Annotated in this window: 56 protein-coding genes and 1 pseudogene (2 of these 57 cut by a window edge); 38 read left to right on the top strand and 19 right to left on the bottom strand. The window is 66.6% G+C overall.

The genetic code is table 11. The annotated features are described in order from the left end of the window. Both AC2FAN_RS16770 and AC2FAN_RS16775 read right to left on the bottom strand, forming a co-directional pair. A protein-coding gene (locus tag AC2FAN_RS16770; RefSeq protein ID WP_485175490.1) for a sensor histidine kinase crosses the window boundary here: on the bottom strand, positions 1 to 324 show its beginning. Its footprint begins 1041 nt before the window's first position; the window shows 324 of its 1365 coding nt (coding positions 1-324); it begins with the start codon at positions 322 to 324; the stop codon falls past the left edge of the window. Continuing rightward, a complete protein-coding gene (locus AC2FAN_RS16775; RefSeq protein WP_485175492.1) occupies positions 321 to 995 on the bottom strand; it encodes a response regulator transcription factor in 675 nt (224 codons plus the stop codon). The genes AC2FAN_RS16770 and AC2FAN_RS16775 overlap by 4 nt, the downstream gene beginning before the upstream one ends. A 359-nt stretch (positions 996 to 1354) precedes the next feature. Here AC2FAN_RS16775 and AC2FAN_RS16780 point away from each other — a divergent pair, with 359 nt between their 5' ends. Then, positions 1355 to 2329 carry an aldo/keto reductase gene (locus AC2FAN_RS16780; protein WP_485175494.1) on the top strand — a complete coding sequence of 325 codons (975 nt, stop codon included), beginning with the start codon at positions 1355 to 1357 and terminating at the stop codon, positions 2327 to 2329. Positions 2330 to 2362: 33 nt separating this feature from the next. On the opposite strand, the gene AC2FAN_RS16785 is transcribed toward AC2FAN_RS16780, so the two are convergent. Continuing rightward, complete coding sequence (locus tag AC2FAN_RS16785; protein WP_485175496.1) at positions 2363 to 3073, bottom strand: YcbK family protein; 711 nt, start codon at positions 3071 to 3073, stop codon at positions 2363 to 2365. 340 nt (positions 3074 to 3413) lie between these two features. On the opposite strand from AC2FAN_RS16785, the gene AC2FAN_RS16790 reads away from it, so the two are divergent. From AC2FAN_RS16790 to AC2FAN_RS16890, 21 genes are all read left to right on the top strand, one after another. Beyond that, on the top strand, positions 3414 to 3794 hold the full coding sequence (locus tag AC2FAN_RS16790; protein ID WP_442864984.1) for an NADH-quinone oxidoreductase subunit A: 381 nt from the start codon (positions 3414 to 3416) through the stop codon (positions 3792 to 3794). A gap of 66 nt (positions 3795 to 3860) precedes the next feature. Then, entirely contained in the window at positions 3861 to 4445 is a 585-nt protein-coding gene (locus AC2FAN_RS16795; protein ID WP_265053621.1) for a NuoB/complex I 20 kDa subunit family protein, read from the top strand. 41 nt (positions 4446 to 4486) lie between these two features. Then, the gene (locus AC2FAN_RS16800) at positions 4487 to 5092 is read left to right on the top strand and encodes an NADH-quinone oxidoreductase subunit C (RefSeq protein ID WP_265053620.1); all 606 of its coding nucleotides are present in this window, start codon (positions 4487 to 4489) and stop codon (positions 5090 to 5092) included. Next, positions 5092 to 5532 (top strand): GFA family protein, encoded by a 441-nt coding sequence (locus AC2FAN_RS16805; protein ID WP_485175499.1) that lies wholly within the window; start codon positions 5092 to 5094, stop codon positions 5530 to 5532. The genes AC2FAN_RS16800 and AC2FAN_RS16805 overlap by 1 nt, the downstream gene beginning before the upstream one ends. Next, positions 5529 to 6719: an NADH-quinone oxidoreductase subunit D gene (locus AC2FAN_RS16810; protein WP_265053618.1), complete on the top strand. Its 1191-nt coding sequence runs from the start codon at positions 5529 to 5531 to the stop codon at positions 6717 to 6719. Before AC2FAN_RS16805 ends, AC2FAN_RS16810 begins: the two co-directional genes overlap by 4 nt. A 99-nt stretch (positions 6720 to 6818) precedes the next feature. After that, on the top strand, positions 6819 to 7736 hold the full coding sequence (gene nuoE, locus AC2FAN_RS16815) for an NADH-quinone oxidoreductase subunit NuoE (RefSeq protein ID WP_265053617.1): 918 nt from the start codon (positions 6819 to 6821) through the stop codon (positions 7734 to 7736). An 11-nt stretch (positions 7737 to 7747) separates the two neighbouring features. After that, a complete protein-coding gene (gene nuoF, locus AC2FAN_RS16820; RefSeq protein WP_485175501.1) occupies positions 7748 to 9052 on the top strand; it encodes an NADH-quinone oxidoreductase subunit NuoF in 1305 nt (434 codons plus the stop codon). A 4-nt stretch (positions 9053 to 9056) separates the two neighbouring features. After that, positions 9057 to 11120 (top strand): NADH-quinone oxidoreductase subunit NuoG, encoded by a 2064-nt coding sequence (gene nuoG, locus AC2FAN_RS16825; RefSeq protein WP_485175503.1) that lies wholly within the window; start codon positions 9057 to 9059, stop codon positions 11118 to 11120. A 6-nt stretch (positions 11121 to 11126) separates the two neighbouring features. Then, positions 11127 to 12179 carry an NADH-quinone oxidoreductase subunit NuoH gene (gene nuoH / locus AC2FAN_RS16830; protein ID WP_265053613.1) on the top strand — a complete coding sequence of 351 codons (1053 nt, stop codon included), beginning with the start codon at positions 11127 to 11129 and terminating at the stop codon, positions 12177 to 12179. Beyond that, positions 12176 to 12412, top strand: coding sequence for a hypothetical protein (locus AC2FAN_RS16835; RefSeq protein WP_265053612.1), 237 nt, complete (start codon positions 12176 to 12178; stop codon positions 12410 to 12412). Before nuoH ends, AC2FAN_RS16835 begins: the two co-directional genes overlap by 4 nt. Positions 12413 to 12431: 19 nt before the next feature. Next, entirely contained in the window at positions 12432 to 12920 is a 489-nt protein-coding gene (nuoI, locus tag AC2FAN_RS16840) for an NADH-quinone oxidoreductase subunit NuoI (protein WP_038367698.1), read from the top strand. Positions 12921 to 13191: 271 nt separating this feature from the next. Then, positions 13192 to 13815 (top strand): NADH-quinone oxidoreductase subunit J, encoded by a 624-nt coding sequence (locus tag AC2FAN_RS16845; RefSeq protein WP_265053611.1) that lies wholly within the window; start codon positions 13192 to 13194, stop codon positions 13813 to 13815. Continuing rightward, the gene (nuoK, locus tag AC2FAN_RS16850) at positions 13815 to 14123 is read left to right on the top strand and encodes an NADH-quinone oxidoreductase subunit NuoK (RefSeq protein ID WP_265053610.1); all 309 of its coding nucleotides are present in this window, start codon (positions 13815 to 13817) and stop codon (positions 14121 to 14123) included. The genes AC2FAN_RS16845 and nuoK overlap by 1 nt, the downstream gene beginning before the upstream one ends. Before the next feature lie 29 nt (positions 14124 to 14152). After that, a complete protein-coding gene (gene nuoL, locus AC2FAN_RS16855) occupies positions 14153 to 16201 on the top strand; it encodes an NADH-quinone oxidoreductase subunit L (protein WP_485175507.1) in 2049 nt (682 codons plus the stop codon). Between the two features lie 4 nt (positions 16202 to 16205). Next, a complete protein-coding gene (locus AC2FAN_RS16860; RefSeq protein WP_485175693.1) occupies positions 16206 to 17717 on the top strand; it encodes an NADH-quinone oxidoreductase subunit M in 1512 nt (503 codons plus the stop codon). Between the two features lie 9 nt (positions 17718 to 17726). Beyond that, the gene (gene nuoN / locus AC2FAN_RS16865; protein WP_485175509.1) at positions 17727 to 19154 is read left to right on the top strand and encodes an NADH-quinone oxidoreductase subunit NuoN; all 1428 of its coding nucleotides are present in this window, start codon (positions 17727 to 17729) and stop codon (positions 19152 to 19154) included. Between the two features lie 111 nt (positions 19155 to 19265). After that, on the top strand, positions 19266 to 20021 hold the full coding sequence (locus AC2FAN_RS16870) for a biotin--[acetyl-CoA-carboxylase] ligase (protein ID WP_485175510.1): 756 nt from the start codon (positions 19266 to 19268) through the stop codon (positions 20019 to 20021). 261 nt (positions 20022 to 20282) lie between these two features. After that, complete coding sequence (locus AC2FAN_RS16875; RefSeq protein ID WP_485175512.1) at positions 20283 to 21953, top strand: ribonuclease J; 1671 nt, start codon at positions 20283 to 20285, stop codon at positions 21951 to 21953. 34 nt (positions 21954 to 21987) lie between these two features. Beyond that, on the top strand, positions 21988 to 22392 hold the full coding sequence (mce, locus tag AC2FAN_RS16880) for a methylmalonyl-CoA epimerase (protein ID WP_265053605.1): 405 nt from the start codon (positions 21988 to 21990) through the stop codon (positions 22390 to 22392). A 5-nt stretch (positions 22393 to 22397) separates the two neighbouring features. Further along, positions 22398 to 22790 (top strand): RidA family protein, encoded by a 393-nt coding sequence (locus AC2FAN_RS16885; RefSeq protein WP_485175514.1) that lies wholly within the window; start codon positions 22398 to 22400, stop codon positions 22788 to 22790. Then, positions 22787 to 23017, top strand: coding sequence for a DUF1467 family protein (locus AC2FAN_RS16890; RefSeq protein ID WP_485175516.1), 231 nt, complete (start codon positions 22787 to 22789; stop codon positions 23015 to 23017). Before AC2FAN_RS16885 ends, AC2FAN_RS16890 begins: the two co-directional genes overlap by 4 nt. A gap of 258 nt (positions 23018 to 23275) precedes the next feature. Here AC2FAN_RS16890 and AC2FAN_RS16895 read toward each other — a convergent pair whose 3' ends face one another. After that, entirely contained in the window at positions 23276 to 23443 is a 168-nt protein-coding gene (locus tag AC2FAN_RS16895; RefSeq protein WP_485175518.1) for a hypothetical protein, read from the bottom strand. Between AC2FAN_RS16895 and AC2FAN_RS16900 the strand changes: the two genes are divergently transcribed. From AC2FAN_RS16900 to AC2FAN_RS16935, 8 genes and pseudogenes are all read left to right on the top strand, one after another. Then, positions 23442 to 23990, top strand: a complete 549-nt coding sequence (locus tag AC2FAN_RS16900; RefSeq protein WP_265054832.1) for a peptidylprolyl isomerase — start codon at positions 23442 to 23444, stop codon at positions 23988 to 23990. The genes AC2FAN_RS16895 and AC2FAN_RS16900 overlap by 2 nt on opposite strands. A gap of 25 nt (positions 23991 to 24015) precedes the next feature. Further along, positions 24016 to 24675 (top strand): hypothetical protein, encoded by a 660-nt coding sequence (locus AC2FAN_RS16905; protein ID WP_485175521.1) that lies wholly within the window; start codon positions 24016 to 24018, stop codon positions 24673 to 24675. Then, entirely contained in the window at positions 24675 to 25145 is a 471-nt protein-coding gene (locus AC2FAN_RS16910; protein WP_265053601.1) for a peptidylprolyl isomerase, read from the top strand. Before AC2FAN_RS16905 ends, AC2FAN_RS16910 begins: the two co-directional genes overlap by 1 nt. 229 nt (positions 25146 to 25374) lie before the next feature. Next, the gene (gene queA / locus AC2FAN_RS16915) at positions 25375 to 26472 is read left to right on the top strand and encodes a tRNA preQ1(34) S-adenosylmethionine ribosyltransferase-isomerase QueA (protein WP_485175523.1); all 1098 of its coding nucleotides are present in this window, start codon (positions 25375 to 25377) and stop codon (positions 26470 to 26472) included. 70 nt (positions 26473 to 26542) lie between these two features. Continuing rightward, a complete protein-coding gene (locus tag AC2FAN_RS16920) occupies positions 26543 to 27205 on the top strand; it encodes a tetratricopeptide repeat protein (RefSeq protein ID WP_485175525.1) in 663 nt (220 codons plus the stop codon). An 82-nt stretch (positions 27206 to 27287) separates the two neighbouring features. After that, positions 27288 to 28676 (top strand): ribosome biogenesis GTPase Der, encoded by a 1389-nt coding sequence (gene der / locus AC2FAN_RS16925; RefSeq protein ID WP_265053598.1) that lies wholly within the window; start codon positions 27288 to 27290, stop codon positions 28674 to 28676. Next, complete coding sequence (locus AC2FAN_RS16930) at positions 28676 to 29773, top strand: NAD(P)/FAD-dependent oxidoreductase (RefSeq protein WP_485175528.1); 1098 nt, start codon at positions 28676 to 28678, stop codon at positions 29771 to 29773. Before der ends, AC2FAN_RS16930 begins: the two co-directional genes overlap by 1 nt. Positions 29774 to 29826: 53 nt before the next feature. After that, positions 29827 to 30150, top strand: a pseudogene (locus AC2FAN_RS16935) (NUDIX hydrolase); the annotation flags it as partial. A gap of 13 nt (positions 30151 to 30163) precedes the next feature. Here the strand turns inward: AC2FAN_RS16935 and AC2FAN_RS16940 are convergent. The 10 genes from AC2FAN_RS16940 to rpsF all read right to left on the bottom strand — a co-directional run bounded on the left by AC2FAN_RS16940 (position 30164) and on the right by rpsF (position 39992). After that, positions 30164 to 30904 carry an SDR family NAD(P)-dependent oxidoreductase gene (locus AC2FAN_RS16940; protein ID WP_485175530.1) on the bottom strand — a complete coding sequence of 247 codons (741 nt, stop codon included), beginning with the start codon at positions 30902 to 30904 and terminating at the stop codon, positions 30164 to 30166. 16 nt (positions 30905 to 30920) lie between these two features. Beyond that, the gene (purF, locus tag AC2FAN_RS16945; protein WP_265053594.1) at positions 30921 to 32393 is read right to left on the bottom strand and encodes an amidophosphoribosyltransferase; all 1473 of its coding nucleotides are present in this window, start codon (positions 32391 to 32393) and stop codon (positions 30921 to 30923) included. Between the two features lie 40 nt (positions 32394 to 32433). Continuing rightward, positions 32434 to 33051, bottom strand: coding sequence for a CvpA family protein (locus tag AC2FAN_RS16950; protein ID WP_485175532.1), 618 nt, complete (start codon positions 33049 to 33051; stop codon positions 32434 to 32436). A 106-nt stretch (positions 33052 to 33157) separates the two neighbouring features. Then, positions 33158 to 34555: a DNA repair protein RadA gene (gene radA, locus AC2FAN_RS16955; RefSeq protein ID WP_485175533.1), complete on the bottom strand. Its 1398-nt coding sequence runs from the start codon at positions 34553 to 34555 to the stop codon at positions 33158 to 33160. Positions 34556 to 34732: 177 nt separating this feature from the next. Then, on the bottom strand, positions 34733 to 35860 hold the full coding sequence (gene alr, locus AC2FAN_RS16960) for an alanine racemase (protein WP_485175535.1): 1128 nt from the start codon (positions 35858 to 35860) through the stop codon (positions 34733 to 34735). Further along, entirely contained in the window at positions 35860 to 37347 is a 1488-nt protein-coding gene (locus AC2FAN_RS16965) for a replicative DNA helicase (protein WP_265053590.1), read from the bottom strand. The genes alr and AC2FAN_RS16965 overlap by 1 nt, the downstream gene beginning before the upstream one ends. A gap of 203 nt (positions 37348 to 37550) precedes the next feature. Further along, positions 37551 to 38114, bottom strand: a complete 564-nt coding sequence (rplI, locus tag AC2FAN_RS16970) for a 50S ribosomal protein L9 (protein ID WP_265053589.1) — start codon at positions 38112 to 38114, stop codon at positions 37551 to 37553. 33 nt (positions 38115 to 38147) lie between these two features. Continuing rightward, complete coding sequence (locus AC2FAN_RS16975; RefSeq protein ID WP_485175537.1) at positions 38148 to 39095, bottom strand: DUF2232 domain-containing protein; 948 nt, start codon at positions 39093 to 39095, stop codon at positions 38148 to 38150. A 216-nt stretch (positions 39096 to 39311) separates the two neighbouring features. After that, entirely contained in the window at positions 39312 to 39557 is a 246-nt protein-coding gene (gene rpsR / locus AC2FAN_RS16980; RefSeq protein WP_038367644.1) for a 30S ribosomal protein S18, read from the bottom strand. A gap of 3 nt (positions 39558 to 39560) precedes the next feature. Continuing rightward, positions 39561 to 39992 (bottom strand): 30S ribosomal protein S6, encoded by a 432-nt coding sequence (gene rpsF, locus AC2FAN_RS16985; RefSeq protein ID WP_265053587.1) that lies wholly within the window; start codon positions 39990 to 39992, stop codon positions 39561 to 39563. A gap of 337 nt (positions 39993 to 40329) precedes the next feature. Here rpsF and fabD point away from each other — a divergent pair, with 337 nt between their 5' ends. From fabD to gmk, 7 genes are all read left to right on the top strand, one after another. Beyond that, entirely contained in the window at positions 40330 to 41274 is a 945-nt protein-coding gene (gene fabD / locus AC2FAN_RS16990) for an ACP S-malonyltransferase (RefSeq protein ID WP_485175539.1), read from the top strand. A gap of 55 nt (positions 41275 to 41329) precedes the next feature. Further along, the gene (gene fabG / locus AC2FAN_RS16995) at positions 41330 to 42067 is read left to right on the top strand and encodes a 3-oxoacyl-[acyl-carrier-protein] reductase (RefSeq protein ID WP_485175541.1); all 738 of its coding nucleotides are present in this window, start codon (positions 41330 to 41332) and stop codon (positions 42065 to 42067) included. Positions 42068 to 42326: 259 nt separating this feature from the next. Further along, positions 42327 to 42563, top strand: a complete 237-nt coding sequence (locus tag AC2FAN_RS17000; protein WP_055727516.1) for an acyl carrier protein — start codon at positions 42327 to 42329, stop codon at positions 42561 to 42563. Between the two features lie 55 nt (positions 42564 to 42618). Beyond that, positions 42619 to 43890, top strand: coding sequence for a beta-ketoacyl-ACP synthase II (gene fabF / locus AC2FAN_RS17005; RefSeq protein ID WP_476805613.1), 1272 nt, complete (start codon positions 42619 to 42621; stop codon positions 43888 to 43890). Between the two features lie 200 nt (positions 43891 to 44090). Then, positions 44091 to 45434: an endolytic transglycosylase MltG gene (gene mltG / locus AC2FAN_RS17010; protein WP_265053583.1), complete on the top strand. Its 1344-nt coding sequence runs from the start codon at positions 44091 to 44093 to the stop codon at positions 45432 to 45434. A gap of 111 nt (positions 45435 to 45545) precedes the next feature. Next, positions 45546 to 46427 (top strand): YicC/YloC family endoribonuclease, encoded by an 882-nt coding sequence (locus AC2FAN_RS17015; RefSeq protein WP_265053582.1) that lies wholly within the window; start codon positions 45546 to 45548, stop codon positions 46425 to 46427. A gap of 6 nt (positions 46428 to 46433) precedes the next feature. Then, a complete protein-coding gene (gene gmk / locus AC2FAN_RS17020) occupies positions 46434 to 47084 on the top strand; it encodes a guanylate kinase (RefSeq protein ID WP_265053581.1) in 651 nt (216 codons plus the stop codon). Between the two features lie 23 nt (positions 47085 to 47107). Here the strand turns inward: gmk and rsmA are convergent, their stop codons facing one another. From rsmA to lptF, 5 genes are read right to left on the bottom strand one after another with little or no spacing between them, the layout of a single operon-like run. Continuing rightward, positions 47108 to 47953, bottom strand: a complete 846-nt coding sequence (rsmA, locus tag AC2FAN_RS17025) for a 16S rRNA (adenine(1518)-N(6)/adenine(1519)-N(6))-dimethyltransferase RsmA (protein ID WP_485175545.1) — start codon at positions 47951 to 47953, stop codon at positions 47108 to 47110. After that, complete coding sequence (gene pdxA, locus AC2FAN_RS17030; RefSeq protein WP_485175547.1) at positions 47950 to 48978, bottom strand: 4-hydroxythreonine-4-phosphate dehydrogenase PdxA; 1029 nt, start codon at positions 48976 to 48978, stop codon at positions 47950 to 47952. Before pdxA ends, rsmA begins: the two co-directional genes overlap by 4 nt. 49 nt (positions 48979 to 49027) lie before the next feature. Beyond that, positions 49028 to 51565, bottom strand: coding sequence for an LPS-assembly protein LptD (locus AC2FAN_RS17035; RefSeq protein ID WP_485175549.1), 2538 nt, complete (start codon positions 51563 to 51565; stop codon positions 49028 to 49030). Between the two features lie 58 nt (positions 51566 to 51623). After that, entirely contained in the window at positions 51624 to 52715 is a 1092-nt protein-coding gene (gene lptG / locus AC2FAN_RS17040) for an LPS export ABC transporter permease LptG (protein ID WP_476805609.1), read from the bottom strand. After that, the gene (lptF, locus tag AC2FAN_RS17045) at positions 52715 to 53908 is read right to left on the bottom strand and encodes an LPS export ABC transporter permease LptF (RefSeq protein WP_485175551.1); all 1194 of its coding nucleotides are present in this window, start codon (positions 53906 to 53908) and stop codon (positions 52715 to 52717) included. The genes lptG and lptF overlap by 1 nt, the downstream gene beginning before the upstream one ends. A gap of 159 nt (positions 53909 to 54067) precedes the next feature. Here lptF and AC2FAN_RS17050 point away from each other — a divergent pair, with 159 nt between their 5' ends. Beyond that, positions 54068 to 54854, top strand: partial view of a leucyl aminopeptidase gene (locus tag AC2FAN_RS17050; protein WP_485175553.1) — the 5' portion only. 707 nt of this gene lie beyond the right edge of the window; 787 of the gene's 1494 nt are visible here — the first part of the coding sequence; the start codon lies at positions 54068 to 54070; the stop codon falls past the right edge of the window.

Here is a 54854-nt window from a genome sequence, read left to right on the forward strand (position 1 = left end):
CATCGTCCGGTAGATCGCCGGGACGTCTCCGGTCTCGACGATTTCTCCACGGCTGCTGCGTGCCACGAACCAGAAGTCCGGCGCCGTGCGGCGCAGCTCGACCAGTTCCCCGGTTTCCTGCAGGCGCAGGGTGCCGTCCGGTTCACGCACGATCGCCCGGGCTGCCGCCTCGGCGAATTGGGGATTGATCAGGAACACGCCTTCGCCGACCTGCAGGATGTAGGCGACGAAGGCGGTGCCGAAGGCGAACAGCACGGCGATCTGGAACAGCAGGAGCTGGACGATCAGCCTGCGGCGCAGCGAGCGCGGCCAGCCCAGTTTCATGCGCAGGGCCGCAGCAGGTATCCGACGCCGCGGATGCCGTGGATCTCGACGCCGGCTTCCGCGTCGGCGAGCTTCTTGCGCAGGCGAGAGATGTGCGAATCCAAGGCGTTGGAGGCGATTTCGTCGTCGTAGCTGTAGACCGCGTCCTCGAGCGCGCTGCGCAGCACGGTGCGCCCCTGGCGGCGCACCAGCGCCTCGAGCGCAAGCAATTCCCGGCGCCGCAGATCGAGCGGCGTCTCGCCGATCCGCGCTTCGCGCCCGTCGAGATCGAAGACGAGCCGGCCGATCCGGATATGCATGGGCTGGCGTTGCGCCGGCCGCCTGAGCACCGCACGGATACGGGCGAGCAGTTCCTCCACGGCGAATGGCTTGGCGATGTAGTCGTCCGCGCCGTGATCGAGCCCGTCGACACGTTCCGGCAGGGAGCCACGCGCTGTCAGGACGATGACCGGCACGTTGCTGGCGCGCGCTCTCACATGCCGGATGAGGCCGATGCCATCGCCATCCGGGAGTTGGCGGTCGAGTATCACGACGTCATGAACCCGGTCGTCGACCGCCGCCATGGCGAGACCCAACGTCGCGACATGGTCGATCACGGCGTCATGCCGTTGGAGCGCAGCCGTCAAGGCGGCCGCCAACTCCGGTTCGTCTTCCACCAGCAGCAGGCGCATCAGGTACCCATAAACCGAAACGATCTCGTCTCGACAATCTCTCCCTTAGCTTGTGCGAACATTACGGCGGGAAAGATATGAGGCCCGGCGTCATCGCGGACGCTGGGGTTGGCTAAGAGAGGATGATGCCGAGAGAGGCTTTACCTCGGGCATTTTTGCTTGCTGAAAGCGCCTTGCTCCGCAAAGGTAATCGGAGTCTTGAGCCGTTTCATTGGAGAATGGATGACGATGATCCGGGGTGTGGCGCTGCTGGCGGATGTTTCGGCCATCGCATCGGCGGCACTGCCGAAGCTCCCGGTAGAGGCGCAATGACCGAGAGCCCCGCTAGCACCGTTCCTCTCGGACGGCCGATCGCCGGGATGACGCCCAGCCTCATCGGCTTCGGCGGTGCGCCGCTTGGCGATCTCTATGCCCATCTTGACGAGGCCACGGCACAGGCGACGGTCGCTGCCGCGCTCGCGGCGGGTATCAATCTCGTCGACACCTCGCCGCTCTACGGGCACGGCCTGTCTGAACACCGCATCGGCGCGGCGCTGCGCACGGTTCCGCGCGAGAGCGTCATCCTCTCGACCAAGGTCGGGCGCTGGATGCAGCCCGGCGGGCCGAAGCATGACGGTTCGGGCTATCGCGGCGGCCTGCCGCATCCGGCCGTGATCGACTACTCCTATGATGGTGCGATGCGCTCGCTGGAGCAGTCGCTCCTGCGGCTCGGCACCGACCATGTCGACATCCTGCTGATCCACGACGTCGATGTCTGGACGCATGGCGACATGATGGAGCAGCGCTTCGCCGAGGCGATGGGCGGCGCCTACAAGGCGCTGGAAAAGCTGCGCGCGACAGGCGCGGTCAAGGCCATCGGAGTCGGCGTCAACGAAGCCGAGATGTGCGAGCGTTTCGCCCGCGCCGGGGATTTCGACGTGATGATGCTGGCGGGGCGCTACACGCTGCTGGAGCAGGGCGCGCTCGATAGCTTCCTGCCGCTGGCTCTGGAAAAGAAGATCGCCGTGATGCTGGCCGGCGTCTTCAATTCGGGCATCCTCGCCACCGGAGCCCGCGAAGGGGCCTACTATAACTATCAGCCGGCGCCGCCCGCGATCCTCGCCAGAGTCGCCCGGATCGAGGCGGTCTGCGCCGCGCATGGTGTGGCGCTGCCGCAAGCGGCTCTCGCTTTCGCCGCTGCCCATCCGGCCGTCGCCAGCATCGTGCTCGGCGCCGTGACGCCCGGCGAGATCGCACGCAATCTCGATCTGGTCACCATGCCGGTGCCGGCCGGCCTGTGGAGCGATCTCAAGACCGAAGGGCTGGTCCCCGGCCATGCGCCGCTGCCGATATGACCGGAGTGGAGCGCTGAAGCGCGCCGTCGCTCGCTACCAGGGCCGGCGCGGGCCGGTGTCGATGTGGATCAGCCCGTTCCAGTAGACATGATGACCACCGACCTCCGGCAGGTTGCGGGCCCATTCCAGCACGACGCGCGGCCGCACGCCCGGGACGCGGAAGTCCATGGCCTGGCAGCCCTTGTGATAGGAGCCGCGTCTCGCCCGCCAGGGCGGCCGCCAGGTCGAGGTCACCTTCACCGCGCCGTAGCGGTCGACGATCTTCACGAGGATCTGCTTCAGCGGGGCGGGCAGGCAGGCGATCGAGGTGCCCGGATCGGTCGAGACACCCGGCCGCTCGGGCTTCTCGTTCGGGTCGAAATCGGGCTCGGCGCCGGCCTTCTGTCCAGGCGTGAGCTTCGGCCATTCTACGCCCTCGTCGTCGTCCGGCTCGCCGGGCGCGGGCAGGGTGCCTTCGGCGGGCGGTGTCGCCGATGCGGGGGGGGCGCCTGGAGTCTCTGTCGACGGCGCGGCAGGCGGGGTGTCCTGAGCCGCGCTGCGAGTCGAAGGGGCCGTCGTGGTGGGCGCTGCCGATGGCACGACGATATCCGGCAGCTTCGGCGTGCCTTCCAGATCGAGATCGAAGGGACGCTGCGGCGGCAGCGGCGCGCGCACGCGCTCGCCGTCCTGGGCAATGGCCGTCGTCGTGGAGAGCAGGACGAAGAGCGCGGGGGCTAGACGGGCGCGCAGGCAGGCAGGGTTCATTATGCCGCCGGTGCCTGTGGGAGTTCAGGTTCGGGGGCGGGCGGAAAAGGTCGAAACATCGAAGGCCTTTCGGAAGGCAACACCCGCCGGGCCGCAACGATTCGGCACGGTGAACGGATTGGTGCCATCCTCGCGGAGCTGCAAATACGCGTTTCGAGCCGATTTTCGCCCCGGATATCCGAAGCGCTGCCCGAGCGCCTGCGAATTCTGCCCCATTCTGCGCTGCATTCAACCCACTCGCGCAATTGTGCGGCGCGGCGGAGTCTTGCTTCATTCTAATCGAGGGTCTAAGCGACTGGGACAGCGCGTCGCCCCGCGGCCGTCTGAAGTGAGTCCGACCATGCAAGCTGTTCCGGTGCCATCCATCCTGAGTGACTACCTGCCGCTGGTGCTGTTCATCGGCGTCTCGGCGGTCATCGGCCTGGCCCTGCTGATCGCCCCATTCGCGATCGCCTATTCGAAGCCGGACGCGGAAAAGCTCTCGGCCTACGAATGCGGCTTCAACGCCTTCGACGATGCGCGCATGAAGTTCGACGTCCGGTTCTATCTGGTCGCGATTTTGTTCATCATCTTCGATCTGGAAGTCGCTTTCCTGTTCCCTTGGGCCGTCGCCTTCGGCACCCTCGGCTGGTATGGTTTCTGGTCGATGATGGTGTTCCTCGGCGTCCTGACCGTGGGCTTCGTCTACGAGTGGCGCAAGGGCGCGCTGGAGTGGGACTGACTGTCCGGTCGCGAGGCGGCGTTCCGCTTCCTATCTGACAGGCTGAAGGTCACGAGGATTTAGTTCATGGCAATCACAGCGATCGATCGCGGCGACCCGCTCGTCGCGCCGGCACCGAGGGGGCTGCTCGGCCCCGACGGCAAGCCCATGGGCACGCGTGACCCGTTCTTCGTCGAGATCAACAACGAGCTTGCCGACAAGGGCTTCCTCGTCACCGCGACCGACGATCTGATCAACTGGGCCCGCACCGGCTCGCTGATGTGGATGACGTTCGGCCTGGCATGCTGCGCCGTCGAGATGATGCAGCTCTCGATGCCGCGCTACGACGTCGAGCGCTTCGGCTTCGCGCCGCGTGCCTCTCCGCGCCAGTCCGACGTGATGATCGTGGCGGGCACGCTGACCAACAAGATGGCTCCGGCCCTGCGCAAGGTCTACGACCAGATGCCGGAGCCGCGCTACGTCATCTCGATGGGCTCCTGCGCCAATGGCGGCGGCTACTATCACTACAGCTATTCGGTGGTGCGCGGTTGCGACCGCATCGTCCCGATCGACATCTATGTCCCGGGCTGCCCGCCGACGGCCGAGGCGCTGCTCTACGGCGTGCTGCTGCTGCAGAAGAAGATCCGGCGCACCGGCACGATCGAGCGCTGAGCGCTCTTTCGGTCGATGCTGCAGGCGATGAAGGTGAGACGATGAGCGAAGCGCTCGTACAACTCGGCGAAGAGATCAAGGCCGCGCTGCCCGGCGCGGTGACGGAGGCGGTCGTCGCCTTCGAGGAGCTGACGATCCATGCCGAAGCGGCCTCGATCGTCGAGGTACTGCGGACGCTCTACAGCGATCCGCGCTTCCGCTTCGTGAACTTCACCGACATCGCCGGCGCCGACTATCCCGGCCGCGAGAAGCGCTTCGACGTCGTCTACCATATGCTGGCGCCGCACCATAACCGCCGCGTCCGTGTAAAGGTCCAGACCGACGAGGCGACGCCCGTTCCCTCCGTGATCGACGTCTTCCCGGCGGCGAACTGGTTCGAGCGCGAGGCCTACGACTTCTACGGAATCCTGTTCTCCGGCCATCCCGACCTGCGCCGCATCCTCACGGACTACGGCTTCGAGGGCTATCCGCTGCGCAAGGACTTCCCGCTGACCGGCTTCGTCGAGGTGCGCTACGACGACGAGCAGAAGCGCGTCGTCTACGAGCCGGTGAAGCTTAACCAGGAATTCCGCAACTTCGATTTCCTCTCGCCCTGGGAAGGCACGGATTACGTGCTGCCGGGCGACGAGAAGGCGAAGGGCGCGTGATGGCGGCTGGCACGGAAAAACTGTCCGGCGGTTGTCTCTGCGGCTCCGTTCGCTTCACGGCGGTCGCCGCGAAGGCGGAGATGGACGTCTGTCATTGCAGCATGTGCCGGCGCTGGAGCGGCGGCGTGCTGATGACGGTGCCGTGCACGGATGTCGCGGTCGCGGACGAGGCGCATCTCGGTGTCTATCACTCCTCGGAGTGGGGCGAGCGCGTCTTCTGCCGCAATTGCGGCACCAGCCTGTTCTGGCGGCAGCGTTCCGGCGAAGGGCATGTCGCGGTGGCGTTCCCGAGCCTCGACAATGCCCCCGGCCTCGCCTTTGCCGAGGAAATCTTCATCGACGAAAAGCCTGAACTCTATGCCTTCGCCGGCGAGCGGCGACGCAAGACAGGCGAGCAGGTGGTCGCAGAGTTCTTCGCTGCGCAGGAAGGCCGGCAATGACCGAGCACAACATCCGCAACTTCTCGATCAACTTCGGCCCACAGCATCCGGCGGCGCACGGCGTCCTGCGCCTCGTGCTGGAGCTCGACGGCGAGGTGGTCGAGCGCGTCGACCCGCATATCGGCCTGCTGCATCGCGGCACCGAGAAGCTGATCGAGGCCAAGACCTATCTCCAGGCCGTGCCCTATTTCGACCGGCTCGACTATGTCGCGCCGATGAACCAGGAGCACGCCTATGCGCTCGCGGTCGAGCGCCTCGTCGGCGTGACCGTGCCGCGCCGCGGCCAGCTCATCCGCGTGCTCTATTCCGAGATCGGCCGCATCCTCTCGCATCTGCTCAACGTCACCACGCAGGCGATGGACGTCGGCGCGCTCACGCCTCCGCTCTGGGGCTTCGAAGAGCGCGAAAAGCTGATGATCTTCTACGAGCGCGCCTCGGGCTCGCGCATGCATGCGGCCTATGTCCGCCCCGGCGGCGTGCATCAGGACCTGCCGGTTTCGCTGATCCACGACATCGCCGAATGGTGCGACCCGTTCCTCAAGGTCTGCGACGATCTCGAGACGCTGCTGACCGACAACCGCATCTTCAAGCAGCGCAATGTCGATATCGGCGTGGTCGATCTCGAGACCTGCTGGAAATGGGGCTTCTCGGGCGTGATGGTGCGCGGCTCCGGCGCGGCGTGGGACCTGCGTAAATCGCAGCCCTACGAGTGCTACGAGGAGATGGAATTCGACATTCCGATCGGCAAGAACGGCGACTGCTACGACCGCTACCACATCCGCATGGAGGAGATGCGCCAGTCCGTGCGCATCATGAAGCAGTGCTGCGACAAGCTGCTGGCTGCCGATGGCGGCGGGCCGGTCTCATCGCTCGACGGCAAGATGGTGCCGCCCAAGCGCGGCGAGATGAAGCGCTCGATGGAAGCGCTGATCCATCACTTCAAGCTCTACACCGAGGGCTACAAGGTGCCGGAAGGCGAGGTCTATGCCGCCGTCGAGGCGCCGAAGGGCGAGTTCGGCGTCTATCTGGTCTCCGACGGCACCAACAAGCCCTATCGCTGCAAGATCAAGGCGCCGGGTTTCGCCCATCTCCAGGCCATGGATTTCATGTGCCGCAAGCACATGCTCGCCGACGTCTCCGCGATCCTCGGCTCGCTGGACATCGTGTTCGGGGAGGTCGATCGGTGAGCCGTCCCTCAGCCGTCTCTTGCAGAATCGTCGCCATCTGCCAGCGAGTCAGAGATGCTCGGGTCAAGCCCAAGCATGACGCGCGTGGAGTGAATTGATATGTCCGTCCGTCGTCTCGCGCCCGATCCGGTCCAGCCTGCCTCCTTCGCCTTCACCGCGGCGAACGAGAACTGGATCGACCAGCAGATCGCCAAGTACCCGGAAGGCCGGCAGGCCTCGGCCGTCATCCCGCTGCTGTGGAAAGCGCAGGAGCAGGAGGGCTGGGTGTCGCGCGCCGTGATCGAGACCGTCGCCCGTCGCCTCGGCATGGCGCCGATGCGGGTGCTGGAGGTTGCGACCTTCTACACCATGTTCAATCTGCAGCCGGTCGGCGAGTATTTCGTCCAGCTCTGCGGCACGACGCCCTGCGCGTTGCGCGGCGCCGAAGCGCTGAAGAAGGTCTGCGAGGACGTCATCGGCCCGCAATCGACCGTGACCGCCGACGGCAAGCTCTCCTGGCTCGAGGTCGAATGCCTGGGCGCCTGCTGCAATGCGCCGATGGCGCAGATCAATGTCGACTATTACGAAGACCTGACGCCCGCCAATTTCCGCCAGCTCCTCGACGATCTGCGCAGCGGCCGCCCGACCAATCCCGGCCCGCAGAACGGCCGCACCGGCTCCGAGCCGGAAGGCGGCGGCGAGACCTTGAACGACAAGGCGCTCTATGACGGCTCGATGATCGGCGCCGGCGATTGGCAGAAGCGCATCGCCGAGCAGCGCAAGGCTGCGGCGGAAGCCGCAGCTGCCAAGGCTGCCGCAGAGGCGGAAGCCAAGAAGGCCGAGGCGGCCAAGGTGGACGCTACTCCGGCGGCCGCCGCCAAGCCGGCGAGCGAGACCGCTGCGCCGGCCAGGCCGAAGCCGTCCGACCCGGCTCAGCCGACCAGCGCCGCCCAGGATACGCCTTCCGCAGAGGGCAAGCCGAAGCCCACCCGGGCACGTGCTAAGACCGCCAAGAGCGGCGACAAGCCGGCAGAGTGAGGCATTAGGACATGCTCGCAGATCGCGACCGCATCTTCACCAATCTCTACGGCCTTCACGACCGCTCCCTGAAGGGTGCGATCCAGCGTGGCCATTGGGACGGCACCAGGTTCATCCTGGAGCAGGGCCGGGACTGGATCATCGACGAGATGAAGAAGTCCGGCCTGCGCGGGCGCGGCGGCGCCGGCTTCCCGACCGGGCTGAAATGGTCGTTCATGCCCAAGCAGAGCGACGGGCGCCCATCCTATCTCGTCGTCAACGCCGACGAGTCGGAGCCCGGCACCTGCAAGGACCGCGAGATCATGCGCAACGACCCGCATACGCTGGTCGAGGGCTGCCTGATCGCCTCCTTCGCCATGGGTGCGAACGCGGCCTATATCTACATCCGTGGCGAGTATGTCCGTGAGCGCGAGGCGCTGCAGCGTGCCGTCGACGAGGCCTATGAGGCCAAGCTCATCGGCAAGGACAACGTCCACGGCTATCCCTTTGATCTCTATGTGCATCACGGCGCCGGCGCCTATATCTGCGGCGAAGAGACGGCGCTGCTCGAAAGCCTCGAGGGCAAGAAGGGCATGCCGCGGCTGAAGCCGCCCTTCCCGGCGAATGTCGGCCTTTATGGCTGCCCGACCACGGTGAACAACGTCGAGTCGATCGCGGTCGCCCCGACTATCCTGCGCCGCGGCGCGGCCTGGTTCTCCTCGATCGGCACGCCGAACAATGTCGGCACCAAGCTCTTCTGCGTCTCCGGGCATGTGAACAAGCCCTGCAACGTCGAAGAGGCGATGGGCATTCCCTTCCGCGAGCTGATCGACAAGCATTGCGGCGGCATTCGCGGCGGCTGGGACAATCTCAAGGCGGTCATCCCCGGCGGCTCTTCGGTGCGCATGGTGCCGGCCGAGCAGATCATCGACACGCCGATGGATTTCGACTCGCTCTCGAAGCTGCGCTCCGGCCTCGGCACGGCGGCGGTGATCGTGATGGACAAGTCGACCGATATCGTCCGCGCCATCGCCCGCATCAGCCATTTCTACAAACATGAGAGCTGCGGCCAGTGCACGCCTTGCCGCGAGGGCACGGGCTGGATGTGGCGCGTCATGGAGCGCATGGCCGAGGGCCGCGCCCAGAAGCGCGAGATCGACATGCTGCTCGACGTCACCAAGCAGATCGAGGGCCACACCATCTGCGCGCTCGGCGACGCCGCGGCTTGGCCGATCCAGGGCCTGATCGCGCATTTCCGCCACGAGATCGAGCAGCGCATCGACGACTATGCCGCCAACCCGCACAGCGAGCCTGTGCGCCTGATGGCGGCGGAGTGAGACCATGACGAAACTCCTCATCGACGGCATCGAGGTCGACGTTCCGCCGGAGTACACGGTCCTCCAGGCCTGCGAGGCCGCTGGCGCCGAGGTGCCGCGCTTCTGCTTCCACGAGCGCCTCTCGATCGCCGGCAACTGCCGCATGTGCCTCGTCGAGGTGAAGGGCGGGCCGCCGAAGCCGCAGGCCTCCTGCGCCATCGGCGTGCGGGACCTGCGCCCCGGCCCGAACGGCGAGCCGCCGGTCGTCCTGACCAAGTCGCCGATGGTCAAGAAGGCGCGCGAAGGGGTGATGGAGTTCCTGCTCATCAACCACCCGCTCGACTGCCCGATCTGCGATCAGGGCGGCGAATGCGACCTGCAGGACCAGGCCATGGCCTATGGCGCGGACACCTCGCGCTATGCCGAGAACAAGCGCGCGGTCGAGGACAAGTATATCGGCCCGCTGGTCAAGACGACGATGACGCGCTGCATCCAGTGCACGCGCTGCGTCCGCTTCACCACCGAGGTCGCCGGCGCCTCCGATCTCGGCGCGATCGGCCGCGGCGAGGACATGGAGATAACGACCTATCTCGAGCAGGCGATGAGCTCGGAGCTGCAGAGCAACGTCGTCGATCTCTGCCCGGTGGGCGCGCTGACCTCCAAGCCCTATCAGAACAAGGCCCGGCCCTGGGAGCTCTCGAAGACCGAGAGCATCGACGTGATGGACGCGGTCGGCTCGGCCATCCGCATCGACTCGCGTGGCAAGGAAGTGATGCGCGTCCTGCCCCGCCTCAACGAGGCGGTGAACGAGGAGTGGATCTCCGACAAGACCCGCCACATCGTCGACGGCCTGCGCACGCAGCGCCTCGACCGGCCCTATATCCGCGAGAACGGCCGGCTGCGCCCCGCGAGCTGGAACGAAGCCTTCGCCGCCATCGCCGCCAAGGTGAAGACCGCCTCGCCCCAGAAGATCGGCGCCATCGCCGGTGACCTCGCGGCGGTCGAGGAGATTTTCGCGCTGAAGGCGCTGATCGCCTCGCTCGGATCGGCCAATCTCGACGCGCGCCAGGACGGTACGAAGCTGCACCCGAAATTCGGCCGCGCGTCCTACGTCCTCAACGCCGGCATCGCCGGCATCGAGGATGCGACCTCGCTGCTGATCATCGGCTCGAACCCGCGTCGTGAGGCGCCGATCCTGAACGCCCGCATCCGCAAGCGCTGGCTGCGGGGCGATTTCAAGGTCAGCGTCATCGGCGAGAAGGCCGATCTCACTTACGCTTCCGACTATCTCGGCGCCGGCCCCGAAACGCTCGCCGAAATCGTCAAATCGGCCGAGGCCAAGGGCGGCAGGCCCATGGTGCTGGTCGGGCAGGGCGCTCTCGCCCGTGCCGACGGCGAAGCGGTGCTCTCGCTCGCGGCCAAGGCTGCGCAGGCGCTCGGTGCCATGACGGACGAGTGGAACGGCTTCGGCGTGATCCACACCGCGGCCTCCCGCGTCGGCGCGCTCGATCTCGGCTTCGTGCCCGGCGAAGGCGGCCTGGACGTTGCCGCCATGCTCCAGCCCGGTGCGCTCGACGTGCTCTTCCTGCTCGGTGCCGACGAGATCGAGGTGCCGGAAGGCGCCTTCGTCGTCTACCAGGGCACGCATGGCGACAAGGGCGCGCATCGCGCCGACGTCATCCTGCCGGGCGCGGCCTATACCGAGAAGTCCGGCACCTATGTGAACACCGAAGGCCGGGTGCAGATGGGCGACCGCGCCACCTTCCCGCCGGGCGATGCCCGCGAGGACTGGGCGATCCTGCGTGCGCTCTCGGCCGCTCTCGGCAAGACTCTGCCCTTCGACTCGCTCGCCGGCCTGCGCAAGGCGCTCTACGAGGCGCATCCGCATTTCGCCGCGCTCGATGTCCTGCCGGGCAATGATGCGGCTGGCATCGGCCAGCTCGCAGGCCTCGGCGGCAAGACCGACAAGTCGGGGTTCGCCCCGGTCATCGGCGACTTCTATCAGACCAACCCGATCGCGCGTGCCTCCGCCGTGATGGCGGAATGCTCGGCGCTGGCCTCCGGCCGGCACCAGCAGGCGGCGGAGTAAGCGGCCATGAACTGGGACCTCGTCCTCGATATCGCGATCATCCTCGGCAAGAGCCTGCTGCTGCTGGTCTGCCTGCTGGTCTTCATCGCCTATATCCTGCTGGCCGACCGCAAGGTCTGGGCGGCGGTGCAGCTGCGCCGCGGCCCGAATGTCGTCGGTCCCTGGGGGCTGTTCCAGAGCTTCGCGGACCTGATCAAGTTCGCGCTCAAGGAGCCGATCATCCCGTCCGGCGCCAACAAGGGCATCTTCCTGCTGGCACCCTTCATCTCCTGCCTGCTGGCGCTGGGCGCCTGGGCGGTGATCCCGGTGGCCGAGGGCTGGGCGATCGCCGATATCAATGTCGGCGTGCTCTACATCCTCGCGATCTCCTCGCTCGGCGTCTACGGCATCATCATGGCCGGCTGGGCCTCGAACTCGAAATACCCGTTCATGAGCGCGCTGCGCTCGGCGGCGCAGATGGTGTCCTACGAGGTCTCGATCGGCTTCGTCATCATCACCGTGCTGCTCTGCGTCGGCTCGCTGAACCTCTCGGCGATCGTCGAGGCGCAGCAGAACCGCGGCCTGGCGCATGCGCTGGGCGTGCCCTGGCTCAGCATCCTCAATTGGTATTTCCTGCCGCTCTTCCCGATGTTCATCGTCTTCTTCGTCTCGGCGCTGGCCGAGACGAACCGGCCGCCCTTCGATCTGGCCGAGGCGGAATCGGAGCTCGTGGCGGGCTTCATGGTCGAGTATTCCTCGACGCCGTACCTGCTGTTCATGCTCGGCGAATACGTGGCGATCATGACCATGTGCTCGCTGACGACGATCCTGTTCCTTGGCGGCTGGGCGCCGCCGGTCGCACTGCCGCCCTTCACCTGGCTGCCCGGCGTGTTCTGGTTCGCGCTCAAGGTCTGCCTGGTGTTCTTCATGTTCGCGCTGGTGAAGGCCTTCGTGCCGCGCTACCGCTACGACCAGCTGATGCGCCTGGGCTGGAAGGTCTTCCTGCCGCTCTCGCTCGCCAGCGTGGTGATCGTGGCGCTGGTGCTGCAGCTGACGGGCTGGGGTCCGGTCGCCGGATGAGTTGGGCCGGCCCGCTCGGCGCCCTGATCGGCTTCGGGCTCGGCCTGCTGGAATACCGGCTGATCTCGGCCGTGGTGATCGGGGCGCTCAGGCGCACCGATCGCTCGGAGACAGAGGCCGAGAAGGACGATTACGAGCGCCGCATCCGCATCCTGCGGTGGGCGCTGATGGCAATGACGATCGGCTTGATGCCGATCCTGGGTTTCGTGATCGGCCGGACGCTGTTCGGCTGAGGATGGAAGGACGAAGGCGATGTCACTCGCGCAAGCCGCAAGGGGCCTGCTGCTGAAGGAGTTCGTCGGGGCTATCGGCCTGTCGATGCGCTACTTCTTCAAGCCGAAGGCGACGCTGAACTACCCGTTCGAGAAGGGCCAGCTCTCGCCGCGCTTCCGTGGCGAGCATGCGCTACGCCGCTATCCGAACGGCGAGGAGCGCTGCATCGCCTGCAAGCTCTGCGAGGCGATCTGCCCGGCGCAGGCCATCACCATCGAGGCCGGTCCGCGCCGCAATGACGGCACGCGCCGCACGACCCGTTACGACATCGACATGACGAAGTGCATCTATTGCGGCTTCTGCCAGGAGGCCTGCCCGGTCGATGCCATCGTCGAGGGGCCGAATTTCGAGTTCGCGACCGAGACCCGCGAGGAGCTGTTCTACGACAAGGACAAGCTGCTCGCGAACGGCGCGCGCTGGGAGCGCGAGATCGCGCGCAACATCGCGATGGACGCGCCCTATCGGTGACTTTTGCCTCTCCGACGTCATCCCGGACAAGCGGCGAAGCCGCGCCGATCCGGGATCCATCGGAGGGACCCGCGCTTTACGATGGATCCCGGGTCTTCGCTTCGCTTGCCCGGGATGACGTTGAAGGGCGGGATTGAGTTCACAGACCCCCCGCGCGGTTGTCCCGCCCGGCGGGGCTGATTATAGACGCTCCAAATTGCTGCGGGACCGAGTCCCGGAGCACGAACCAAACGAGGACCGCTTCATAAAGGGGCGGAAAGGGCTGGCCGAGATGAATGCCGCAGCGGCTTTCTTCTATCTCTTCGCAGGGGTGACCGTGGCATCCGCCTTCATGGTGGTGGCCTCGCGCAACCCCGTGCATTCGGTGCTCTACCTGATCCTGGCCTTCGTCAACGCGGCCGGGCTGTTCATGCTGCTCGGCGCCGAGTTCCTCGCGATGCTGCTGGTCGTCGTCTATGTCGGCGCGGTCGCAGTGCTCTTCCTCTTCGTGGTGATGATGCTCGACGTCGATTTCGCCGAGTTCCGCCAGGGCTTCCTGAACTACCTGCCGATCGGCGCGCTGATCGGCTTCATCTTCGCGGTCGAGCTGCTGCTGGTCGTCGGCGCTTGGGTCATCGATCCGCATATCGTCAAGGCGCCGGTCGCCGCGATCCCCGCCGGCATCACCAACACCGAGGCGCTCGGGCGAGTGCTCTACACCCAGTATGTCTATTACTTCCAGGCGGCCGGCCTCGTGCTGCTCGTCGCGATGATCGGCGCCATCGTGCTGACGCTGCGCGAGCGCCACGGCATCAAGCGCCAGCATGTCCCGACCCAGAACGCCCGCACCAAGGACGCGGCGATGGAGGTCAAGCAGGTGCCCTCGCGCGCCGGCGTTCCGGAGGAGATGGCATGATGACGATCGGACTGGGCCACTATCTCGCGGTCAGCGCCATCCTGTTCACGCTCGGCGTGCTCGGCATCTTCGTCAACCGCAAGAACATCATCGTCATCCTGATGTCGATCGAGCTCATCCTGCTCTCGGTCAACCTGAACTTCGTCGCCTTCTCGAGCTTCATGAATGACATCGTCGGCCAGGTCTTCGCGCTGCTCGTGCTCACGGTGGCAGCGGCCGAGGCCGCGATCGGCCTCGCCATTCTCGTCGTCTACTTCCGCAACCGCGGCTCGATCGCGGTGGAAGACATCAACATGATGAAAGGCTGAGCGCGCCGCCGCGCCTGGACCTCACGCCCATGTATCACGCGATCGTCTTCCTCCCCCTGATCGGCTTTCTGATCGCCGGCCTCTTCGGCCGGTTGATCGGCGCGCGCGGCTCCGAGATCGTCACGACCTCGCTGCTGATCGTCTCCGCTGTCCTGTCCTGGGTCGCCTTCGTCCAGGTCGGCTTCGGCCACGGCACGACGCGCATCCAGATCGCGAGCTGGATCTCGTCCGGCCAGCTGCAGGTCGACTGGGCCTTCCGCATCGACACGCTGACGGCGGTGATGCTGGTCGTCGTCAACACCGTCTCCTCGCTCGTGCACCTCTACTCGATCGGGTACATGCACGAGGATCCGCACCGGCCGCGTTTCTTCGCCTATCTCTCGCTGTTCACCTTCGCGATGCTGATGCTGATCACGTCGGACAACCTCGTCCAGATGTTCTTCGGCTGGGAAGGCGTGGGCCTGGCGTCCTATCTGCTGATCGGCTTCTGGTACCAGAAGCCCTCGGCCAACGCCGCCGCGATGAAGGCCTTCATCGTCAACCGCGTCGGCGATTTCGGGTTCTCGCTCGGCATCTTCCTCGTCTTCGTGCTGTTCGGCTCGGTCGGCTTCGACGCGATATTCCCGCGTGCCGGCGAACTGGTCGGCCAGAGCTTCCGCTTCCTCGGCTATGACTGGAACGCGCTGACGCTAACCTGCCTGCTGCTCTTCATGGGCGCCATGGGCAAGTCCGCGCAGTTCCTGCTGCACACCTGGCTGCCGGACGCGATGGAAGGCCCGACCCCGGTCTCGGCGCTCATCCACGCCGCGACCATGGTCACCGCCGGCGTCTTCATGCTGGCGCGCCTCTCGCCGGTCTTCGAATACGCGCCGGTCGCGCTGACCGTCGTCGTCGTCATCGGCGCTACCACCGCCTTCTTCGCGGCGACGGTCGGCCTCGTGCAGAACGACATCAAGCGCGTCATCGCCTATTCGACCTGCTCGCAGCTCGGCTACATGTTCGTCGCGCTCGGCGTCGGCAATTACGGCGCCGGCATCTTCCACCTCTTCACCCACGCCTTCTTCAAGGCGCTGCTCTTTTTGGGCGCCGGCTCGGTCATCCACGCGATGCATCACGAGCAGGACATGCGCCACATGGGTGGCCTGCGGAAGCACATCCCGCTGACCGCGGCGGCGATGACGATCGGCACGCTTGCCCTGACCGGCTTCCCGGGCTTCGCCGGCTACTTCTCGAAGGATGCCATCATCGAGAGCGCCTATGCCTCGGTGGCGCATGGCGGCTTCGCTAGCTCCTACGCCTATGTCCTGCTGGTCGTCGCTGCCTGCATGACCTCGTTCTACTCCTGGCGCCTCTACTTCATGACCTTCGAGGGCAAGCCGCGCTGGGGCCATGATGCTCACGGGCACGATGCGCACGGCCATGGTCACGACGACCACGCGCATGCCGCCCATGGCCATGACGACCATGCTCATGCGTCGCACGCGCAGGACGATCATGGCCACGGCCATGACCACACGCCGCATGAGAGCCCTTGGGTGATGCTGATCCCGCTCGCCGTGCTCTCGGTCGGCGCGGTCTTCGCGGGTTACGTGTTCAAGGAGTACTTCATCGGCCACGACTTCGAGCATTTCTGGAAGTCGGCGCTGTTCATGGGCAAGGACAACCACATCCTGCACGCCATGCACGAGGTTCCGAAGTGGGTCGTCTGGTCGCCCTTCGTGGCGATGGTGCTCGGCTTCGCGCTTGCCTACTACATGTATGTCCGCCGGCCGGACGTGCCGGGCAAGCTCGCTGCGGCGAACCCGGCGCTGTACCAGTTCCTGCTCAACAAGTGGTACTTCGACGAGCTCTACGACTTCCTGTTCGTCAGGCCCGCGAAGTGGCTCGGCCGCTTCCTGTGGAAGAAGGGCGATGGCCTGGTCATCGACGGCCTGGGGCCGGACGGCATCTCGGCCCGCGTGGTCGACGTGACCAACCGAGTGGTCCGGCTGCAGACCGGCTATCTCTATCACTATGCCTTCGCCATGCTGATCGGCGTCGCGGGCTTCGTGACCTGGTATCTTGTGACGCGCGGGTGAGATGATGTTGGGTTTCGGTATTCTCACCGGTCTTCTGGTCCTGCCGCTGATCGGCGCCGCCTTCATCCTGGCGCAGCGCGGCGATCAGGCCTCGGTCGACTCCAATGCCCGCTGGGCCGCGCTGGTCACGACGGTGCTGACCTTCGTGCTGGCCTGTGTTGCCTGGGGCCGCTTCGACCCCGCCAATCCGGGCTTCCAGATGGTCGAGACCCATGGCTGGGTTTCGGACGCCATCAAGTTCAAGCTCGGCGTCGACGGCTTCTCCTTCCCCTTTATCGTGCTGACGGCCTTCCTGATGCCGTTCTGCATCCTGGCGTCCTGGACCTCGGTCGAGAAGCGGGTGCGCGAATATATGGTCGCGTTCCTGATCCTGGAGACGCTGATGATCGGCGTCTTCGCGGCGCTCGATCTCGTGCTGTTCTACGTCTTCTTCGAGGCCGGCCTGATCCCGATGTTCCTGATCATCGGCATCTGGGGCGGCAAGCGGCGCGTCTACGCCTCCTACAAGTTCTTCCTCTACACGCTGCTCGGCTCGGTGCTGATGCTGCTGGCGCTGATGGCGATGTACTGGAACGCCGGCACTACCGACATTCCGACTCTGCTGGCGCACAAGTTCCCGTCGCAGATGCAGCCCTGGCTGTGGCTTGCCTTCTTCGCCTCCTTCGCGGTGAAGATGCCGATGTGGCCGGTCCATACGTGGCTGCCCGACGCACATGTCGAGGCGCCGACGGCGGGCTCCGTCATCCTGGCGGCGATCCTCTTGAAGATGGGCGGCTACGGCTTCATCCGCTTCTCGATCCCGATGTTCCCCGAAGCATCGGCGATGTTCGCGCCGCTGGTCTTCGCGCTGTCGGTCATCGCCATCGTCTACACCTCGCTGGTGGCGCTGATGCAGGAGGACATCAAGAAGCTGATCGCCTACTCCTCGGTGGCGCATATGGGCTTCGTCACCATGGGGCTGTTCACCCTGACGCCGCAGGGCATCCAGGGCGCGATGTTCCAGATGATGAGCCACGGGCTGGTCTCCGGCGCGCTCTTCCTCTGCGTCGGCGTGATCTACGACCGCATGCACACCCGCGAGATCGCCGCCTATGGCGGTCTGGTGAACCGGATGCCGATCTATGCCGTGGTCTTCATGGTCTTCACCATGGCGAATGTCGGCCTGCCCGGCACGGCCGGCTTCGTCGGCGAGTTCCTGACGCTGGTCGGCGCCTTCCGCGCCAATCCCTGGGTCGCCTTCTTCGCGACCTCCGGCGTCATCCTCTCGGCTGGCTATGCGCTATGGCTCTATCGCCGCGTTGTGTTCGGCGAGCTGGTGAAGCCCGAGCTCAAGGACATCAAGGACCTGAACGGCCGCGAGATCGCGATCCTGGTGCCGCTCGTCCTGCTGACGATCTGGTATGGCGTGCAGCCGCACACGATCCTCGACGCCTTCGCGGCGCCGACCGAAGCGCTCATCAAGAACTATCAGGCCGCGCTCACCGCCGCGAAGACGGCGGTGGCGGCCGTGCAGTAAGGTTTCGTCATGGCTCTGCCCGCTCTCGGCCCGGCCCTGCCGGAAATCATCCTCGCCATCGGCGCCATCGTAATGGTGCTGGTCGGCGCGATCCAGGGCGAGCGCTCCACGCGCCTGCTGGAGGGCCTCGCGCTGCTGCTGCTGTCGGTCGCGCTGGCGCTGGTCGTCTCAGGCACCGGCAAGATGCTGACCTTCAACGACGGCTTCATCGCCGACGGCTTCGGCCGCTTCATGAAGGTGCTGACGCTGCTCGGCGCCGGCGCCGCCATCCTGCTCTCGGCCGATACGCTGCGGCGCCAAGGCACGATGCGCTTCGAATTCCCGATCCTCGTCGTGCTCTCGACCATCGGCATGATGATGATGATCTCGGCGAACGATCTCATCAGCCTCTATGTCGGCCTCGAGCTGCAGTCTCTGGCGCTCTATGTGGTCGCCGCCTTCGACCGCGACAACGCGAAGTCCACCGAGGCCGGCCTGAAGTATTTCGTGCTCGGGGCGCTGTCCTCGGGCATGCTGCTCTATGGCGGCTCGCTGGTCTACGGCTTCACCGGCACCGTCACCTTCCCGGGCATCGCGGCCGCGACCCAGGGCGGCCATGCCGGCATCGGCCTGATCTTCGGAATCGTCTTCATCGCCGCCGGCCTTGCCTTCAAGATCTCGGCCGTGCCGTTCCACATGTGGACGCCGGACGTCTATGAGGGCGCGCCGACCCCGGTCGCCGCCTTCTTCGCCTCGGCGCCCAAGATGGCCGCCATGGCGATGGTGATCCGCGTCTTCATCGGCGCTTTCCCGGGCGCGATCAACGATTGGCGCCAGATCATCGTCTTCATCTCGATCGCCTCGATGGCTCTCGGCGCCTTCGCCGCGATCGGCCAGCGCAACATCAAGCGCCTGCTCGCCTACTCCTCGATCGCCAACATGGGCTATGCGCTGGTCGGGCTCGCCGCCGGCACGGCCGAGGGCGTGCAGGGCGTGATGACCTATATGGCGATCTATCTCGCCACGACGCTCGCCGCCTTCGCCTGCGTGCTGATGATGCGCCGCGACGGCAAGCTGGTCGAGGACATCTCGGAACTCGCCGGCCTGTCCCGCACCAATGGCTGGATGGCGTTTGCGATGTCGATGATGATGTTTTCGCTCGCCGGTATCCCGCCGCTCGCCGGCTTCTGGGCGAAGTGGTACGTCTTCTTGGCCGCGATCAATGCCAAGCTCTATGTGCTCGCCGTCGTCGGCGTGCTCACCAGCGTCGTCGGTGCCTACTATTACCTGCGCCTGGTGAAGGTGATGTATTTCGACGATCCGAAGCCGGCCTTCGAGAAGGCGGATCTCGGCGTGCGCACCGTGCTGCTGGTCTCGGCCGTCTTCGTGCTGGCGCTCTCGTTCCTGCCGGCGCCGCTCTTCGATACGGCGGCTGCGGCGGCGAAGTCGCTGTTTTGAGCGACAGGCTCGTCATGCTCGGGCTTGATCCGAGCATCTCCTGCCAGAGATTCTCGGGTCTGCGCTTCGATTCGCCCGAGAATGACGGTCTCGTCCTTGCCGGATGGGTCCATGCTCGGTGAAGCGGCTCGCGCTGCCGGCTACCGGCTGATCATCCGCGACGAGGTCGGCTCCACCATGGAGGAGGCCCGTCGCGCGCTCGATCAGGGCGAGCCGGGCAAGCTCTGGATCGTCGCCCGCAGCCAGAATGCGGGCCGGGGGCGCCACGGCCGGCAATGGGGCTCACCGCCCGGCAATCTCTACTCCAGCCTCCTGCTGACCGACCCTTGCGAGCCGGCGCTGGCGCCGCAACTCGGCTTCGTGGTGGGCTTGGCCCTGCACGACGCCGCTGCGAAGCTGCTCGGCCCGGCCGCCTCCGGATTGAAGCTCAAATGGCCGAACGACCTGCTGCTCGACCGCGCCAAGACGTCGGGCCTGCTGCTGGAGGGCGAGAGCCGGGCAGGGCGGCTCAACGTCATCGTCGGCTGCGGCGTCAATATCGCCTCCTGCCCGTCGGAGACGCCCTATCCGGCGACCTTCCTCAAGGCGTTGGCGCCACAGGCCAGTGTCGAGACCGTGCTGACGGGCCTCAGTGACGCTTTCGCCCAGCGCTTTGCCGTCTGGTCCCAGCCGGGCGGCTTCGGCCCGATCCGCGCCGCCTGGCTCGAACGCGCCGCCTTCCTCGGCGAGACCATCACCATCCGCCTGCCGGAAGGCCCTCTCGCAGGCCGCTTCAACAGCCTCGACGCCTCCGGACGCCTCGAACTCGAAACCGAGACCGGCCGCCGCATCATCGATGCGGGCGATCTGTTCTTCGGGGCGCCTTGAGGTGGCAGGTGGCGACGCTGGCCTGCCGCGTCGCCACCGTGCTAAAGGAAATTCCCGGTTCAACGTGGTCATCCCGGGCGGCCGAAGGACGACCCGGGATCCATGCCGGAATGCCGACCGGAAAGGTTCCGGCATGGATCCCGGATCTTCGCTTCGCTTCGTCCGGGATGACCCGCGTTTTCCGAAACAGATTCCAGGAAGCCGCGACCGGCATGCGATGAGGCATGCTGCGGGCGGTTCTCCGTGCCTGCAGGATCATCCGTGACCCGTTCCAGCGACCAGCTCGTCTTCGTTCCCCTCGGCGGCCTCGGCGAGATCGGCATGAACGCCGCCCTTTACGGCTTCGGACCGGAGGGGCGGCGCAAATGGATCCTGGTCGATTGCGGCCTGTCTTTCGCCGGGCCGGAGGCACCGGGCGTCGATATCGTCCTGCCAGATCTGCGCTACATCATCGAGGAGCGGGCGAACCTTCTGGGCATCGTCATCACCCATGCCCATGAGGACCATATCGGCGCGCTCGCGGCACTCTGGCCCTCCCTGCGCGCACCGGTCTACTGCACGCCCTTCGCCGCTGGCCTGCTCGCAACGCGCCGCCTGTCGGAGCCGGGCGCGCCCAAGGTCGAGATCAATGTCGTGCCGCAGGGCGGGTTCGTCACGCTCGGCCCGTTCGACATCGAGTTCGTGCCGGTCGCGCACTCCATCCCCGAATCGAACGCGCTCGCCATCCGCACGCCGGCAGGCCTCGTCGTCCATACCGGCGACTGGAAGATCGATCCGACGCCGCGCGTCGGCCTGCCGACCAACGAGAAGCGCCTGCGCGAGCTCGGCGAGGAGGGCGTGCTGGCGCTGGTCTGCGATTCGACGAACGTCATGCGCGACGGCACGAGCCCGAGCGAGGCGGATGTCGCGGCCAAGCTCAAGGAGCTGGTGGCCTCGGCGCCGGGCCGCGTCGCCGTCACCACCTTCGCCTCGAATGTCGCGCGCCTGCGTGCCGTCGCCGAGGCCGCGATCGCGAACGACCGCGAGGTCGTCGTCGTCGGCCGGGCCATGGACAGGGTCATCGATGTCGCGCGCGAATGCGGTTATCTCGACGGCATCCCCGGCTTCCGCCCGGTCGACGCCTATGGCTACCTGCCGCGCGACAAGGTCGTGGCGCTGGTGACCGGCAGCCAAGGCGAGCCGCGTGCCGCGCTCTCGCGCATCGCTTCGGACGATCATCCCGAGATCGCGCTGTCGCCGGGCGACCGCGTCATCTTCTCTTCCCGCACCATCCCGGGCAACGAGAAGGCGGTCGGCAACATCCTGAACGCGCTGGCGCGCGACCGGATCGAGATCATCACCGACCGCACCCATCTCGTCCATGTCTCCGGCCACCCCCGCCGTGAGGAGATGGCCCGGCTGTATGGCTGGCTGAAGCCGCAGATCGCGATCCCCGCACATGGCGAGGACCTGCACCTCGCCGAGCATGAAACCTTCGCCCGCAGCCTCGGCGTCAAGCATGTGCTGCGCGCCGGCAACGGCGATGTCGTCGCGATCACGGCGGATGGCGCGCGCAAGGTCGACGAGGCTCCGCATGGCCGGCTCTACCAGGACGGCTCACTGCTGGTGAACGCGTTGGAGAAGACGATTTCTGAGCGTCGCCGCCTGTCCTTCGCCGGGGTCGTCTCGATCGCGGTCGCCATCGACGAGAAGGGTGGCATTTCCGGTGAGCCGGAGATCGCCGTGCTCGGCCTGCCGCCGCGGACCCGCGACGGCACCGATTTCGACGAATACGTCGCCGATACGGTCGCCGAGCTGCTCGAAGGCATTCCGAAGGCCCGCCGCCGCGATCCCGAGGCCCTACGCAACGCGCTTGAGCGCGGCGTGCGTAGCGCCGTCAACGAGGAGTGGGGCAAGAAGCCGCTGGTGCATGCGCTGGTGATCGAGGTGTAGTACGGGGCGCAGCGCCCCGCCGGAGAAGACGAAGATGATCGGACGCCTCAATCATGTCGCCATCGCCGTGAAGGACCTCGCGGCCTCGACGACACTCTATCGCGATACGCTTGGCGCGCGCGTCTCGCAGCCGCTGCCCCAGCCGGAGCACGGCGTCACCGTCGTCTTCGTCGAGCTGCCGAACACCAAGATCGAGCTGCTCGAGCCGATGGGCGCCGACTCGCCGATCGCCAAATTCCTCGAGCGCAATCCGGACGGCGGCATTCATCACATCTGCTACGAGGTCGATGACATCCTGGCCGCGCGAGACCGCCTGAAGGCGCAGGGCGCGCGCGTGCTCGGTTCAGGCGAGCCGCGCATCGGCGCCCATGGCAAGCCGGTGCTGTTCCTGCACCCCAAGGACTTCCTCGGCACGCTGGTCGAGCTCGAACAGGCCTGAATTCGATGAGCGATATCACTTTCCTTGGCGAGCCGGAGCCCGGCTCGCCGCGCCCGTTCAGTGCCGCCACCGTCGCCGGCGGGCTGATCTTCGTCTCCGGTCATTCGGCCCCGCATGATCCCGCGCGTGGCATTCACCGCGGCGAGACCCCGGCCGACGAGGTGCGCAATGCGCTGGGCCGGATCACCGAGATCCTGGCCGATGCCGGCAGCGCGCTCGACCGTGTCGTCCAGATGACGATGCTGATCACCGACCCCGCCGATTACGCCGCCTGCAACGCCGAGTATGTGAAGCATTTCCCGAACGGCCTGCCGGCGCGTCACACGGCGCGCTTCGGCGTGCCGACGCAGGCGCGCATCGCGTTCTCCTGCATCGCCCTGGCCGGGAGGGGCGCATGAACGTCGTCGGCGGGCTCGCCCTTTACTTCGTGATCTGGTGGATCACGCTCTTTGCCGTGCTGCCTTTCGGCATCCGCAGCCAGCAAGAGGCGGGCGATGTCGTCGAGGGAACGGAACCGGGCGCGCCCATCCTGCCGGGCTTGCTCAAAAAGGCGGCAATCACGTCGGTGATCGCGGCGGTGATCTTCGCCGGCGTCTGGTATGTCTGGGTGACTTACGACATCTGACGCAAGACTTCTGCCAGCAGCAAGACTTCCGCGAGCAAATCGAGGCGAAACGACCGACTTCGGTATGCCCAAAAGAAAAAGGCAAGGCGGATGCCTTGCCTTGGGTAGTCTGCTTTTTACCGCTGCATCGGCGCACATTCAAGGGTGCGACTCATATGCAAGGCGGGCGTTTGTTCCTCCCGAGACCTGGTCCGCAGCGCTCTGCTCGCAGAGCGCTCCCAGCGCCAGAAGGATTAGCCGATTGTGACGGCCCTGTCATCACTTTAGGCAGTCATAGCCTCGAATTTTTGCAAGATTAGTCTCCACTGCACTTGTGCAGTGCAGCATGAGCGATTCGACGGCATTGGATATGCCTTGTTCCGGCCAAAGGATGCGGCTATCGACCGGCCATCCGCCGGGCTCGCTGGCGGCCATGGAGATGTTCATGCTGCGCAGCTCGCTCGCCGCCCTTGCCGTCGTCGCTTCCCTCGGTTTCGCCCAGGCCCAGAGCCCGAAGCCCGATCCGGAAAACACCGTCGTGCTCGAGACCAAGGACGGCCCGGTCACGATCCGCCTGCGGCCGGATCTTGCGCCCAAGCATGTCGCGCAGATCAAGGCGCTGGTGAAGCGCGGCTTCTATGACGGCATCGTCTTCCACCGCGTCATCGACGGCTTCATGGCCCAGACCGGCGACCCGACCGGCACTGGCACCGGCAAGTCCGATATGCCGAACCTGCCGGCCGAGTTCACCCCTACGCCCTACAAGGTCGGCTCCGTCGGCATGGCGCGTTCGCAGTCGCCGGATTCGGCGAATTCCCAGTTCTTCATCTGCTACGAGGGCTGCAGCCCGCTGACCGGCCAGTACACGCTGTTCGGCGAGGTCGTCTCGGGCATGGACGCAGTGCGCAAGATCAAGAAGGGTGCACAGGGCAGCGGCCAGGTGACCGGCCCCGACAAGATCATCCGCATGCGGATGGCATCCGACGCCAAGTGACATGAAGCCGGGGAGGGCCGGGACCATGCAGCAAACGGCCCTCATCGGCATTCTCGCAGCGCTCGTCTTCAGCGCAGGCGCGGCGGTCGCGCAGGATACGCGCGATCTCGGGTTGCCGCCGGCGTCCGGCTCGCAGAACCCGGTCCTGCCGCCGCCCTCGGGCTTCCAGAATCCGACCCTGCCGCCGCAGAGCGGCCAGCGCTACAATCCCGGCATCGGCGGGCCGTTCAGCGGCGACAATGACATTCCGGGCATGCAGCAGCGTCGCGTCGGCCCGCAGACGCAGACCCTGATGCGCCGCGGCGGCGAGATCGGCCTCGTCGGCTCGCTCTCGCCCGAGACGCAGCAGGAGGGCGGCGAGACAGTCGACAAGCTTTCCGATATCGCGCCGGCCTTGCGGCGCTGCTGGAGCCCGCCGCCGCTTCCCGGGGACCTGACCGGCGCGATGGCCTCCGTCCGCTTCAGCCTGCGCCGCGATGGCAGCCTCTTCGGCCAGCCGCGCGTGACCTGGGAGACGCGCCGCGGCGACGCGGCGTTCCAGAAGCGCTTCACCGAATCCGCGGTTGCCGCCATCCGCTCCTGCACGCCGATGAGGTTGTCGAAGGGCCTCGGAGCGAGTATCGCGGGGCGACCCTTCACCATACGCTTCCACGGCCGCACGCCGTCCAACGAAAGGCAAAGCTGATGTCCCACGATCCCGAGAACACCATCGTCATGGAGACGACCAAGGGCCCCGTCGTCATCAAGCTGCGTCCCGACCTCGCTCCCGGCCATGTCGAGCGCATCAAGCTGCTGGCCCGCGAGGGCTTCTATGACGGCATCGTCTTCCATCGCGTCATCGACGGCTTCATGGCCCAGGTCGGCTGCCCGCACGGCACCGGCACCGGCGGCTCGAGCTATCCGGACCTGAAGCAGGAGTTCAACGCCGAGCCGCATGTCCGCGGCATCTGCTCGATGGCCCGCTCCCAGAACCCGAACTCGGCCAACAGCCAGTTCTTCATCGTCTTCGACGATGCCCGCTTCCTCGACAAGCAGTACACCGTCTGGGGCGAAGTCGTCGAAGGCATGGACAACGTCGACAAGATCAAGCGCGGCGAGCCGGTGCGCGATCCCGACTCGATCGTCTCGATGAAGGTCATGGCCGACGCGGCCTGAGGCTGGCGGCCTTCCCATCCTCATGCTCGGGCTTGCCCCGAGCATCTCCTGCAAAAGATTCTCGGGTCTGCGCTAAGCTCCGCCCGAGAATGACGCGCGTCATCCCGGGCTTGACCCGGGATCCATGCCAGAGCGCTTCCGCGCAAGGTCAGGCATGGATTCCGGCCCTCCGCTTCGCTCCGGCCGGGATGACCGAGCAATCATATGAAGAGCAACAAGCCTTAGCCCGATGGATGTCGGCCTCTTCGATTTCGACCTGCCGGAAGACCGTATCGCGCTGAGGCCGGCAAGCCCGCGCGATGCGGCGCGCCTGCTCGTCGTGCGCCCGGATGCGCCCGAGCCGTTGCAGGATCGCGGCATCCGCGATCTCGTCTCGCTGCTCGAGCCCGGGGACGCGCTCGTCCTGAACGATACGCGCGTCATTCCCTCGCGCCTGCGCGGGCGGCGCTTTCGCGGCGCGGATTCGGCCCGCGTCGAGATCATGCTCCACAAGCGCGAGAGCGAGGATCGCTGGCTGGCCTTCGCGCGGCCGGCCAAGAAGCTGGCGCTGGGCGAGACGGTGGTCTTCGATTCGGAGGGCGCCAGCAATGCCTGCGAGTTCGGCCGCCTGCGTGCCGAGGTCATTGCCAAGAGCGAGGGCGGCGAGGTCGAGCTGCAATTCAGCCTGACAGGCGCCTATCTCGACGAGTCGATCGCGCGGCTCGGCGAGTTGCCGCTGCCGCCCTATATCGCCGGCAAGCGCCCGACCGACGATGCCGATGCCACCGACTACCAGACGAATTTCGCCCGCAAGGATGGTGCCGTCGCGGCGCCGACCGCCGGGCTGCACTTCACCCCGGAGCTGCTCGCGGCACTCGATGCGCGCGGCGTCAGCAGCCATTTCGTCACGCTGCATGTCGGCGCCGGCACCTTCCTGCCGGTGAAGGCGGAGGACACCGACGAGCACCGCATGCATGCCGAATGGGGCACGGTCTCGGCCGAGACGGCTGACGCGCTGAACGCGGTGAAGGCGAAAGGCGGGCGGATCGTCTGCGTCGGCACGACGTCGCTGCGGCTGATCGAGAGCGCGGCCGCCGAGGACGGCACCATCCGGCCCTTCTCGGGCGACACGGCGATCTTCATCACGCCGGGCTATCGCTTCCGCGCCGTCGACCTGCTGATGACGAACTTCCACTTGCCGCGCTCGACGCTGTTCATGCTCGTCTCCGCCTTCTGCGGGCTTGACATGATGAAACTTGCCTATTCCCATGCGATCGCAGCGGAATACCGCTTCTACTCCTATGGCGACGGCAGCCTGCTGTTCCGGGCAGAGCCGCCGCGGGATTGAGAAGCCGATCCGGCTCGCATTCCCGGCCTGAAAATGCTACCGGGCTTCCCAACAGGGAATTTGATAATCAATGGCCGATATTTTTCGCGAGATCGAAGAGGAAGTCCGCCGCGACAAGGCGGCGGAGCTCTGGAGGAAATATGGCTGGATCGTCACCGGCCTTGCGGTGCTGGCGGTGCTCGCCGTGGCGGGCTGGCAGTTCTGGCTGCATCGCGAGAATCAGGCCTCGCAGGCCGTCGGCGCCCGCCTCGAAGCGGCGCTGAAATCCTCCCGCGACGGCGACAGCACGCAGGCCGAGACGATCCTCAAGGAACTGGCTGACAGCGCGCCTGCGGGCTATCGCCAGATCGCGCGTTTCCGCCTTGCCGGCGAGACCGCCAAGCGTGATGCGGCTGCGGGTGTCGCCGCCTTCGACGCGCTTGCTAATGATGCGGCGCTGGACGCGACCTATCGCGATCTCGCCAGGCTGCGCGCCGGCATCCTGCGCGTCGATCTCTCGCCCTACGCGGAGGTCAAGACGGTGCTGGAGCCGCTGGCCGTTCCGCAGGGCGTCTGGCGCCACTCGGCGCGCGAATTCCTCGGCATCTCCGCGCTCAAGGCCAACCAGTTCGACGACGCCGGCCGCTGGTTCGACGCCGCGATCACCGATCCGCAGGCGCCACAGGCTCTGCGCCAGCGCGTCGAGCTCTATCTCGCTCTGGTCCGCGGCGGCCCCGTTACGGTAAAGAACTGAACCGGAGCTCCGCTCCCAACGCTTCCGTCGCCCCGCTCCGGCAATGTCGCCTGGCCGGGGTGACGATGGAATGTGAAGTCTGATGACAGCCATCGTCGCCCTCATCGGCCGGCCCAATGTCGGCAAGTCGACGCTGTTCAACCGGCTCGTCGGCAAGAAGCTCGCCCTGGTCGACGACCGGCCGGGTGTCACGCGCGATCGCCGCGAGGGCGACGCCACGCTCGGCCATCTCCGTTTCAAGGTCATCGACACCGCCGGTCTGGAGGAAGCCGACAAGGATTCGCTCCTCGGCCGCATGCGGGCCCAGACCGAGACCGCGATCGCCCAGGCCGATGTCGTCGTTTTCATGATCGATGCCCGCCTCGGCCTGACGCCTATGGACCAGCCGTTCGCCGATCTGGTGCGCCGTTCCGGCAAGCCCGTCATCCTGCTCGCCAACAAGGCCGAGGGAAAGAAGGGCACCGAGGGCATCATCGATTCCTACTCGCTCGGTCTCGGCGATCCCGTGCCGTTCTCGGCCGAGCATGGCGAGGGCACGGCCGATCTGCTCGAGGCGCTGGTGCCCTTCATCCCGGACGAGCCCGAGGAAGAAGAGGAAGACGCCTGGGCGGATGTACCGGCGGAGGACGCGGAGGAGGATGCCAATCCCGACCGGCCGCTGCGCGTCACCATCATCGGCCGCCCGAATGCCGGCAAGTCGACGCTGGTCAACCGCATGATCGGCGAGGAGCGGCTGCTGACCGGTCCGGAAGCCGGCATCACCCGCGACACCATCTCGGTCGACTGGGAATGGCGCAGCCGAAAGGTCAAGCTCTTCGACACCGCCGGCATGCGCAAGCGCGCCCGCATCGAGGAGAAACTGGAGAAGCTGTCGGTGGCGGATTCGCTGCGCGCGATCCGCTTCGCCGAGGTCGTCGTCGTGCTGCTCGACGCCACCATCCCCTTCGAGAAGCAGGACCTGACGCTGGTCGACCTGACCGAGCGCGAGGGCAGGGCCGTCGTCATCGGCCTGAACAAATGGGACCTCGTTGCCGACAAGCAGGGCCTGCTCGCCGAGCTGAAGGAGAAGGCCAACTACCTGCTGGCGCAGGTACGCGGCGTGCCGATCATTCCCCTGTCCGGACTGGCCGGCGAGGGCATCGACCGGCTGATGCAGGCGGTGTTCTCAGCCTATGACGTCTGGAACCGCCGCGTCTCGACCGCACGCATCAACCGCTGGCTGGAAGGCGTGCTATCGGCCCATCCGCCGCCGGCCGTGGCGGGACGGCGCATCAAGATCCGCTACATGACGCAGGCCAAGGCGCGCCCGCCGACCTTCGCGCTGTTCGGCAACCAGCTCGACCATCTGCCGGTGTCCTACACCCGCTATCTGGTCAACAACCTGCGCGAAGCCTTCGAACTGCCGGGCACGCCGATCCGCCTGCACAGGCGCGGCGGCGAAAATCCCTATGACAAGGAGCGCAAGGGCTGATGAGGGTCGCGGTCGTCGGTGCCGGTATCGCCGGGCTTTCCACCGCCTGGTCGCTGAACAAGCGCGGGCATGAGGTCACCCTGTTCGAGCAGGCGGCGCGGATTCCCAATCCCTATGCCGCTTCGGGCGACCAGCACCGCATCATCCGCCGCGCTTATGGCGGCGCCGATGGCTACGCCCGCACCATCACCGAGGCTTTCGAGGCCTGGGAGGAGCTCTGGGCCGATCTGGGCGTGCGTCATTACGCAGCCTGCGGGGTGCTCGGCATTTCCCAGACCGAGGGCGACGAGGGCGAGGACTATCGCCAGGGCCTGGACCGCATGGGCTCGCCGTATGAGCTCTATGATCCGGCCGAGGCCGCCAGGCGCTATCCGTTCCTCGATCCGGCGACGATCCGCTACGCCTATCTCAGCCCGGAAGGCGGGGCGCTGTTTCCCGCCCGTATCGCCGCCGACATGGTGAGATTGCTGCGCGAGCGGGGCGTCTCGATCCGCGAAGGCGTGGCCGTGACGGCGATCGAGCCCGAGTCGGGCAAGCTGACTCTGGCTGATGGCGAGGCCGCGAGCTTCGATCGCATCGTCGTTTCTGCCGGCGCCTGGGTGCTGAAGCTCCTGCCGGAGCTCGCCGATGCGCTGACGACCTACCGCACGGCAATCGCCTATCTCGATCCGCCTGAGGATCTCAAGGCCGCCTGGGAGGCGGCGCCGGCCATCGTCGATGTCGGCGGCACGGTCGACGGCTATGTCCTGCCGCCGGTCGATGGCACCGAGCTGAAGGTTGGTGCCGGTGTCCACAAGCGCCAGCGCCAGCCCGACGAGGACCGCGAGCCCCGGCCGGGCGAGGGCGAGCAGATCCGCGATTATTTCTCGCCGCCCTTCGCGCGCGTCGACGAGTACCGGGTCAAGCGCGTGGCGAGCTGCGCCTACACCTTCACGGCTGACCGCAAGTTCCTGTCGCGCGAAATCGGCCGCGTCACCGCGGTTTCGGCCTGCTCGGGCCATGGCTACAAGTTCGGCGCGGCGGTCGGCCGGCGTGTCGCGGCGGCGGTGGAGAACGGCGATCAGGCCGGGTTGCTGCGCTGGCTGCGGGCCGAGTGACGAGAGCGGGGCGCGCATGCTCGAAACCGTGAGCGCGCTCTTCGTCGACCTGGACCGGAAGGTGCTGCTCGGCGATCGGCGGGCGTGTCGAGCTGGGCGAGGCTCTCGAACAGGCGCTGATCCGCGAATGCCGCGAGGAGGTGGGGCTGACGCCGACGCGCTACGAGCTGGTGCTGTCGGAGGCCGAGCGCTTTCCGGAACGCAACGGCGCAGCTCTCCACCACATCTATGTCGTCAGTACCTGGGATGGCGGCGAAGCCATCAATCTCGTCGACGAGCACGACGAGATCCGCTGGTTCAGCCTCGATGAGATGGCGGCGCTGCCGAACCTCACCATCCCGGATCTGATCGGGCTTGCGCGGGCATCCCTGCGCTGAGGCAGAGAGCGGATCAGGCCGGCAGCTGCGGCGTGAGCACCTTGCCCTGCGGAAAGTCGAAGATCTTGCCGCTCTCCGCCCAGCCCGGCGAGGCGAGCGCGACGAGATGCGGCGCCAAATCCTCCGGTGTCCTCAGCGTTTCCGGGTCTTCGCCCGGCATCGCCTCGGCCCGCATCTTGGTGCGCAGCGGCCCCGGATTGACCAGCATGACCTTGACCGGCGTGGTCGCCGTCTCGGCCGCGTAGGTGCGCCCCAGAGCCTCCACGGCGGCCTTGGAAATCGAATACGGCCCCCAATACGCCGAGCACTTATGGGCGGCGCCCGACGACATTAGCAGCACGCGGCCCGCATCCGAGGCGCGCAACGCCGGATCGAGCGATTTGATCAGCCGCCAGTTCGCAGTGACGTTGATGTCGAGCACCTTCGCCCAGTCCTTCTCCGTCGCATGGCCGAGCGGGGTGAGGGAACCGAGGATGCCGGCATTCGCCAGCAGGATGTCGAGCTTGCCCCAGCGCTCCAGCAGAGCAGGGCCGAGCTTCTCCAGCCCGCCGGCATCCGAGAGATCGAGCGGCACCAGCGTGGCGCTGCCGCCGATCGCCCGGATCTCGTCGTCGAGTTCCTCGAGCGCCCCCGAGGTGCGGGCGAGCGCGACGATATGCGCGCCAGCCTGGGCGAAGGCCAGGGCCGCGGCGCGCCCGATTCCGCGCGACGCGCCGGTGACGAGCGCGATGCGCCCCTCGAGAGCCTTGGTCATGGGATAGTCCGCTGGTTCAGCCGGCTTCGGCCAGCAGGGAGATCTGCTGCTTGGCGCTCTCGCCGATCACGTCGGTCAGCGAGGTCGGATAGTCGCCGGTGAAGCAATGGTCGGTGAATTGCGGCCGGGCCGGATCGCGCCGCTCATGGCCCATCGCACGATAGAGCCCGTCGACGGAGATGAAGGCCAGCGAATCGGCTCCGACGAACTGGCGCATCTCTTCGAGGGAGTGCGTTGCGGCGAGCAGCTTCTCGCGGTCCGGCGTGTCGATGCCGTAATAGTCGGGATGGGTGATCGGCGGCGAGGAGATGCGGAAATGCACCTCGCGGGCGCCGGCCTCGCGCATCATCTTCACGATCTTGAACGAAGTCGTGCCGCGCACGATCGAATCATCGACCAGCACGATGCTCTTGCCTTCGACGACCGAGCGGTTGGCCGAATGCTTCAGCTTGACGCCGAGCTCGCGGACCTTCTGCGTCGGCTCGATGAAGGTGCGGCCGACATAGTGGTTGCGGATGATGCCGAGCTCGAAGGGAATGCCGCTCGCCTGCGCATAGCCGAGCGCGGCCGGCACACCCGAATCCGGCACCGGCACGACGACGTCGGCATTGGCCGGGGATTCCTGCGCCAGCACCGCGCCCATCGCCTTGCGGTGCTCATAGATGCTGCGGCCCTTCACGACGGAGTCGGGGCGGGCGAAATAGATGTACTCGAAGATGCAGGGCCGCTCGGCGACGGGCGGGAAGGGCTTGTGGCTCTCGATGCCGCTGTCGGAGATGATTACGACCTCGCCGTTCTCGACCTCGCGGACGAACTTCGCGCCGATGATGTCGAGCGCGCAGGTCTCGGAGGTCAGGATCGGGCAGCCGTCGAGATCGCCCAGCACCAGCGGGCGGATGCCGAGCGGGTCGCGCGCGCCGATCAGCTTCTTGTTGGTCATGCCGACGAAGGCATAGGCGCCCTCGATCTGGCGGATCGCCTCGACGAAGCGCTCGACGAAATGCTGCTTGCGGCTGCGCGCGACGAGATGCAGCAGCACCTCGGTGTCGGAAGTCGACTGATAGATCGCGCCGTCGCGGACGAGATTGCGGCGCAACGTGAGCCCGTTGGTGAGATTGCCGTTATGCGCCACGGCGAAGCCGCCGCCATGCAGCTCGGCGAAGAGCGGCTGGACGTTGCGCAGGATGGTCTCGCCCGTCGTCGAATAGCGGACATGGCCGATTGCCTGCTTGCCCTGGAGCTTGTCGATGACGCTCGCTTCCGAGAAGGCGTCGCCGACAAGTCCGAGCCGGCGCTCCGAATGGAAGCGCTTGCCGTCGAAGGAGACGATTCCCGCCGCCTCCTGGCCGCGGTGCTGGAGCGCGTGCAGGCCGAGTGCCGTCAGCGCAGCTGCGTCGGCATGGCCGTAAATGCCGAAGACGCCGCATTCCTCCCGCAGCCGGTCGGCATTGGGATCGAAGGCGGTATCAGTCTCGGTCTGCGAGATCATGGCGAGCTCCACGCGCTGGGACGGACTCTCTACGCGTCAATTAGGGACGGGTTGGGGCAGGCGCAACCGGTGCCGCCGTCGCCGGGGTACGCGGTTCCTCTGCCGGGGCCTCGGTGGTTTCCTCCGCCTTCTGCTTTTTCAGCAGGTTCTTGATGAAATCGGCGTTGACGTCCTGCGGCAGCATCCCGATCAGCGAGCGGCCGGTTTCCTCCAGCATGGGCTTGGCCTTGGCGTCCTTCGCCCAGACCGGCATCTTCTCGCTGCCGACCAGCGCCGCGAAGAAGAGGTAGCCGATCACCGCCAGCAGCAGGCCGCGCGCCGCGCCGAAGACGAAGCCAAGCGTGCGATCGAGCGCGCCGATGCGCGAGTCGAGCACGAAGTCGGAAACCCGCGCCGTGACCAGCGAAACGACGATCAGCGTGGCGAGGAATAGCGCGGCTATCGAGGCGACGAGCGCGATCGTGTCCTGCGCCGAACTCGCCGGAATATACTGCTTCACGAAAGGCACGAGCTGCGGGTGGAAGACCCAGGCGACTGCCGCGGCAGCAACCCAGGAGGCGATCGCAAGCACTTCGCGCGTGAAGCCGCGCACGGCCGCGAGCAAAGCCGAGATCAGAACCACGCCGATGACGACGAGATCGAGAATGGTTACAGGCATGGAAGGGCCGCTTTGCTATGGTCTGGTGCCGGCCAGCCTGAGATAAGGTGGCCGTTTCGGCTTTGCTATACGCGTTCCAGGCCTCTGCGTCACCCTTTCGGCGAAGTCATTTCACATCTCTGCGAGGTGCGCGCGCCGCGATATCGGCAACGAGTTCCGTGACATGGCCGAAACGGCGCAAGCTGAGGCCGTTGCCGTCGCCATGGTCCGCGCCGCCGGACGGCATCAGCGCCGCCTCGAAGCCGAGCTTCGCCGCCTCCCTGAGTCGCGCCGCCGCGACCGAGACGGGCCGGATCGCGCCCGAGAGGGCGATCTCGCCGAAATAGACGGATTCCTGCGGCAGGATGGCTCCCGTCAGCGAGGAGACGAGCGCCGCCGCCACCGCGACATCGGCGGCCGGCTCGTTGACGCGCAGGCCGCCCGCTACGTTGAGGTAGACATCATGCTGGCCGAGCCTGAGGCCGCCATGCGTTTCCAGCACGGCCAGCACCATGGCGAGGCGGCTGTTCTCCCAGCCGACCACGGCGCGTCGCGGCGTGCCTAGAGCGGTCGGCGCGACCAGCGCCTGGATCTCGACCAGCACGGGCCGCGTGCCCTCGATGCCGGCGAAGACGGCCGCGCCCGGCGCCGGCTGGTCCCGGCCTGCGAGGAACAGCGCCGAGGGATTCGTCACCTCCGACAACCCCTTGCCGGTCATCTCGAAGACGCCGATCTCGTCGGTGGCGCCGAAGCGATTCTTCTGGCCGCGCAGGATCCGGAACGAGTGCGCCCCTTCTCCTTCGAACGACAGCACGGCGTCGACCATATGCTCGACCACGCGGGGGCCGGCGATCTGGCCGTCCTTGGTGACATGGCCGACGAGGATCAGGCAGGCGCCGCTGGTCTTGGCGTAGCGGATCAGCGCCTGGGCCGAGCCGCGCACCTGCGTCACGGTGCCCGGCGCGCTCTCGACTTCGCCCGACCACATGGTCTGGATCGAATCGATGACGACGAGGGCAGGGCGCTGGCCCTGCCCGAGCGTCGCGACGATGTCCTCGACATTGGTCTCGGCTGCGAGATCGACCGGCGCGTCGGCCAGGCCCATCCGCTCGGCCCTGAGGCGCACCTGACCGGTCGATTCTTCGCCCGAGACATAGACGACACGCTGTCCGCCCAGTGCGAGCGCCGCGCAGGCCTGCATCAGCAGCGTCGACTTGCCGATTCCGGGATCGCCGCCGATCAGCAGCACGGAACCCGGCACGAAGCCGCCGCCGGTGACTCGGTCGAGCTCGCCGATGCCGGAGACGATGCGCGGCGCGTCCTGCGTCTCGCCCTTCAGCGTCTCCAGCGCGAAAACGCGTCCACGCGCCCGCCCGCTAGAGGGGCGGCCGCCGCCGGGAACTGGCGCCGCCTGCGCCTCCTCGACCAGCGATGACCATGTCCCGCAGGCGTCGCATTTGCCCTGCCAGCGGTGATAGACCGCGCCGCAGGCTTGGCAGTGATAGGTCGGAGCGCGCTTGGCCATCAGTGAGGCTCCGTCGTCATTCCGGGGCATCGCGCAGCGATGAGCCCGGAACCCAGAACCGATGCCCGCATTCGTCTTGGCATCGCCATTGCCGCTCGTCTTGAAACCGCATCGGTTCTGGGTTCCGGGCTCGCGCCTGCGGCGCACCCCGGAATGACGGCGGTGGCGGTCACGCGCTCAAAGCCCCACATGCCGCCGCGCATAACGGCGGCCGAGGCTGGTCAGAATCTCGTAGCCGATCGTCTTGGCGCCAGCGCCAACGGCTTCGAGGTCGAGCGCGCCGCCGATCAGCGTCACGTTCGCCCCGCGCTGCGCGGCAGAGGCCGGCGCGTCGCTGACGTCGATGATGATGAGGTCCATCGAGACGGAGCCGACGAAGGGGCAGACGACGCCATCGAGCAGCGCCGATCCGCCGGCGAGGCTGTCCGTCCAGCTGCCGTTGCGCGGGTAACCGTCGGCATAGCCGAGGCAGATGGTCGCGAGCTTGCGCTTCCCCTTGGCCGTCCAGCGGCCGTTATAGCCGACCTGCGTGCCACCCTCGACCTCGCGGACCTGGATGATGCGCGCCTCCAGCCCGATCACCGGCTGCATCGGGTTCGGCTGCCCGGGCGTGGGGTTGCCGCCATAGAGGGCATAGCCCGGCCGCGTCAGCTGGTAGGACGGACAACCTTCGAGGAAATGGCCCGAGGAGTTCTTCAGCGAGGCCGGAATGCCGGGCAGGGCAGCCGTGATCTCGGCGAAGGCTGCGATCTGGCGGGCATTGGCCGGATCGGTCTCGACCTCCGACGACGCGAAATGGCTCATCACCAGGCCGATATCGGCCGCCGCGATCACGCCGGATTTCTCGCGGGCGAGATTGAGCCCTTCCCCGGCCCAGAGTCCGAGCCGATTCATCGCCGTGTCGACATGCAGCGCTGCTGGCCGGACCTTGGCGCCGGTCTGGCGGAAGGAGGCCCACTCGAGCAGTTCTTCATGCGAGCCGAGCACCGGCGACAGGCCATGCAGCGCATAGACGTCGCAATTGCCCGGCAGCAGCCCGTTCAGCACATAGATCGTGGCGTCCGGCGCGACGCTGCGCGCGCGGATGCCCTCCGAGACATGGGCGACGAAGAAGCTGCGGCACCCCGCCCTGGCGAGCGCGGTCACGGCAGGCTCGATGCCGACGCCGTAGGCGTCGGCCTTGACCACCGCGCCTGCCTCCGTGCCGGCGCGCTCGCCTAGGAGACGCCAGTTCGAAACCAGTGCGGCGAGGTCGATGGTCAGGGTCGCGCCATAGGCGCCGGCAACAGGCGTGTCGAAAGGCATTATTCGCGGTCCGGGATGCGGAGTTCGTCGGCGCGGTCGGAGAAGCGCGTGACATCGGCGTCGAACTGGAGGGCGATCGTTCCGGTCGGGCCGTGGCGCTGCTTGCCGATGATCAGCTCGGCGACGCCATGTGCCGCCTCCATCTCGATCTGCCACTTGTTGTGGTCTTCGGTGCCGGGGCGCGGCTCCTTGCCCTTGAGGTAGTATTCCTCGCGGTAGACGAACATCACCACGTCGGCGTCCTGCTCGATCGAGCCGGATTCGCGCAGGTCCGAGAGTTGCGGGCGCTTGTCGTCGCGGCTCTCGACCTGACGCGAGAGCTGGGAGAGCGCGATGATCGGAACCGAGAGCTCCTTCGCCAGCGCCTTCAGGCTGGTGGTGATCTCGGTCAGCTCCTGCACGCGGTTCTGGCTGTTCTTGGAGGAGCCGGAGAGCAGCTGGAGATAGTCGATGAAGAGGACATCCAGCCCCTTCTGCCGCTTGAGCCGCCGGGCGCGGGCGACGAGCTGCGCGATCGAGATGCCGCCGGTCTGGTCGATATAGAGCGGGATACGCTCGATCTGCGCCGCGACGTCGGTCAGCCGGGCGAAGTCGGCCTCGGTGATGCGGCCCTGCCTGATCTTGTAGGAGGAGATGCCGGACTGCTCGGCGACGATACGGGTCGCGAGCTGGTCGGACGACATTTCGAGCGAGAAGAAGGCCACGACGCCGCCGTCGACCGTCTTGATCGTCCCATCCGTCTGGCGCTCGCCGCGCCAGGCCTTGGCGATGTTGAAGGCGATATTGGTGGCGAGCGATGTCTTGCCCATGGCCGGACGGCCGGCCAGCACGATGAGGTCTGAGGGCTGCAGGCCGCCCATGCGCTGGTCGAGGTCGCGCAGGCCCGACGAGATGCCGGAGAGGCCGCCGGCGCGCTGATAGGCGCTGGCCGCCATGTCGATGGCGAGCCGGAGCGCTCCGTCGAATTTCTGGAAACCGCCCTCGTAGCGGCCCTTTTCCGCCAGCTCGTAAAGCTTGCGCTCGGCATCCTCGATCTGTTCGCGCGGCGCCATCTCGACCGGAGCGTCATAGGCGACGTTGACGAGGTCCTCGCCGACGCCGATGAGCAGGCGGCGCACCGCGAGGTCGTAGATCGTGCGTCCGTAATCGCCGGCGTTGATGACGGTCGTCGCCTCGGCGGCGAGGCGGGCGAGGTACTGGCTCGGCGTGATGTCGCCGAGGTCGAGGTCGTTGACGAAGGTCTTGAGCGTGATCGGCGTGGCGAGCTTGCCCGCGCGAACCATGCTGGAGCTCAGCTCGAAGACGCGCTGGTGGATCGGCTCGAAGAAATGGTCCGGCAGCAGGAAGTCGGAGACGCGATAGAAGGCGTCGTTGTTGACCAGGATCGCGCCCAGCAGCGCCTGCTCGGCCTCGATGTTGTGAGGCTGGACGCGATAGTCCGCCTCACGATTTTCGAGGCGTGCGACGAGGGCTGTAGCGGGGGCCATGACCGTCCCGATAAATCAATGCTGATTGATAATTCAAGTCGACAACCGGCCGCACCAGAACGCACCCGCGGCCATGTCGAGGGGGCAGTAGTCCACTACTCTGCCAATTTGCGCCAGCAGTGTTCCCCGCAGTTCACAGCTGCTCAAAAAGAAAGGCGCCGTGTTGCCACGGCGCCCTTGACTCATTTGGGGAGCTGCAAGGCTCAGCGATCGTCGTCGCCGGCCTCGGCCAGCGCCGCGCCGACCTCGAGGCCGAGATCGTCGAGGTCGAACTCCTCGCGGGCGGTGACGTTCTCGCCGGCGGCCTGACGGTGAGCTTCCTCAGCCGAGCGGGCGACGTTGACGGTGACGGTGACCGAAACTTCCGGATGCAGCACGACCGGGACGGTGTGCAGGCCGAGCGTCTTGATCGGGGTGTTGAGCGTCACCTGGCCGCGCGCGACGTGGAAGCCGTCCTTGGTCAGCGCCTCGGCGATGTCGCGGGTCGAGACCGAGCCGTAGAGCACGCCGGACTCGCCGGACTGGCGCAGGATGATGACGCTCTGGCCGTTCAGGCGCTCGGCGACCGCGTCGGCCTCGGACTTCAGCTCGAGGTTGCGGGTCTCGAGCTCGAGCTTCTGGCTCTCGAAGCGCTTCTTGTTCTCCTCGGTGGCGCGCAGGGCCTTGCCGCGGGCGAGCAGGTAGTTGCGGCCGAAGCCGTCGCGCACGCGCACGACTTCGCCCATCTGGCCGAGCTTGGCGACGCGTTCGAGCAGGATCACTTCCATGGGTCTTCTCCTTCAGGTCTTTTTAGTCAGGTTTCAGGATTGGGTAGGCGGAGGCGGCAGCACGACCCGCTTGCGCAGGCCGAGAAGCGTATCGATCAGACCGGCGACCGCGAGCAGCGGCGTCAGCACGGCCTGCATCACGACGAGCGCGACGTAGACCGAGATCAGCATCGGCAGCCGCCAGGGGCGGCCGCGCGAAATGTCGTGCAGAAGGCAAAGCCCGCTGAACATGAAGGCGGCGAGCAGCGCGCCGACGAGAGCCGTCGCGGCCACGCCGATGAAGCCGCCGGCCGCGGCGGCGACGGCCACCGCGATCAGGAGCAGCAGCGCCTGCCGCGGCAGGGAGGCCGACGGGATAAAGGGCCAGGGGCGCGGCAACCGGTCCGACATCTTCACGGTGCGCGCCGCCAGCCAGAGATTGGCGGTGATGGTGGTGACGAAGGAGGCGCCGATGCCGAGCGGCACGGCCGGAGCCAGGCTCTGCGCGAGCTCCGGCACCTTGATGTCGGCGGGCAGCGTGATCAGCTGGCCGCGCACCATCTCGTTCAGCAGGTTCTCGATCATGCGCGCGATCACCTTGCTGTAGGTGTCGTAGTCGGTGGTCATCACCAGCGCGCTGCCGACGGTGGCGAGCGCAGCGGTCGCTGCGATCCAGAGCAGAAGGTTGCCGAGCGGATACCACTCGACCTTGCCCTGGCTATCGCCGCGGGCGAGCAAAGCGAGATAGGCGATCCACCAGGCCGGAAGCCCGATGATGAAGGCGAAGGCGATGCCGCCCGTCGGGGCGAGCGCAACGGCGACGGCGAGCGCGCCCGCGGCCGTGGCGAATAGCCCGGAGCGGTGGTTCCAGCCGAGGGACGCGATGAAGATCGGGAGGGGGGCAGCTGAATACAGCAATGCGGCCAGCGGCGATCCGGTGATCACCACTGAGAAGAGCAGGGCCGAAACGAGGCCCGCGCCGATGCCGACAATCGGAATCATCCGTCCGTCCTGCTGTCCCGCTGCTCGCTGGCCATCTTTCGGCATCCGGTTCTTCCGAAAAGTGGTTTCCACTTTTCGGGCCCGATGCCTTGGCCCGGCAGGGTGAGAGGCTCCTGGCCTCAACGAACCCGGTGGGGTCTCACCGCCGGGCGACTGATTGAACTTGAAAACGAAATCCGGAGGCGCCGGGCGCCTCCGGAAAAGAGCTTCACCCGCTCAGCGGATGACGTAGGGCAGCAGGCCGAGGAAGCGGGCGCGCTTGATCGCCTGGGCGAGCTCGCGCTGCTTCTTGGCGGAAACCGCCGTGATGCGGGACGGAACGATCTTGCCGCGCTCGGAGATGTAGCGCGAGAGCAGACGGACGTCCTTGTAGTCGATCTTCGGAGCGCCTTCGCCCGAGAAGGGGCAGGACTTGCGGCGACGGAAGAAGGGGCGACGGGCGCCAGCGGATGCAGTCGACATGGATCAAGCCTCCGCTTCGGCGGTTTCGGTCACTTCGTCATCGCGACGCGGACGATCACGGCGCGGGCCGCGCTCGAAACGGTCGCCGCCGCGCTCGCCGCGCTCGTCACGATCACGCTTCTGAAGCATGGCCGACTGGCCTTCCTCGAGCTCCTCGACGCGAACGGTCAGGAAGCGCAGGATGTCCTCGTTGATGCGCATCTGGCGCTCCATCTCCAGCACGGCGGCGGAGGGAGCCTCGATGTTCAGCAGCGTGTAGTGCGCCTTGCGGTTCTTCTTGATGCGGTACCCGAGGGACTTGACGCCCCAGTACTCGACCTTGCGGATGGCGCCGCCATTCGCTTCGATGACGCCCTTGAACTGCTCGACAAGAGCTTCAACCTGCTGCGCGCTGACATCCTGCCGCGCGAGCAGAACATGCTCGTACAATGCCATATGTGGCCTTCCTTGTTTCACCCTGCTTCGCCCGGCGCGGAGCCCTCCGAGCCCTGGATAAGGCCCGACAGGATTTCTTCGAAGGCGGAGACACGGGATGCCGGCCTGAGAAACAAGCCTGCGCGCGTCCATGCGGACATGCGCCATCCGTTCAGCCTCCGGCCGAACAAGCAGGAGGCGGTGGTTACAGTGTCCGGTGCGCCATGGCAACCGGAATCTGCCGGGAAAGGCGGGTCGCGGAGCGGAAAACTCGGGCTCCGTGCTTGACTTGGCGGCAAAACCGATGTGACAGCGCCCGTCATAATATAGAGAAGTTATTAAGGACGAGGCGCCCCACATGACGACAGCGTTCATCTTTCCCGGCCAGGGCTCGCAGGCCGTCGGCATGGGCAAGAGCCTGGCCGAAGCCTTCCCGGCGGCGAAGGCCGTGTTCGACGAGGTCGATGCGGCGCTCTCGCAGAAGCTCTCGGCCGTGATGTGGGATGGTCCGTTGGACGAACTGACGCTGACGGCCAATGCCCAGCCGGCACTGATGGCCGTCAGCCTCGCGGTCGTGCGCGTGCTTGAGAGCGAGGCAGGGCTCGACCTGAAGCGCGACGCCGCCTTCGTCGCCGGCCACTCGCTCGGTGAGTATTCTGCGCTGGCCGCCGCCGGCACCTTCTCCATCACGGACGCCGCCCGGCTGCTGCGCATCCGGGGCGACGCCATGCAGAAGGCGGTTCCGGCCGGGCAGGGCGCGATGGCGGCGCTTCTTGGTGCGGAACTCGATCTCGCGCGTTCGATCGCTGCCGACGCCGCGCAGGGCGAAGTCTGCGAGGCCGCGAACGACAATGGCGGGGGCCAGGTCGTGCTGTCCGGCGCCAAGGCGGCGGTCGAGCGGGCGATCGCGCTGGCAGGCGAGCGCGGCGTGAAGCGCGCCATGCTGCTGCCGGTTTCCGCTCCCTTCCATTGCGCGCTGATGCAGCCGGCCGCCGATGCGATGCGAGAGGCCCTTGCAAAGGTCGCGATGCAGGCTCCGGTGGTGCCGGTCGTGGCCAATGTCGGCGCGGCGCCCCTGAGCGATCCGGAGGCGATCCGGGCTTCGCTCGTCGCGCAGGTCACGGGTACGGTGCGCTGGCGCGAATGCGTCCAGGCGATGGCGGCTGCGGGCGTCACCAATTTCGTCGAGCTCGGCAGCGGCAAGGTGCTCGCCGGCCTGGTCAAGCGTATCGTCGCAGGCTCGGCGCCGGTCTCGATCGGCACGGCGGAGGACATCGCGGCTTACAAGGCCCGCAACGCCTGAGGGCGAGGGCCCAGAACGGGCAATAACGGCAGGACGCCGAAAAAAGGGAGCGAACATGTTTGATCTGACCGGCCGCAAGGCCCTGGTCACCGGCGCTACCGGTGGCCTTGGCGGAGCCATCGCGCGAACCCTTCATGCGCAGGGCGCGAGCATCGCGATCTCCGGCACGCGCGCGGAAGCGCTGGAGGCTCTGGCGGCCGAGCTCGGCGAGCGCGTCGTCGTGGCGCCCTGCAATCTCTCCGACAAGGATTCGGTCGAGGCGCTGGTACCGACGGCCGAGGAGAAGCTCGGTGGGCTCGACATCCTCGTCAACAATGCCGGCATCACGCGCGACAACCTGTTCCTGCGCCTGAAGGACGAGGACTGGGACAGCGTTATCGCGGTCAATCTCACGGCTGCCTTCCGCCTGTCGCGCGCCGCCGTGAAGTCGATGATGCGCAGGCGCTACGGCCGAATCGTCTCGATCGGCTCCGTCGTCGGTACGATGGGCAATCCGGGCCAGGGCAATTACGCAGCCGCCAAGGCCGGTCTGATCGGCATGTCGAAGGCGCTCGCGGCCGAGGTCGCAAGCCGCAACATCACCGTCAACGTGGTCTCGCCGGGCTTCATCGAGTCGCCGATGACGCAGGCGCTGAACGACAAGCAGCGCGAGGGCATTCTTTCGGACGTGCCGATGGGGCGGCTGGGTGCCGGTACGGATATCGCAGCCGCCGTCGCCTATCTCGCCAGCGCGGAAGCCGGCTACGTGACCGGGCAGACGCTGCACGTCAATGGCGGAATGGCAATGATATAAGCGTGTTAGAGCCAATTCTGGATTGGTTCTGATAAGTCTACGGCGCTCTCGCCAGCCTCGAAAGGGTATGTTAACTAGCGCCGTCGCGCTGCCGTCCGGTAAGCCGAGGGGACTTGACGAAACCTTGGTTGTTGCGTTTGTGCAGGCTTCGAGCTTTCCGGATCGCGGGCATCGTCACGATGGCGCGGTGGCTGGGAATGAGGTCCATAATACGCGTCGCGTCCCTGCGATGCGTTTTCAGTTTCTAAGGAAGAGACTCATGAGCGATGTCGCCGAGCGCGTGAAGAAGATCGTGGTCGAGCACCTCGGCGTCGAGCCCGAGAAGGTCGTCGACGGCGCCAACTTCATCGAAGACCTGGGCGCGGACAGCCTCGACACCGTCGAGCTCGTGATGGCCTTCGAGGAAGAGTTCGGCGTCGAGATTCCGGATGATGCGGCCGAGACGATCGTGACGGTCGGCGATGCCGTGAAGTTCCTCTCGTCGAAGAGCGCCTGATCGGCCCCAAGGGCTGATCGACGCAGAAAGCATCATGGCTTCTCGCAGTTTTCCGATGCGACGCGTTGTCGTGACCGGACTCGGCATGGTGACGCCGCTCGCCTGCGGCGTCGAGCCGAGCTGGGCGCGTCTGCTTGCCGGCGCCAGCGGCGCCGGCCCCATCACCAGCTTCGACGCCAGCGACCTGCCGGCGCGGATCGCCTGCAACATCCCGCGGGGTGACGGCAGCGACGGGACCTTCGATCCCGACCAGTGGATGGAGCCGAAGGAGCAGCGCAAGGTCGACGATTTCATCGTCTTTGCGATGGCGGCCGCCACGCAGGCGCTGAGCGATGCCGGCTGGAAACCGGAAAGCTACGAGGACCAGATCAGGACCGGCGTCGCCATCGGCTCCGGCATCGGCGGGCTCGGCGGCATCTACGAGGCCTCGCTCCTGCTCAAGGAGCGCGGCCCGCGCCGCCTGTCGCCGTTCTTCATCCCCGGCCGCCTGAGCAATCTGGCCGCCGGCTATGTCTCGATCGAGCACGGCCTCAAGGGGCCGAACCACGCCGTGGTCACGGCCTGTTCGACCGGCGCCCATGCCATCGGCGACGCCTCGCGCATGATCGCGCTCGGCGATGCCGAGGTGATGGTCGCAGGCGGCACCGAATCGGCGATCAACCGCATCGGCATCGCGGGCTTCTGCGCCTGCCGGGCGCTGTCGACCGGCTTCAACGACACGCCCGAGAAAGCCTCGCGTCCCTATGACAAGGATCGCGACGGCTTCGTGATGGGCGAAGGTGCCGGCGTCGTCGTGCTCGAGGAACTCGAGCACGCGCTGGCCCGCGGCGCGAAGATCTATGCCGAGGTGGTCGGCTACGGCATGTCGGGCGACGCCTACCACATCACCTCGCCTTCCGAGGATGGCGACGGCGCCTATCGCTGCATGCAGGCGGCACTGGACCGTGCCGGCATCACGGCGGGGGATCTCGACTACATCAACGCCCACGGCACCTCGACGCCGCTCGGCGACGAGATCGAGCTGCGTGCGGTGGAGCGCCTGCTGTCCAATGCGCCCAAGCGCCCCTCGATGTCCTCGACCAAATCGGCGACCGGGCATCTGCTCGGCGCGGCCGGCGCGATCGAGGCGATCTTCACGATGCTGGCGATCCGCGACCAGATCGCGCCGCCGACGATCAATCTCGACAACCCTTCGGTCGAGACCGACATCGATCTCGTGCCGCATGTCGCGCGCAAGCGCGAGATCGATTACGCCCTGTCGAATTCCTTCGGCTTCGGCGGCACCAACGCCTCCCTCGTCATGCGGCGCTACCAGCCCGACGGCTGATCGGCAGGGAATAGCGCCGTTTTGCCATAATGTTGGGTAGAGTGGGGCGCCTGCGTGGGCGAATGCGCGATTCCGCGTTCACAGCCACGAGGAAACCGGTTCTAATGCGGCGGTTTCAAATCTGATGCGCTCGGTTCCACGGTTGTCCGGGCGCCCGGTCGTGTCGAGATCTTCTACCTTATGCTGCGAGCGTCTTGATCGTGAATGATACGCCCCGCGTCGCCCCGAAGAGTCCGAGCGAGGCCCTCAAGCCCGTAGCGCCGCCGGCGCCGCCGCCCAAGGTGCGTCGCCGGCGTCGAAGCCCCTTCCTGTCGATGCTGAGCGGCCTGTTCACGGTCGCCCTGGTCGGGGCGGGTGTCGTCGGCGCGGGCATCGCGATCGTCTCCAATCAAAGCAAGGCACCGGGCCCGCTCGCCGGCGACCGCGTCCTCATCATCCCGAAGGAGAGCGGGCTGACCGAGATCGCTGAGTTGCTGCAGCGCGAGGGGCTGATCGAGCACCCGCTGAGCTTCCGCGTTTCCGCGATCATGGGCGGCGACTGGCACAAGCTCCAGGCCGGCGAATACCTGTTCAAGGCCCGCGTCAGCCCGCAGGAGATCCTCGATATCATCTCCAGCGGCAAGGTGGTCGAGCATTCGATCACCGTTCCCGAAGGGCTGACGAGCGAGCAGATCGTGGCCCGCCTGCGCGACAATGAATTGCTGACCGGCGAGGTCGCCCAGGTGCCCAAGGAAGGCTCGATCCTGCCCGACACCTATCGATTCCCGCGCGGTTTTTCGCGGCAGGCGATCATCGATCGCATGGCGCGCGACCAGCGCGTGGTCCTCGGCCGGATCTGGGAGCGGCGCCCCGCCGATCTGCCGATCAAGACCCCGGCGGAGCTCGTGGTTCTCGCCTCGATCGTCGAGAAGGAGACCGGCCGCGCCGATGAGCGTCCGCGTGTCGCGGGCGTCTTCATCAACCGCCTGAACCAGAAGATGAAGCTGCAATCCGACCCGACGATCGTATACGGCCTCGTCGGCGGCAAGGGCACGCTCGGCCGCCCGATCCAGCGCAACGAGATCACGCAGGCGACGCCCTACAACACCTATGTCATCAGCGGCCTGCCGCCGGGGCCGATCGCCAATCCCGGCCGCGCCGCGATGGAGGCGGTGGTCAACCACTCGCGGACGAAGGACCTCTACTTCGTCGCCGATGGCAGCGGCGGCCACGCCTTCGCCGAGTCGCTGGACCAGCACAACCGCAATGTCGGCCGCTGGCGCCAGATCGAGACCACGCGCGGCCAGCAGCAGGGCGGCAAGCCGTCAACCGAATCCGTCGACAAGGTCGAGCCGCCCCCGTCTCCGGACAACCGCACCGAGGCGCCGGCGACGACGCAGCCGGCCGCCGATGGCGCCGGCGTTCCCGTAGCTCAGCCAGCCGGTGCCCTGGCCGGGACCCGCGCACGCGCTTTCGACGCCTCGGAGGGCACGGCGCGCGATCCGCTGCTCAACAAGAGCTTCGATCTGAACTCGCCCAAGCAGGTGCCGCAGCTCAAGCCTTGAGCCGCGGCCCTGATCGCAGGCGCCATACCCATTTTCCGCCATGGCGGCGCTTGCCCCCTTTGGAACGCGCCACTACGGTCCCGCCGCATCACAAGGGAGCGGCGACAGGCCATGGCCATCGAAAGCATGACGGGTTTTGCCCGCGCCGCCGGCACCGCCGGCATCCATGGCTGGGCCTGGGAAATCCGCAGCGTCAACGGGCGTGGGCTCGATCTGCGCGTTCGGGTCCCGCCCGGCTTCGAAATCCTGGCCGAGGCGGCGCGCAAGCGGCTGGCCGGCGCCTTCTCCCGCGGCACCCTCCACGTCAATCTGGCTGTGACGAGCGATGCGGGGCCGGCGCGCCCGCGTGTCAACGAAGCTGTTCTCGCCGCCCTTCTACAGGCGATCGAGCGGTTGCCGCCGGCCGCCGGTATCAATCCGCCCTCCTATGACGGCCTGCTCGGCATTCGCGGAGTCGTCGAATTCGCTGATGAGGCGCAGGACGCTCTGGGCTCCGTCGAAGCCCCGGCGCTGGCAGGGTTGGAGGCGGTATCCCTTGCCCTGAAGGAAGCGCGAGCTTCCGAGGGCCGCGCGCTCGAAGCGATCGTCCTTGGCCATCTCGAAACCATCGCCCGGCTGGCAGGCGAGGCCGAGCGGCATCCGGCCCGCAGCGGCGACGCGATCCGGGCGCGCATCGCCACGCAGGTCGAGGCGTTGATGGGGGCCAACAATGGCTTCGATCCCCAGCGCCTGCATCAGGAGGCAGCGCTGATCGCGGTCCGCGCCGATATCCGCGAGGAGATCGACCGGCTGCACGCACATGTCGCGGCGCTGCGTGAGCTGTTGGCCAAGGGCGGCCCGATCGGCCGCAAGCTCGATTTCCTGGCCCAGGAATTCGGCCGCGAGGCCTCGACGCTCTGCGCCAAGGCCAATGATCCCGGCCTGTCGCGCATAGGCCTCGAATTGCGCACGGTCGTGGACCAGATGCGCGAGCAAGTTCAGAACGTGGAGTGAGCCTCGATGGCTGAAACCGTCCGTCCGGCCCGGCGCGGCCTGATCATGATCATGTCGTCGCCGTCAGGCGCGGGGAAGTCGACGCTGACCCGCACGCTCTCGAAATCCCCGAACGAGACGAATCTCGACCTGTCTATCTCGGTGACGACGCGCCCGAAGCGTCCTTCCGAGATCGACGGCGTGCACTACCACTTCATCGATCGCGAGACCTTCGACGAGATGCGCCAGCGCGACGAGCTGCTGGAATGGGCCGAGGTGCACGGCAATGGCTACGGAACCCCGCGCAAGCCGGTCGAGAACTCGCTGAAAGCCGGCCGCGACGTGCTCTTCGACATCGACTGGCAGGGTACGCAGCAGATCCTCGAGAAGGCGCGAGAGGACGTCGTGTCGATCTTCATCCTGCCGCCCTCGATGGCCGAGCTGCGCTCCCGCCTTGTCAGGCGGGCGGAGGATGCGCCAGAGGTCATCGCCAAGCGCCTCGCCAATGCGCGCGAGGAGATCGCGCGCTGGACGGTCTACGACTACGTCATCGTCAATGACGACCTCGAAAAGGCCTATGAGGCGGTTCGTTCGATCCTGGCTTCAGAGCGCCTCAAGCGCAGCCGTGCCACGGGATTGGCCGCCTTCGTCGAGGGACTGCTGACCGAGCAGCTCTAGCCGCGCGCTGGCCAGCGCCGGCGTTAGACCGCAGCCAGCGCGTTCGCCAGTCGCACGAAGCCGGAGACCGGAATCTCCTCGGCCCGCGCCGTCTCGTCGAGGCCGGCGGCGGCGATGATCGGGGCCGGATCCGACAGGACCGCCTTCAGGCTCTGCCGCAGCATCTTGCGCCGCTGGCCGAAGGCCGCGAGCGTGACGCGTTCGAGCAGGCGCCGGTCGCAGGGCTCAGGGTGCTCGCGCGGGATGAGCTGGACGATCGACGAGGTGATCTTGGGCTGCGGTACGAAGGCGCTGCGCGGCACGTCGAACAGGATCTTCGTTTCGCAGCGCCAGTTCGACAGCACGGCAAGGCGGCCGTAATCCGCGCGCTCCTCTGGCGAAGCCACGATCCGCTCCGCGACCTCGCGCTGGAACATCAGCGTGAGCGAACGCCACCAGGACGGCCAGGGCTCGAGGCTGAGCCAACCGACCAGCAGCGGCGTGCCGATGTTGTAGGGCAGGTTGGCGACGATCTTCGCTTTCTGACCTCGGAGGTGCGGCGACAGGTCGACCGCGAGAGCATCGCCGTCGATGATGTCGAGCCGCCCCGGATAATAGGCGGCGATCTCGGCTAGCGCCGGCATGCAGCGCCGGTCGCGCTCGATCGCGATCACCCGTCCAGCCCCGTTCGCGAGCAGCGCCCGAGTCAGCCCGCCGGGGCCGGGCCCGATCTCCACGATGGTCTCGCCTTCGAGCGGCCCGGCCGCCCGGGCGATCCGGCTCGTCAGGTTGAGATCGAAGAGAAAGTTCTGCCCGAGCGCCTTCTGCGCCATCAGGCCGTGGCGCTCCACCACCTCGCGCAGTGGCGGCAGGTCGTCGATCTGGCTCATGCCGCTTCCGCCGGTGTTTGGGTCTCTGCCATGCGCGCTGCGAGCTTAAGGGCCGCACAGAGGCTGTCGGGACGTGCGATGCCCTTGCCGGCGATGTCGAAGGCCGTGCCATGGTCCGGCGACGTTCGGATGAAGGGCAGGCCGAGCGTGACATTCACGCCTTCGTCGAAGGCGATCGTCTTGATCGGGATCAGCGCCTGATCGTGATACATTGCCAGCGCCGCATCGTAACCGGCCCGTGCGCGGGCGTGGAACATCGTATCGGCCGGATACGGGCCGCGCGCATCGATTCCCTCTGCCCGCAGCTCGGCGATGGCCGGAGCGATGATCTTCATGTCCTCGTCGCCCATCGCGCCGTTCTCGCCGGCATGGGGATTGAGACCACTGAAGGCGAGACGCGGCGCGGCGATACCGAAGCGGGCTGTTAGCTCGGCCGCGACGATCCGCGCCGTTTCGACGATGAGCTGGGTCGTCAGCAATTCCGGCACGCGGCGCAACGCCTCGTGGATCGTGATCGGCACGACCGCGAGTTCATCGCACCAAAGCATCATCACCGGCCGCGGCTCGACACCGCCATCCGCCGCGAGATGAGCGAGATATTCCGTATGGCCGGGATGCCGGAAGCCGGCCTGGTAGAGCACCGATTTCGCGATCGGGTTGGTCACGACAGCGCCGGCCTTGCTTGTCCTGACCGCAGCGACGGCGTGGTCGATCGAAGCGATCGTGGCCGGTGCAGTCGCGGGATCAGGCGAGCCGGGCGTCACGGCAATGCCGCCGCTGTCGAGGGTGATGACCGGAAGGACATCCGCAAATGTCTCGTTGACTTCATGCCAGTCGCAGATCCGCAGCGGGACCTGCCATCCCAGGCCATCGGCGGTCTGGGCAAGATGGCCGGGGCTGGCGATGCAGGCGAAGGGCGGCAGGTTGCGTTCCCGGCGTTCGAGCCAAGCCCGCAAGATGAGCTCCGGTCCGATGCCGGCCGGATCGCCCTGTGTCAGCGCGAGGGGCAAGGACGGCAAGGGCAAACTCCGCGCGTCGGAAGGGGAACTCGGGCTGCCGTGGGGGCCCGGAGTATTACTGGCCGACGCCGTCGCCCGTAGTGGAGGTGCCGCCGAGGTTCTGCTGGTAGCTCAGTTCGCCCAGCGTGCGCAGCTCGAGACGGAACATCACGGTGCGGGTGTCCTTGGTCGCGCCTGCCTGCCGGTCGGCATAGCTCTGCGAATAGCTGATGTCGAAGATGGTGCACTCGTCGGTGTAGTTGATCCCGAGTGAGGTCGAGGCCGTCTGGAACGGACCGGTGTTGGGATAGACCGGCATCGCCGCCACTGCCGGTGCCGCCAGATATGAAGCATAGACGTCGCGATAGCGCTCGCGGTCGTATTTGTACTTGTCCAGGTCGAACAGCACGCCGGCCCGCAGGCGCCAGTTTTCGGCGACGCGAAGCGAGCCGTTGAGAGACAGGCCCTCGCGCCGGCGGGAGATGCCGAGATCCGGCTGCGGCTCGTAGCGGCCATAGCCGACCGAGGCCGAGATGACGCTGTTCGAATAGGTCGCTGCGGCATCGATCCGCTGCGCCTCGAATGTCGTCGCGTTCAGGCGGGCGGCACCGGTCAGGAAGAAGCCCTGGAACGGGGAAATCTGAGCGCGGGTGACGATATCCGAGCTGTCCGTGTCGAGGCCGGAATTGAGACCGGTATTGACGAGGTCGCCGCTCGCGAAGGAATTGCGGCCGCCGAGCTGGAAGGACTGGCCGACCAGGAAGTTGGCGAAGGCGTCCTTGCCGAACCGCCCGGTATAGAGCGCGCCGACATTGGCGCGGCTGCCGCCTTCGACACGATCGTAACCGGAGAACTTGCTGCTCCACTCGAACAGGTTCGTCGCGTCGAAGACGAGGCTCTGGGCATCTTCGTTGGCGATGCGCAGGCTGTTGGTCTCGTTCGGCCGCGCCACGATCTGGGCGACGGGCTCGATGATATGCGTGCCCCAGCCCGTCTTGGCGACGAAGGGATAGCGATACATCAGGCCGATGGCCGGCATGGCGCGCCCGAAAACCTCGTCGGAGGTATCCGCGATCGTCGCGACGCGCGAATTGATGACGCTGCTGGTATCGGGATTGATCGAGAAGATGTCGGCCCGCAGCGAGGCGTAGGGCGTCCACATTTGTCCGAGCGGATCGATGAAGTTGCGCCGCCAGGCCACCTGTGCCGTCGCGCGCGAAACATTGCCGGCGAGGCCGCGGACGAGGCAGGTATTCTTTTGGTAGACGGCGCAGCCGTCATAGAGCGAATAGCTCGGCGTCGTGATCAGATAGGTCTTCTGCTGCGGCAATTCCGAGAAGGCTGCCGTGTCGCGGGTCAAGCTTGTGACGTTGACGCTGAAGTCGAGCTCGCCGCCGAGAAAGGACGGCTTGTGGACGCGCTTGTCGTAGTCCAGCACCGGCAGCACGACTGGTTGCTGCTTCTGCCAGTCCTGATAGTTGAGGGGCTGGAAATAATAGCCGCGCAGGTCGAACCAGGCCGTCGCGCTCTGGCCGTTCAGATAGGCCGTCGAGATCGATTCCTGTAGATAGGTGGTGCTGCTCAAGCTCTCGTTGCGGATGCGATAGTTCTTGTAGAACCAGCGATCCGTCGACATCGAGGCGTTCCAGCCGAACGTCCAGCTCTGATTGATGAAGAACTTGCCGTTCGTCTCGACCGAGCCGCGGAACTCCTTGTCGCGCGGGCCCAGCGGGCTAGCCAGGAACGCATCCTTGTCTTGCTGGAAGATTCCGGAGGCGCGGATCGCATAGGAGCCACTCACCAGGCGATGGCGCCATTCCGCCTGGCCGAGCACGCCCTGACGGGTCAGGAAAGTCGGCGTCAGCGTCAGATCGTAGTTCGGCGCGAGATTGAGGAAATAGGGCAGTCCGACGCCGAATCCGAGCGCCGAGGTGTTGATGAACTTGGGCGACAGGAAGCCGGACTTCCGCTTCACCGTCGAATCCGGGCCCGACATATAGGGCAGATAGGCCATCGGGATGCCGGCGAATTCCAGCCGTGCGTCCTCGTAGTAGATCGTCTGCTCGGACTTCTTGTGGATGATCCGGGCGGCGCGAACCTGCCAGAGCGGCGGACGCTCCGGGTTGTCCTTGCAGGGCTCGCAGGCGGTGTAGATGCCCTTCTCGAAGACGAAGGTCTCGCCGTCGGTGCGCTCGGCGCGCGGCGCCGAGAAACGGGTCCGATCGGGGTTCACGACTCGCAGGGAATCGATGAAGCCGTCGCGGAAATCGTCGGTCAGGTTGAACTTGTCGCCGGTGATGACCGTGCCGTTGGTTTCGGTGATGCGGGCGTTGCCGACGGCGATGACGCGCTTGCTGGCCTGGTCATAGACAACGCGGTCGGCCTCGATCGTGCGGCCCTGATACAGGATCTGCACATCGCCGACGGCCGCGACCGTCTTCTTGTCGTTGTCGTACACGAGCTCGCGCGCGTCGACGACCATCCGGTCCTGCGGCTTGGCGGCGGCCGCAGGCGCGGGCTGCGAGCCGGCAGCCCGATTCTGGGCATAGGCCGGTCCGGCCAGCAGATAGGCCAGGCTGGAGGCGAGAGCGGTCGCCGCAGCAAAGCGTGCCACGCGATTCACCGCCAAAACCATCCGTTAAACCCAAAATTAACCATAGGCACAGTACGATTCACCCGTCTTCCTGATGGAGGAGGGCGAGGGCTCCCAGCATTGTCCCCAATGCAGCTGGCAGCCACGCCGCGACGATCGGATTGACGATTCCCGACGATCCGAGTTCCTCCGACAGTTGTGTCGCAACATAGAGCACGAACCCGGCCGCGACGCCACCTATCACCAACTTGGTGACGCCACCAAACCGGAAAAATCTTAAGGAAACGGATGCGGCCACCAGGACCATCGCGATCAGCAGCAGCGGGCGTGCCATAAGCGCCTGATACCGCAGTTCGTATGGGGTTGTGTCGAGGCCGGCGCGCTGCGTGCGGTCGATGACCGCAGGCATCGACCAGAAGCCCACCGCATCGGGTGGCGTGAAGCTCTGGCGCATCTGTTCCGGCTCCAGGGTCGTCGCAACCATGTAGCTCGCGAAATTCTGTGGCTGTTCCGAGGCCGACGTCGTGCGCGCGTCGCTGAGTTCCCAGTTTCCGGGGCGCAGCACGGCCTGCCGTGCATCGATCCGCTCCTTGAAGGAGCCATCCGGATTGAAGATGAAGAACGTCACCTGCGAAAGGCCGTCCTCTTCGGGCAGGGCGCCGCCGGCGCGGATGATGGCCTGGCCATCGACGCTGCGCTGCCGCAGCCAGATATCCTGCGCTGCCCCTGTCTTGCCGCTCGCACGGACGAACAAGCGTGTCTCGAGGGCCGTCGCCTTGCGCTTCAGGTCCGCGGCGAGGGGATTGTAGATCATGATCGAAATCAGGCCGACCACGCCTGCGACGGCGGCGGCGGGCTGCAGGAACTGCCAGGCCGAGACGCCGACCGAGCGAGCGACCACCAGCTCGAGCTTGCGGCTCAACGTGAGCAGCGCGAACATCCCGCCGAACAGTGCGGCAAAGGGGAAGATCTGCTCGGCGACCGCTGGGGCGCGAAACAGCGCGAGCTGAACGATCCGTGGCGTGGTGGCGATCGGCGAATCGCCGGCGCGGCGCATCAGCTCGACGAAATCGAGCGTGCCGATCAGGAAGAAGAAGGTGCCGAAGACGCTGAGGATCGCGCGGGCGAAGCGCTTCGTCAGATAGCGGCCGAAGGTCGAGAAGAGCAACATCACGCGCGCCGGAAACGAGCCGCAAGACCGGCGATTGGCAAGGTCAGAGGGGCAGCGAGCCGCGCCAGGAAGGGCCGCAGCCGCTCGCCGTAGAGAATGAAGGCCGTCGCCAGAACGATGGCGGCAATCGGCAGGATATAGAGCAGGGCCGCCGCGAAGGGCGAGCGTACGCTCGCGGTCCAGGCGGCGTAGGCGGCGATGCGCGTCGCGCCGACGATCATGATCGCGGCCTGGATCGCCAGCGCCCGTCCCTGTCGCGTGGTGCGCGCTTCGCCGATCGCCGCGAAAGCGATCAGCATGAAGGCGAAGGGGTAGAGCGGCGCCGACAGGCGGTTATGCAGCTCGGCCCGGAACCGGCCTTCCTGAATCTTGTAATAGTTTTCGTTCGGATCCTGGTTCAGGAGCTGCCAAGTCGAGCGTTCACGCGGCTTGTAGATCACCTTGTCGCCGTCGCCTTCGCCGGGGCCGCCGCTCGGATCGCCGGTCAGCGCCGAGAGATTCAGCGCATAGCGCTCGAACGAGATGATCGAGGTCGTGGTGGTGTTCTTGGTTTCGCGCTGGATGGTGCCTTTCTCCAGCATCAGGAAGCTCTGGCCTTCCGCCTCCACCGTCCGCCCGCGCTCGGCAAGATAGATCGAGGGCTGCGCCGGGTCGCGACGGTCCTGCATGAAGATGCCGACCAGCGAGTCGCCGGCCTTTTCGCGATAGTGGAAGGTCACGCCGGAATCGAGCGAGACGAACTGTCCCTCCTTCACGACATTGGCGACGAAGTCGGCCCGGATCAGCGTGATCAGGTCGCGCAGCATGCGAAAACTCGTCGGCATCACGGAAATGCTCATCCAGGCGACGACGATCGCGGTGATCGCGGTCAAGGCGAGGAACGGCCGGGTGATCCGGTGCGGCGCCACGCCGGCGGCGTTCATCACGATCAGCTCGGAATCGCCGTTGAGCTTGTTGAGCGTATAGAGCGTCGACATGAACAGCGCGACAGGCGCGATGCCGGCGATCAGGGCCGGCAAGGACAGCAGCGTGACCGTCAGGAAGATCAGCACCGTCTGGCCCTTGCCGGTGATCAGATCGACCTCCCGAAGAGCCTGCGTGACCCAGATGACACCGGTGAGACCGAGCAGCAGCACGATCGCCGCCCCCGCCGCAGTCTTCAGGATGTATCGGTCGAGGCGGTTGAGCAGCACGCGTCGCTTCCGGCAGGCGGGGAGTTTTAGAGACTTCCCGAGGTGGTTCGTCGGACACTCCCTATGGTATAGCCGCGTCCCCGGCGCAAACGGGAATCGTTTGGGGTCGGCCTTACCGGTGTCCTTCCCACGCACTTGTCGCAAGATTGTGAGCGGATCATGTCGCAACGCCTGAAGCTCGAGATCAAAGCCCCCGCCGCCGTTGAAGGGCAGGATCTCGTGATCCTGGTCTCGGATCGGCTCGCCTTGCCGCGTGCGGCCGAAACCGCTGCGGGCGAGGCAGCGCAGGCGCTGCTGACGCGAGCCGCGCGGGCCGAGCGCTTCAAGGGGAAGGCCTATGCCGGCCTGACCTTGCCCGCTCCGGAAGGGTCCGCCTACGAGCGACTGATCGTCGTCGGCGTCGGCAGCGAGGACGACCAGGGCGAGCTGGATTTCGTCAGGCTCGGCGGCGCCATCGCCGGCCGGCTCGGTGCGGGCCGCACGGCGGAGATCGTCCTGGCGTTGCCTGCCGGCGCGATCGAGGCGCAGCAGGGTGCCGAGCTGGCGCTTGGCCTGAAGCTGCGGGCGTATGCGTTCGATCGCTACAAGACGAAGAGCAAGGACAAGGACGAGGCCGAGCCGACTGCGGTGACGCTGCGCGCCGCCGATCCGGCTGCGCTCAAAAAGACGGTGAAGGCGGCAGACGCCATCGCCGGCGGCGTCGTGCTGGCACGCGATCTCGTGAACGAGCCGCCGAACGTGCTCTATCCCGAGGAATTCGCGGACCGGGCTGCCAAGCTAAAGAAGCTCGATGTCGAGGTCGATATCCTCGACGAGAAGGATCTGAAGAAGATCGGCATGCGCGCGCTGCTTGGCGTCGGGCAGGGTTCGCGGCGCGAGAGCCGCGTCGCCATCATGCGCTGGAACGGCGCCGGCAAGGACGAGAAGCCGGTCGCCTTCGTCGGCA

The organism is Allobosea sp. RIT-PG3_2, assembly GCF_057321085.1.

What these genes read in the sequence shown, in the direction of transcription:
- lptG (WP_476805609.1), bottom strand. Translation starts at nt 52,715, where the DNA reads ATGTTGCTCTTCTCGACCTTCGGCCGCTATCTGACGAAGCGCTTCGCC.
- fabG (WP_485175541.1), top strand. Translation starts at nt 41,330, where the DNA reads ATGTTTGATCTGACCGGCCGCAAGGCCCTGGTCACCGGCGCTACCGGT.
- alr (WP_485175535.1), bottom strand. Translation starts at nt 35,860, where the DNA reads ATGCCTTTCGACACGCCTGTTGCCGGCGCCTATGGCGCGACCCTGACC.
- purF (WP_265053594.1), bottom strand. Translation starts at nt 32,393, where the DNA reads ATGATCTCGCAGACCGAGACTGATACCGCCTTCGATCCCAATGCCGAC.
- nuoL (WP_485175507.1), top strand. Translation starts at nt 14,153, where the DNA reads ATGTATCACGCGATCGTCTTCCTCCCCCTGATCGGCTTTCTGATCGCC.
- AC2FAN_RS16930 (WP_485175528.1), top strand. Translation starts at nt 28,676, where the DNA reads ATGAGGGTCGCGGTCGTCGGTGCCGGTATCGCCGGGCTTTCCACCGCC.
- gmk (WP_265053581.1), top strand. Translation starts at nt 46,434, where the DNA reads ATGGCTGAAACCGTCCGTCCGGCCCGGCGCGGCCTGATCATGATCATG.
- AC2FAN_RS16975 (WP_485175537.1), bottom strand. Translation starts at nt 39,095, where the DNA reads ATGATTCCGATTGTCGGCATCGGCGCGGGCCTCGTTTCGGCCCTGCTC.
- nuoI (WP_038367698.1), top strand. Translation starts at nt 12,432, where the DNA reads ATGTCACTCGCGCAAGCCGCAAGGGGCCTGCTGCTGAAGGAGTTCGTC.
- AC2FAN_RS16790 (WP_442864984.1), top strand. Translation starts at nt 3,414, where the DNA reads ATGCAAGCTGTTCCGGTGCCATCCATCCTGAGTGACTACCTGCCGCTG.
- nuoE (WP_265053617.1), top strand. Translation starts at nt 6,819, where the DNA reads ATGTCCGTCCGTCGTCTCGCGCCCGATCCGGTCCAGCCTGCCTCCTTC.
- fabD (WP_485175539.1), top strand. Translation starts at nt 40,330, where the DNA reads ATGACGACAGCGTTCATCTTTCCCGGCCAGGGCTCGCAGGCCGTCGGC.
- rpsF (WP_265053587.1), bottom strand. Translation starts at nt 39,992, where the DNA reads ATGGCATTGTACGAGCATGTTCTGCTCGCGCGGCAGGATGTCAGCGCG.
- nuoG (WP_485175503.1), top strand. Translation starts at nt 9,057, where the DNA reads ATGACGAAACTCCTCATCGACGGCATCGAGGTCGACGTTCCGCCGGAG.
- AC2FAN_RS17000 (WP_055727516.1), top strand. Translation starts at nt 42,327, where the DNA reads ATGAGCGATGTCGCCGAGCGCGTGAAGAAGATCGTGGTCGAGCACCTC.
- AC2FAN_RS16780 (WP_485175494.1), top strand. Translation starts at nt 1,355, where the DNA reads ATGACGCCCAGCCTCATCGGCTTCGGCGGTGCGCCGCTTGGCGATCTC.
- nuoN (WP_485175509.1), top strand. Translation starts at nt 17,727, where the DNA reads ATGGCTCTGCCCGCTCTCGGCCCGGCCCTGCCGGAAATCATCCTCGCC.
- AC2FAN_RS16905 (WP_485175521.1), top strand. Translation starts at nt 24,016, where the DNA reads ATGCAGCAAACGGCCCTCATCGGCATTCTCGCAGCGCTCGTCTTCAGC.
- AC2FAN_RS16885 (WP_485175514.1), top strand. Translation starts at nt 22,398, where the DNA reads ATGAGCGATATCACTTTCCTTGGCGAGCCGGAGCCCGGCTCGCCGCGC.
- nuoH (WP_265053613.1), top strand. Translation starts at nt 11,127, where the DNA reads ATGAACTGGGACCTCGTCCTCGATATCGCGATCATCCTCGGCAAGAGC.
- AC2FAN_RS16920 (WP_485175525.1), top strand. Translation starts at nt 26,543, where the DNA reads ATGGCCGATATTTTTCGCGAGATCGAAGAGGAAGTCCGCCGCGACAAG.
- nuoK (WP_265053610.1), top strand. Translation starts at nt 13,815, where the DNA reads ATGACGATCGGACTGGGCCACTATCTCGCGGTCAGCGCCATCCTGTTC.
- AC2FAN_RS16965 (WP_265053590.1), bottom strand. Translation starts at nt 37,347, where the DNA reads ATGGCCCCCGCTACAGCCCTCGTCGCACGCCTCGAAAATCGTGAGGCG.
- AC2FAN_RS16800 (WP_265053620.1), top strand. Translation starts at nt 4,487, where the DNA reads ATGAGCGAAGCGCTCGTACAACTCGGCGAAGAGATCAAGGCCGCGCTG.
- der (WP_265053598.1), top strand. Translation starts at nt 27,288, where the DNA reads ATGACAGCCATCGTCGCCCTCATCGGCCGGCCCAATGTCGGCAAGTCG.
- AC2FAN_RS16910 (WP_265053601.1), top strand. Translation starts at nt 24,675, where the DNA reads ATGTCCCACGATCCCGAGAACACCATCGTCATGGAGACGACCAAGGGC.
- AC2FAN_RS16810 (WP_265053618.1), top strand. Translation starts at nt 5,529, where the DNA reads ATGACCGAGCACAACATCCGCAACTTCTCGATCAACTTCGGCCCACAG.
- queA (WP_485175523.1), top strand. Translation starts at nt 25,375, where the DNA reads ATGGATGTCGGCCTCTTCGATTTCGACCTGCCGGAAGACCGTATCGCG.
- AC2FAN_RS16775 (WP_485175492.1), bottom strand. Translation starts at nt 995, where the DNA reads ATGCGCCTGCTGCTGGTGGAAGACGAACCGGAGTTGGCGGCCGCCTTG.
- AC2FAN_RS17015 (WP_265053582.1), top strand. Translation starts at nt 45,546, where the DNA reads ATGGCCATCGAAAGCATGACGGGTTTTGCCCGCGCCGCCGGCACCGCC.
- rpsR (WP_038367644.1), bottom strand. Translation starts at nt 39,557, where the DNA reads ATGTCGACTGCATCCGCTGGCGCCCGTCGCCCCTTCTTCCGTCGCCGC.
- AC2FAN_RS16900 (WP_265054832.1), top strand. Translation starts at nt 23,442, where the DNA reads ATGCTGCGCAGCTCGCTCGCCGCCCTTGCCGTCGTCGCTTCCCTCGGT.
- mce (WP_265053605.1), top strand. Translation starts at nt 21,988, where the DNA reads ATGATCGGACGCCTCAATCATGTCGCCATCGCCGTGAAGGACCTCGCG.
- radA (WP_485175533.1), bottom strand. Translation starts at nt 34,555, where the DNA reads ATGGCCAAGCGCGCTCCGACCTATCACTGCCAAGCCTGCGGCGCGGTC.
- AC2FAN_RS16940 (WP_485175530.1), bottom strand. Translation starts at nt 30,904, where the DNA reads ATGACCAAGGCTCTCGAGGGGCGCATCGCGCTCGTCACCGGCGCGTCG.
- AC2FAN_RS16895 (WP_485175518.1), bottom strand. Translation starts at nt 23,443, where the DNA reads ATGAACATCTCCATGGCCGCCAGCGAGCCCGGCGGATGGCCGGTCGAT.
- AC2FAN_RS16785 (WP_485175496.1), bottom strand. Translation starts at nt 3,073, where the DNA reads ATGAACCCTGCCTGCCTGCGCGCCCGTCTAGCCCCCGCGCTCTTCGTC.
- AC2FAN_RS16805 (WP_485175499.1), top strand. Translation starts at nt 5,092, where the DNA reads ATGGCGGCTGGCACGGAAAAACTGTCCGGCGGTTGTCTCTGCGGCTCC.
- fabF (WP_476805613.1), top strand. Translation starts at nt 42,619, where the DNA reads ATGCGACGCGTTGTCGTGACCGGACTCGGCATGGTGACGCCGCTCGCC.
- AC2FAN_RS16835 (WP_265053612.1), top strand. Translation starts at nt 12,176, where the DNA reads ATGAGTTGGGCCGGCCCGCTCGGCGCCCTGATCGGCTTCGGGCTCGGC.
- AC2FAN_RS16860 (WP_485175693.1), top strand. Translation starts at nt 16,206, where the DNA reads ATGTTGGGTTTCGGTATTCTCACCGGTCTTCTGGTCCTGCCGCTGATC.
- AC2FAN_RS16890 (WP_485175516.1), top strand. Translation starts at nt 22,787, where the DNA reads ATGAACGTCGTCGGCGGGCTCGCCCTTTACTTCGTGATCTGGTGGATC.
- AC2FAN_RS16870 (WP_485175510.1), top strand. Translation starts at nt 19,266, where the DNA reads ATGCTCGGTGAAGCGGCTCGCGCTGCCGGCTACCGGCTGATCATCCGC.
- rsmA (WP_485175545.1), bottom strand. Translation starts at nt 47,953, where the DNA reads ATGAGCCAGATCGACGACCTGCCGCCACTGCGCGAGGTGGTGGAGCGC.
- rplI (WP_265053589.1), bottom strand. Translation starts at nt 38,114, where the DNA reads ATGGAAGTGATCCTGCTCGAACGCGTCGCCAAGCTCGGCCAGATGGGC.
- AC2FAN_RS16845 (WP_265053611.1), top strand. Translation starts at nt 13,192, where the DNA reads ATGAATGCCGCAGCGGCTTTCTTCTATCTCTTCGCAGGGGTGACCGTG.
- AC2FAN_RS16795 (WP_265053621.1), top strand. Translation starts at nt 3,861, where the DNA reads ATGGCAATCACAGCGATCGATCGCGGCGACCCGCTCGTCGCGCCGGCA.
- nuoF (WP_485175501.1), top strand. Translation starts at nt 7,748, where the DNA reads ATGCTCGCAGATCGCGACCGCATCTTCACCAATCTCTACGGCCTTCAC.
- AC2FAN_RS16950 (WP_485175532.1), bottom strand. Translation starts at nt 33,051, where the DNA reads ATGCCTGTAACCATTCTCGATCTCGTCGTCATCGGCGTGGTTCTGATC.